The sequence below is a fragment of the Pannonibacter sp. Q-1 genome (genome assembly GCF_054073275.1).
On record NZ_JBSXNB010000009.1, the window covers coordinates 115,344 to 171,093 of the forward strand.

Annotated in this window: 55 protein-coding genes (1 of these 55 running past the window's edge); 28 read left to right on the plus strand and 27 right to left on the minus strand. The window is 62.8% G+C overall.

The features are described 5' to 3' along the window. Positions 1-348 carry the 3' end of an enoyl-ACP reductase FabI gene (gene fabI / locus ACVNHC_RS21640; RefSeq protein ID WP_019964299.1) on the plus strand. It extends 465 nt beyond the left edge of the window, so the window shows 348 of its 813 coding nt (coding positions 466-813); the start codon falls outside the window, past its left edge; the stop codon is at positions 346-348. A 99-nt stretch (positions 349-447) separates the two neighbouring features. On the opposite strand, the gene ACVNHC_RS21645 is transcribed toward fabI, so the two are convergent. After that, on the minus strand, positions 448-1,002 hold the full coding sequence (locus ACVNHC_RS21645) for an SH3 domain-containing protein (RefSeq protein ID WP_457169405.1): 555 nt from the start codon (positions 1,000-1,002) through the stop codon (positions 448-450). A gap of 269 nt (positions 1,003-1,271) precedes the next feature. On the opposite strand from ACVNHC_RS21645, the gene ACVNHC_RS21650 reads away from it, so the two are divergent. Further along, positions 1,272-2,258 (plus strand): 2-hydroxyacid dehydrogenase, encoded by a 987-nt coding sequence (locus ACVNHC_RS21650; protein WP_050474026.1) that lies wholly within the window; start codon positions 1,272-1,274, stop codon positions 2,256-2,258. 307 nt (positions 2,259-2,565) lie between these two features. Here ACVNHC_RS21650 and dnaQ read toward each other — a convergent pair whose 3' ends face one another. The 5 genes from dnaQ to ACVNHC_RS21675 form a co-directional block, all read right to left on the minus strand. After that, the gene (dnaQ, locus tag ACVNHC_RS21655) at positions 2,566-3,288 is read right to left on the minus strand and encodes a DNA polymerase III subunit epsilon (protein ID WP_457169408.1); all 723 of its coding nucleotides are present in this window, start codon (positions 3,286-3,288) and stop codon (positions 2,566-2,568) included. Between the two features lie 132 nt (positions 3,289-3,420). Continuing rightward, complete coding sequence (gene coaE, locus ACVNHC_RS21660) at positions 3,421-4,008, minus strand: dephospho-CoA kinase (protein WP_457169410.1); 588 nt, start codon at positions 4,006-4,008, stop codon at positions 3,421-3,423. Further along, on the minus strand, positions 4,005-4,847 hold the full coding sequence (locus ACVNHC_RS21665; protein WP_457169412.1) for a shikimate dehydrogenase: 843 nt from the start codon (positions 4,845-4,847) through the stop codon (positions 4,005-4,007). The genes coaE and ACVNHC_RS21665 overlap by 4 nt, the downstream gene beginning before the upstream one ends. Beyond that, a complete protein-coding gene (locus ACVNHC_RS21670; RefSeq protein WP_457169414.1) occupies positions 4,844-5,437 on the minus strand; it encodes a Maf family protein in 594 nt (197 codons plus the stop codon). Before ACVNHC_RS21670 ends, ACVNHC_RS21665 begins: the two co-directional genes overlap by 4 nt. 133 nt (positions 5,438-5,570) lie before the next feature. Next, entirely contained in the window at positions 5,571-6,419 is an 849-nt protein-coding gene (locus ACVNHC_RS21675; RefSeq protein WP_081625996.1) for a pyruvate, water dikinase regulatory protein, read from the minus strand. Positions 6,420-6,852: 433 nt separating this feature from the next. On the opposite strand from ACVNHC_RS21675, the gene hemE reads away from it, so the two are divergent. From hemE to ACVNHC_RS21720, 9 genes are all read left to right on the plus strand, one after another. Beyond that, positions 6,853-7,881, plus strand: a complete 1,029-nt coding sequence (gene hemE, locus ACVNHC_RS21680) for a uroporphyrinogen decarboxylase (protein WP_457169416.1) — start codon at positions 6,853-6,855, stop codon at positions 7,879-7,881. Between the two features lie 10 nt (positions 7,882-7,891). Next, positions 7,892-8,320 (plus strand): protoporphyrinogen oxidase HemJ, encoded by a 429-nt coding sequence (gene hemJ, locus ACVNHC_RS21685; RefSeq protein WP_457169418.1) that lies wholly within the window; start codon positions 7,892-7,894, stop codon positions 8,318-8,320. Positions 8,321-8,600: 280 nt separating this feature from the next. After that, the gene (gene rho, locus ACVNHC_RS21690) at positions 8,601-9,866 is read left to right on the plus strand and encodes a transcription termination factor Rho (RefSeq protein WP_026355666.1); all 1,266 of its coding nucleotides are present in this window, start codon (positions 8,601-8,603) and stop codon (positions 9,864-9,866) included. 109 nt (positions 9,867-9,975) lie between these two features. Beyond that, positions 9,976-10,551, plus strand: coding sequence for a GNAT family N-acetyltransferase (locus ACVNHC_RS21695; protein ID WP_457169420.1), 576 nt, complete (start codon positions 9,976-9,978; stop codon positions 10,549-10,551). Between the two features lie 331 nt (positions 10,552-10,882). Beyond that, a complete protein-coding gene (gene mnmE / locus ACVNHC_RS21700) occupies positions 10,883-12,235 on the plus strand; it encodes a tRNA uridine-5-carboxymethylaminomethyl(34) synthesis GTPase MnmE (RefSeq protein WP_457169422.1) in 1,353 nt (450 codons plus the stop codon). Between the two features lie 352 nt (positions 12,236-12,587). Beyond that, positions 12,588-14,468, plus strand: coding sequence for a tRNA uridine-5-carboxymethylaminomethyl(34) synthesis enzyme MnmG (gene mnmG / locus ACVNHC_RS21705; protein ID WP_457169424.1), 1,881 nt, complete (start codon positions 12,588-12,590; stop codon positions 14,466-14,468). Between the two features lie 13 nt (positions 14,469-14,481). Next, complete coding sequence (gene rsmG / locus ACVNHC_RS21710; protein WP_058900585.1) at positions 14,482-15,168, plus strand: 16S rRNA (guanine(527)-N(7))-methyltransferase RsmG; 687 nt, start codon at positions 14,482-14,484, stop codon at positions 15,166-15,168. After that, complete coding sequence (locus ACVNHC_RS21715; protein WP_019964314.1) at positions 15,165-15,989, plus strand: ParA family protein; 825 nt, start codon at positions 15,165-15,167, stop codon at positions 15,987-15,989. Before rsmG ends, ACVNHC_RS21715 begins: the two co-directional genes overlap by 4 nt. 110 nt (positions 15,990-16,099) lie before the next feature. After that, a complete protein-coding gene (locus ACVNHC_RS21720) occupies positions 16,100-17,023 on the plus strand; it encodes a ParB/RepB/Spo0J family partition protein (protein WP_123195507.1) in 924 nt (307 codons plus the stop codon). A gap of 70 nt (positions 17,024-17,093) precedes the next feature. On the opposite strand, the gene holA is transcribed toward ACVNHC_RS21720, so the two are convergent. From holA to leuS, 3 genes are read right to left on the minus strand one after another with little or no spacing between them, the layout of a single operon-like run. Next, positions 17,094-18,137 carry a DNA polymerase III subunit delta gene (gene holA / locus ACVNHC_RS21725; protein ID WP_457169427.1) on the minus strand — a complete coding sequence of 348 codons (1,044 nt, stop codon included), beginning with the start codon at positions 18,135-18,137 and terminating at the stop codon, positions 17,094-17,096. Positions 18,138-18,149: 12 nt separating this feature from the next. Then, complete coding sequence (gene lptE / locus ACVNHC_RS21730; RefSeq protein WP_058898428.1) at positions 18,150-18,713, minus strand: LPS assembly lipoprotein LptE; 564 nt, start codon at positions 18,711-18,713, stop codon at positions 18,150-18,152. After that, positions 18,700-21,306 carry a leucine--tRNA ligase gene (gene leuS / locus ACVNHC_RS21735; protein ID WP_457169430.1) on the minus strand — a complete coding sequence of 869 codons (2,607 nt, stop codon included), beginning with the start codon at positions 21,304-21,306 and terminating at the stop codon, positions 18,700-18,702. Before leuS ends, lptE begins: the two co-directional genes overlap by 14 nt. Positions 21,307-21,635: 329 nt before the next feature. Here leuS and ACVNHC_RS21740 point away from each other — a divergent pair, with 329 nt between their 5' ends. Together ACVNHC_RS21740 and acs are read left to right on the plus strand one after the other, a co-directional pair. Beyond that, a complete protein-coding gene (locus tag ACVNHC_RS21740; protein WP_094462552.1) occupies positions 21,636-22,304 on the plus strand; it encodes a YggS family pyridoxal phosphate-dependent enzyme in 669 nt (222 codons plus the stop codon). 177 nt (positions 22,305-22,481) lie between these two features. Continuing rightward, on the plus strand, positions 22,482-24,419 hold the full coding sequence (acs, locus tag ACVNHC_RS21745; RefSeq protein WP_058898430.1) for an acetate--CoA ligase: 1,938 nt from the start codon (positions 22,482-22,484) through the stop codon (positions 24,417-24,419). A 96-nt stretch (positions 24,420-24,515) separates the two neighbouring features. On the opposite strand, the gene ACVNHC_RS21750 is transcribed toward acs, so the two are convergent. The 5 genes from ACVNHC_RS21750 to trmD all read right to left on the minus strand — a co-directional run bounded on the left by ACVNHC_RS21750 (position 24,516) and on the right by trmD (position 30,035). Then, positions 24,516-25,961, minus strand: coding sequence for a pilus assembly protein TadG-related protein (locus tag ACVNHC_RS21750; RefSeq protein WP_457169432.1), 1,446 nt, complete (start codon positions 25,959-25,961; stop codon positions 24,516-24,518). Between the two features lie 141 nt (positions 25,962-26,102). Next, positions 26,103-26,660, minus strand: coding sequence for an HNH endonuclease (locus ACVNHC_RS21755; protein WP_050474041.1), 558 nt, complete (start codon positions 26,658-26,660; stop codon positions 26,103-26,105). A 284-nt stretch (positions 26,661-26,944) separates the two neighbouring features. Further along, complete coding sequence (gene leuC / locus ACVNHC_RS21760; protein WP_186391389.1) at positions 26,945-28,357, minus strand: 3-isopropylmalate dehydratase large subunit; 1,413 nt, start codon at positions 28,355-28,357, stop codon at positions 26,945-26,947. A gap of 262 nt (positions 28,358-28,619) precedes the next feature. Beyond that, positions 28,620-29,111, minus strand: coding sequence for a 50S ribosomal protein L19 (gene rplS / locus ACVNHC_RS21765; protein WP_094462549.1), 492 nt, complete (start codon positions 29,109-29,111; stop codon positions 28,620-28,622). Positions 29,112-29,336: 225 nt separating this feature from the next. Next, positions 29,337-30,035 carry a tRNA (guanosine(37)-N1)-methyltransferase TrmD gene (gene trmD / locus ACVNHC_RS21770; protein WP_457169435.1) on the minus strand — a complete coding sequence of 233 codons (699 nt, stop codon included), beginning with the start codon at positions 30,033-30,035 and terminating at the stop codon, positions 29,337-29,339. Positions 30,036-30,280: 245 nt separating this feature from the next. Between trmD and ACVNHC_RS21775 the strand changes: the two genes are divergently transcribed. Further along, positions 30,281-30,775, plus strand: coding sequence for a VanZ family protein (locus ACVNHC_RS21775; RefSeq protein WP_050474045.1), 495 nt, complete (start codon positions 30,281-30,283; stop codon positions 30,773-30,775). On the opposite strand, the gene rimM is transcribed toward ACVNHC_RS21775, so the two are convergent. The 4 genes from rimM to ffh are packed head-to-tail and all read right to left on the minus strand — an operon-like array spanning position 30,721 to position 33,642. Further along, a complete protein-coding gene (rimM, locus tag ACVNHC_RS21780; protein WP_050474046.1) occupies positions 30,721-31,278 on the minus strand; it encodes a ribosome maturation factor RimM in 558 nt (185 codons plus the stop codon). The genes ACVNHC_RS21775 and rimM overlap by 55 nt on opposite strands. 58 nt (positions 31,279-31,336) lie before the next feature. Beyond that, positions 31,337-31,708 carry a 30S ribosomal protein S16 gene (gene rpsP / locus ACVNHC_RS21785; RefSeq protein WP_457169437.1) on the minus strand — a complete coding sequence of 124 codons (372 nt, stop codon included), beginning with the start codon at positions 31,706-31,708 and terminating at the stop codon, positions 31,337-31,339. 18 nt (positions 31,709-31,726) lie between these two features. Next, the gene (locus ACVNHC_RS21790) at positions 31,727-32,065 is read right to left on the minus strand and encodes a chorismate mutase (RefSeq protein ID WP_050474048.1); all 339 of its coding nucleotides are present in this window, start codon (positions 32,063-32,065) and stop codon (positions 31,727-31,729) included. Next, positions 32,062-33,642: a signal recognition particle protein gene (gene ffh, locus ACVNHC_RS21795; RefSeq protein ID WP_457169439.1), complete on the minus strand. Its 1,581-nt coding sequence runs from the start codon at positions 33,640-33,642 to the stop codon at positions 32,062-32,064. Before ffh ends, ACVNHC_RS21790 begins: the two co-directional genes overlap by 4 nt. Before the next feature lie 366 nt (positions 33,643-34,008). Here ffh and ACVNHC_RS21800 point away from each other — a divergent pair, with 366 nt between their 5' ends. Beyond that, positions 34,009-34,392 (plus strand): VOC family protein, encoded by a 384-nt coding sequence (locus ACVNHC_RS21800; protein ID WP_050474141.1) that lies wholly within the window; start codon positions 34,009-34,011, stop codon positions 34,390-34,392. A 197-nt stretch (positions 34,393-34,589) separates the two neighbouring features. Next, on the plus strand, positions 34,590-36,032 hold the full coding sequence (locus ACVNHC_RS21805; protein WP_050474050.1) for a TrkH family potassium uptake protein: 1,443 nt from the start codon (positions 34,590-34,592) through the stop codon (positions 36,030-36,032). A 23-nt stretch (positions 36,033-36,055) separates the two neighbouring features. On the opposite strand, the gene ureG is transcribed toward ACVNHC_RS21805, so the two are convergent. From ureG to ACVNHC_RS21845, 8 genes are all read right to left on the minus strand, one after another. Then, positions 36,056-36,676, minus strand: a complete 621-nt coding sequence (ureG, locus tag ACVNHC_RS21810; protein ID WP_050474051.1) for an urease accessory protein UreG — start codon at positions 36,674-36,676, stop codon at positions 36,056-36,058. Continuing rightward, positions 36,673-37,389, minus strand: coding sequence for an urease accessory protein UreF (locus ACVNHC_RS21815; RefSeq protein ID WP_457169442.1), 717 nt, complete (start codon positions 37,387-37,389; stop codon positions 36,673-36,675). Before ACVNHC_RS21815 ends, ureG begins: the two co-directional genes overlap by 4 nt. A gap of 41 nt (positions 37,390-37,430) precedes the next feature. After that, positions 37,431-38,075: an urease accessory protein UreE gene (locus ACVNHC_RS21820; protein WP_457169444.1), complete on the minus strand. Its 645-nt coding sequence runs from the start codon at positions 38,073-38,075 to the stop codon at positions 37,431-37,433. Further along, the gene (locus ACVNHC_RS21825) at positions 38,072-38,674 is read right to left on the minus strand and encodes a glutathione S-transferase family protein (RefSeq protein ID WP_058898440.1); all 603 of its coding nucleotides are present in this window, start codon (positions 38,672-38,674) and stop codon (positions 38,072-38,074) included. Before ACVNHC_RS21825 ends, ACVNHC_RS21820 begins: the two co-directional genes overlap by 4 nt. 54 nt (positions 38,675-38,728) lie before the next feature. After that, positions 38,729-40,441, minus strand: a complete 1,713-nt coding sequence (gene ureC / locus ACVNHC_RS21830) for an urease subunit alpha (protein WP_050474054.1) — start codon at positions 40,439-40,441, stop codon at positions 38,729-38,731. A gap of 64 nt (positions 40,442-40,505) precedes the next feature. Then, on the minus strand, positions 40,506-40,811 hold the full coding sequence (locus ACVNHC_RS21835) for an urease subunit beta (RefSeq protein ID WP_050474055.1): 306 nt from the start codon (positions 40,809-40,811) through the stop codon (positions 40,506-40,508). 96 nt (positions 40,812-40,907) lie between these two features. Beyond that, positions 40,908-41,210 carry an urease subunit gamma gene (locus tag ACVNHC_RS21840; protein ID WP_019964339.1) on the minus strand — a complete coding sequence of 101 codons (303 nt, stop codon included), beginning with the start codon at positions 41,208-41,210 and terminating at the stop codon, positions 40,908-40,910. Between the two features lie 31 nt (positions 41,211-41,241). Further along, positions 41,242-42,132 (minus strand): urease accessory protein UreD, encoded by an 891-nt coding sequence (locus ACVNHC_RS21845; protein ID WP_457169447.1) that lies wholly within the window; start codon positions 42,130-42,132, stop codon positions 41,242-41,244. 329 nt (positions 42,133-42,461) lie between these two features. On the opposite strand from ACVNHC_RS21845, the gene ACVNHC_RS21850 reads away from it, so the two are divergent. Both ACVNHC_RS21850 and ACVNHC_RS21855 read left to right on the plus strand, forming a co-directional pair. Further along, positions 42,462-43,850: a D-alanyl-D-alanine carboxypeptidase family protein gene (locus tag ACVNHC_RS21850; RefSeq protein ID WP_457169449.1), complete on the plus strand. Its 1,389-nt coding sequence runs from the start codon at positions 42,462-42,464 to the stop codon at positions 43,848-43,850. 27 nt (positions 43,851-43,877) lie between these two features. After that, positions 43,878-45,098: a CobW family GTP-binding protein gene (locus tag ACVNHC_RS21855; RefSeq protein WP_457169451.1), complete on the plus strand. Its 1,221-nt coding sequence runs from the start codon at positions 43,878-43,880 to the stop codon at positions 45,096-45,098. A gap of 581 nt (positions 45,099-45,679) precedes the next feature. Here the strand turns inward: ACVNHC_RS21855 and tesB are convergent. Next, positions 45,680-46,543, minus strand: coding sequence for an acyl-CoA thioesterase II (gene tesB, locus ACVNHC_RS21860; RefSeq protein WP_094462540.1), 864 nt, complete (start codon positions 46,541-46,543; stop codon positions 45,680-45,682). Positions 46,544-46,728: 185 nt separating this feature from the next. Here tesB and ACVNHC_RS21865 point away from each other — a divergent pair, with 185 nt between their 5' ends. The 10 genes from ACVNHC_RS21865 to ACVNHC_RS21910 all read left to right on the plus strand — a co-directional run bounded on the left by ACVNHC_RS21865 (position 46,729) and on the right by ACVNHC_RS21910 (position 55,394). Beyond that, positions 46,729-47,991 (plus strand): ubiquinone biosynthesis hydroxylase, encoded by a 1,263-nt coding sequence (locus ACVNHC_RS21865; protein WP_457169453.1) that lies wholly within the window; start codon positions 46,729-46,731, stop codon positions 47,989-47,991. Between the two features lie 36 nt (positions 47,992-48,027). Further along, positions 48,028-48,906, plus strand: a complete 879-nt coding sequence (locus ACVNHC_RS21870) for an SDR family oxidoreductase (RefSeq protein ID WP_457169455.1) — start codon at positions 48,028-48,030, stop codon at positions 48,904-48,906. 77 nt (positions 48,907-48,983) lie between these two features. After that, positions 48,984-49,181 carry a twin transmembrane helix small protein gene (locus tag ACVNHC_RS21875; protein WP_019964346.1) on the plus strand — a complete coding sequence of 66 codons (198 nt, stop codon included), beginning with the start codon at positions 48,984-48,986 and terminating at the stop codon, positions 49,179-49,181. Positions 49,182-49,232: 51 nt separating this feature from the next. Further along, positions 49,233-49,808 (plus strand): cob(I)yrinic acid a,c-diamide adenosyltransferase, encoded by a 576-nt coding sequence (locus tag ACVNHC_RS21880; protein ID WP_058898446.1) that lies wholly within the window; start codon positions 49,233-49,235, stop codon positions 49,806-49,808. 129 nt (positions 49,809-49,937) lie between these two features. Then, a complete protein-coding gene (locus ACVNHC_RS21885) occupies positions 49,938-50,642 on the plus strand; it encodes a rhomboid family intramembrane serine protease (RefSeq protein ID WP_457169457.1) in 705 nt (234 codons plus the stop codon). A gap of 205 nt (positions 50,643-50,847) precedes the next feature. Next, complete coding sequence (locus ACVNHC_RS21890) at positions 50,848-51,597, plus strand: electron transfer flavoprotein subunit beta/FixA family protein (RefSeq protein ID WP_026355674.1); 750 nt, start codon at positions 50,848-50,850, stop codon at positions 51,595-51,597. A 27-nt stretch (positions 51,598-51,624) separates the two neighbouring features. Then, positions 51,625-52,563: an electron transfer flavoprotein subunit alpha/FixB family protein gene (locus tag ACVNHC_RS21895; protein WP_019964350.1), complete on the plus strand. Its 939-nt coding sequence runs from the start codon at positions 51,625-51,627 to the stop codon at positions 52,561-52,563. Positions 52,564-52,747: 184 nt separating this feature from the next. After that, on the plus strand, positions 52,748-53,629 hold the full coding sequence (locus ACVNHC_RS21900) for a 3-hydroxybutyryl-CoA dehydrogenase (protein ID WP_050474065.1): 882 nt from the start codon (positions 52,748-52,750) through the stop codon (positions 53,627-53,629). A gap of 7 nt (positions 53,630-53,636) precedes the next feature. After that, positions 53,637-55,130, plus strand: coding sequence for a class I adenylate-forming enzyme family protein (locus tag ACVNHC_RS21905; RefSeq protein ID WP_050474066.1), 1,494 nt, complete (start codon positions 53,637-53,639; stop codon positions 55,128-55,130). Between the two features lie 63 nt (positions 55,131-55,193). Then, positions 55,194-55,394 (plus strand): hypothetical protein, encoded by a 201-nt coding sequence (locus ACVNHC_RS21910; protein ID WP_457169460.1) that lies wholly within the window; start codon positions 55,194-55,196, stop codon positions 55,392-55,394. Positions 55,395-55,750 lie beyond the last annotated feature (356 nt).

The window sequence follows — 55,750 nt, forward strand, 5'->3', positions numbered from 1 at the left end:
TACAACGTCATGGGCGTTGCCAAGGCGGCGCTGGAATCTTCCGTGCGTTATCTGGCGATGGATTACGGCGAGCAGGGCATCCGCATCAACGCGATTTCCGCCGGTCCCGTGCGCACGCTCGCCGGTTCGGTCATCTCGGATTCGCGCCTGATGTACAATTTCCAGAAGCGCCATTCGCCGCTGGCCCGCACCGTGACGCTGGACGAGATCGGCGGCTCGGGCCTCTATCTCCTGTCCGAACTTTCGGGCGGCGTGACCGGCGAGATTCATTTCGTCGACAGCGGCTACAACATCGTGTCCATGCCGCGTCTCGACGAGCTGAAGCGTCAGGACCGCAGCGACGACTGATGATCCTGCAAAGCGATTCACGTGAAACAGTCTCGTGAAACAGCAAAGGGGCCCGTTCGGCCCCTTTGTCATATCTGCTGCTGACAGAACGGCATCCGGTCAGTTGCTGATCTTCTCATTCGGATAGACGCCGAACAGCCGCACCTGCTCCACCCAGCCGTCATACCCGCGGCCCTGAACGCGGCACCAGGTGCCATTGCAGGACTTGATGTCCGTCAGTACCTTGGGCGCCAGATAGGCCCTGATGGCCGCCTCCGGACGCGGCTCCACATGCAGCGGCGTATTCTCGCTTTGCTCCCAGGGCGTCACGAGCGCCGTCCGGCGCGACGAGAGCAGGGTGTGGAACAGCCAGCCTTCCTTGCCTTCCCAGTCGCGCACCCGGCGCCAGTTCTCGAATTCCTGTGTGATTTCCACCGGCAGGCCGCCCTGAACATAGGTCCAGGACACCTCATGCTCGCGCGAGGGGCCCATGCGCACATTTGCCCGGTCAGACTTGATGCTGACGAAACGGGGAAGCGGCAGCCCGGTGGAGCCGGTCTGGGCGGTTTGCGCCAGAGCCTGCGGCGCAACGAGCACCAGCGCCGCGGCAGCGGCGGCCAGCAGCCGGAGTTTGCGGGCTATCGTGCCAGACAGGGTCTGATCAAACCGGGTCATGCCGTCCTCATTCACCTCTTCTGCGTTCCCTTTAGCGAAAGCCACCCCCCGTGGCCAGATGCAGCGGTGCGGTTTTGTCCCTCAAATTCCGCCTGCGGCCTTCAGCACCCGACCAAGGTCGATACTGGCCGAAGGGCTGGTCCCCTTGTTTCTCGCAGGCCATCTGATAAGGAAAACAGGAGCGAACCGCCATGCGGGGATACCGCACGGTGAGAACCTAGGTCCGTTAGGGTTAAAGCACCCTCAACGCAACGCAGAAGGCTAGTGGCATGGGCAAGAAGAAGCCTTTGGTTGTCGTGACGCGCAAGCTTCCCGATGTGGTCGAGACGCGGATGCGAGAGCTGTTCGAAACCCGCCTCAACGAAAGCGACCGGCCGATGACGCAGGCCGAGCTCGTGGAGGCCGTGCGGACGGCCGATGTGCTGGTGCCCACGGTGACGGACCGGATTGACGCTGCCGTGCTGTCCCAGGCCGGGCCAAACCTCAAGCTCATCGCCAACTTTGGCAATGGCGTCGACAACATCGACGTGGTCAGCGCCAACAACCGCGGCATCAACGTCACCAACACGCCGGGGGTGCTGACCGAAGACACCGCCGACATGACCATGGCGCTGATCCTGGCCGTGCCGCGCCGGATCGCTGAAGGCATGAAGGTGATGGAAAAGGGTGAGTGGACCGGCTGGTCACCCACCTGGATGATGGGCCGCCGCATCTGGGGCAAGCGCCTCGGCATCATCGGCATGGGCCGGATCGGCCAGGCCGTTGCCCGCCGCGCCAAGGCCTTCGGCATGTCGATCCACTATCACAACCGCCGCCGCCTGCATTCTGACATCGAGGATGCGCTGGAAGCGACCTACTGGGACAGCCTCGACCAGATGCTGGCCCGCATGGATGTCGTGTCGGTCCACTGCCCACACACGCCCGGCACCTTCCATCTGCTTTCGGCCCGCCGCCTGAAGCTGATGAAGAAGGACGCCTATGTGGTCAACACGGCCCGTGGCGAGGTGATCGACGAGACCGCACTGATCCGCCAGCTGGAGTCCGGCGATCTGGCCGGTGCCGGCCTCGACGTGTTCGAGCACGAGCCTGCCGTGAACCCGAAGCTGGCGCAGATGCCGAACGTGCTGCTGCTGCCGCATATGGGCTCGGCCACCATCGAGGGCCGTATCGAAATGGGCGAGAAGGTCATCATCAACATCAAGACCTTCATGGACGGCCACCGCCCGCCGGACCGCGTGCTGCCGTCGATGCTCTGAGGTGCGGTGCAGGATCTGAAAAGAGGCCGGAGGGGATGCTCTCCGGCCTTTTTGCTGGCTGCGGCCCGCCACGCGGGTGCGGTGCTGAAAGGGGGCAACCGCTGCCGTATTCGTCATGCCATGGCTCGCCCATGGCATCCATTCCCTTGCCGCACACGCACAGGAACATGAAATGCGGCGCGAAGGAAAACGTTTATTTTTCAAAGGCCTGACTTGCCGTTGGCGTCACGGTATGGATGCCATGATCAAGTCATGGCATGACGGAGAAAGGGGGAGACGCCTGCGCAAGGCACAGCTCTCCAGCCCCTTATTCCCCCGCAGGCTCGTATTTTTTCCAGAGGGCGCTGTCCCCCATTTTAGAGATAAAAGTCGCGTGGGCGGCCTTTTCTTCCTCCGTCAGCCGTGGTGCCAGCGGCTGGGGCCGGGGGCGGGCGGGGGCTGCCACCAGCGGGCCGCCGGTCTCTTGCGATGCACCGCCGGACTTGCGTTCCGCCTCATCCATGAGCCCCAGCGCCGTCTGGCGGCCGCCGAGCAGCTCCAGATAGACCTCCGCCAGCAGCTCACTGTCGAGAAGCGCGCCGTGCTTGGTGCGGCGGGAATTGTCGATGCCGAAACGCGAGCACAGCGCATCCAGCGAATAGGGGCCGGAGGAAAACTTCCGCCGCGCCATGGCCAGCGTATCAAGCACCTGGTTCTGCGGGATCGGCGGTCGGCCGAGCCGCCCCAGCTCCATGTTGATGAAGCCCATGTCGAACGAGGCGTTGTGGATCACCAGCGTCGCGTCGCCGACAAAGGCAAGGAAGTCATCCGCAACTTCCGCAAACTTCGGCTTGTCCGAAAGGAACTCGGTGGAGAGGCCGTGAACGGCGAAGGCGCCCTCCGGCACATCCCGTTCCGGGTTGATGTAGACGTGGAAGGTGCGGCCAGTGGCGACGTGGTTGATCAGCTCCACGCCGCCAATTTCCACCAGCCGGTCGCCGCTGCGCGGGTCAAGGCCCGTGGTTTCGGTATCGAAGGCAATCTCGCGCATGGCTGTCTGTCATCCTGATGCACCGGCGTCCGCCAGTATTCCGGGGCGAGTGTGGGAACGGACGGGGCAGGACGCAAGGCTTTCCTTGGCTTTTCCCCGGCCGCTTGGCCGTTTGCCCTCGGGCTTTTCCGCTCAGGCTTTGCCGGAAAGCGCGCGGATGACAGAACGGACCGCCCGGCGCGCCGGGTCCAGGCCGGAACCGGTCTCAATGATGAAATGCGCCCTTCGGCGCTTGTCCGCATCCGGCATCTGGCGGGCGAGGATGGCATCGAGCCGCTGCACCGTCATGCCGGGACGGGCGAGGGCCCGCTCGCGCTGAACCTCTGCCGGCGCAGACACGACCACCACCGCATCCATCCGCCTTTCGCCGCCGGTCTCGAACAGCAGCGGAATATCCAGCAGCACCATGCGGCGGCCTTCCGCCCTTGCCCTGGCGAGAAAGTCTGCTTCGGCCTCATGCACCAGCGGATGGATGATGGCTTCCAGCCTTGCGATGGCCTCCGGCTTACCCAGCACCGCTTCGCCCAGGCGCGTGCGGTCCACCTTGCCATCCGCCGTGGTGCCGGGAAAGGCGGCCTCGATCAGCGGCACGGCGCGCCCGGCGTAGAGCGCATGCACGGCGGCATCGGCGTCATGCACCGGCACGCCGGCCTCGGCGAACATCTTCGCGGTGGCCGACTTGCCCATGGCGATGGACCCGGTGAGGCCAAGGCGGATCATTCCGTCACACCCAGATCTTTGAGGATGAGGCTGCGCAGCTCCGCATCCACCTCCGGCCGGATGCCGAACCAGCGCTCGAAGCCATAGACCGCCTGATGCAGCAGCATGCCGAGACCATCCACCGTGGGATTGCCCCGCTCGGAAGCTGCCTTCAGCAGATCCGTCTGCAGCGGCGAGTAGACCGCGTCCGTCACCAATGCCGTACGGGGCAGGGGTGCAAGATCGATTTCCAGCGGCGGCTTGCCGGTCATGCCCAGTGACGTGGTGTTGACGAGAACAGACGCTTGTTCAAGGACTGTCCCCAGCTTGTCCCAGCCATGAGCCACAACAGCGGAGCCGAAATGATCCGCCAGAAGCCTGGCTTTTTCCTCGGTTCTGTTGACAACATGGATTTCAGAGAAGCCACGCGATAGCAGCGCCCAGATGACCGCGCGGGCCGCGCCGCCTGCGCCCAGAACCACCGCAGTGCCCCCGGCCTTGTCCCAGCCCGGGGCCCACTGGTCGAGATTGCCCAGAAAGCCGAGCCCGTCGGTGTTGGCGCCCATCAGGCGGCCGTCTTCCAGCCAGAGCGTGTTGACGGCGCCCATGGCCTCGGCAGCAGGGTCCAGCCAGTCGCAAAGCCCGGCCACCAGTTCCTTGTGCGGCACGGTGACATTGGCGCCGGTGAGGCCAGCGGCGGCAAGATCCCGGTAGAAGGCTTCGGCTCCTTCAGGCTCGACGCCCACCCGGATATACTCCCCCTCAAGCCCGTGCTTCTTCAGCCAGTAGCCGTGAACGAGGGGCGAACGGGAATGGGTGACGGGCCAGCCGGTGATGGCGGCGCGGCGGATGGCAGTCATGGATGGATTTCTCCCTTCTCCCGCAGGAATCCAAGAAGGGGCAGCAGCGGCAGCCCGAGAATGGTGAAATAATCGCCCTCGATCCGCTCGAACAACCGGATGCCAAGGCCTTCCAGCTGATAGCAGCCGACGCTCGACAGGGCCGCAGATCCGGCTATCGCCAGATAGGCATCAAGCTCCGCATCGCTCAAGGCGCGCATCTGCAGGCGGGCGGTGGAAATATGGCTCCAGAGCACCTCCCCACCTTTCGCCACAACCACGGACGAATGCAGCTCGTGCGTCTTGCCGGCGAGCAGCGCCAGCTGGGCGCGGGCGGCGGCAAGATCAGCGGGTTTGGTGAAGCGGGTATTCCCGAGCCCCAGCACCTGATCAGCGCCGATCACAAGATCACCAGGGCGGCGCAGCGCCACATCCAGCGCCTTGGCCTTGCCGAGAACAAGGGCGATTTCCTGCGGTTCAGCGCCCGCCTCCAGCAGCGGGCGCTCGATCTCGCGCTCGTCCACGCCTGCCGGATCGACGGCAAAATCAAGCCCGGCATTGCGCAGAAGTGTCGCGCGGATGCTGCTGCCGCTGGCCAGAACAAGGGTCATATGGGGAATTCCTCCAGGCTTTCCGTCTTGATCTTGGCGTTTGTCAGGGAGAAGTGGGCACCGGTTTTCCCGAAAAGACAAACGAAAACAATGAAACCAGCCTCGGTCAGGCCGGGATTGAACCTGACTGACGCTAGAAGCCGCCGGCTTCCCGGGCGGTTTGACGATGGCCCCGGAACAGCTCCATGATCTCGGCTGCAGTCTCTTCAATGGAGCGGCGCGTCACATCAATCAAGGGCCAGCCCTGTTCGACGCAAAGCCGGCGGGTCGCGGCAATCTCGCGGGCGATCTCCCGCCGGTCCACATAAGTGTCACCGTAACCATCGGCATTCAGAGACAAAACCCGGTTCTGGCGTATCTGCTGGATCCGCTCGGGCGAAGCGATGAGGCCGACGACCAGCGGATAGCGGAGGCCGAGAAGCTGGTCCGGCAGGGGAATGCCGGGAACAATCGGCACGTTGGCGCATTTGATTCCACGGTTGGCGAGATAGATGCAGGTGGGTGTCTTGGAAGTGCGCGAAATGCCGACAAGAACGATATCGGCCTCTTCCAGCTTTCCGGCGATCTGCCCGTCGTCATGCATCATGGTGTAGTTCAGCGCGTCGATCCGCTTGAAATATTCGGCATCCAGCGCGTGCTGGCCGCCGATGCGCCGGGTCAGTGGCACATTGAGATAGGCCTGGAAGACGGCAAAGACCGGATCGAGGATGTTGACGAAAGGCACGCCGATTTCGCGGCAGAACCGTTCCAGACGGCCGGAAATCTCCGGATCAACGAGGGTATAGAGCACGATCCCCGGCGCAGACTCGATCTGGGCCGTCACCCGGTCCAGTTGCTTGTGGCTGCGCACCAGCGGATAGAGATGTTCGATGGACTGCACATCGTCATACTGGACCGTCGCCGCCCGGGCGACCGTCATCAGCGTTTCGCCGGTCGAATCGGACACGAGATGGAGGTGAAAGTAGTGTGTCGACTTTCCCACAACAAAACCTCACCGCTGTTGACGGGCGGGGACAAGTCACCCTTGTTGCCCTTGGGGGCCAAAACTTATGCCCGCTGGCTCTGTCTTCTTAACAGAGCGTAAATTTCCGGCAACCGGCGCCGAAACGGTTTCCCGCACATGTGGATTAACATGGGCCTGACTCGTTGCTGACAGGTTATCCACTCATGCCCAATTCCTTAAGAGATCCTTAAAAAATGGGCATGTCTCTGATTTCATTCAGGTAACAGGTTCTGTACAATTTTAATAAAATCTGTTGTCCAGAAACTGCGGCGTTTTCTCCCGGCGCGAAAATGACCTGAACCGATTGTGGACAACGAATGATCCCGGTAATCCACTCACAAGAATAAGAAACAGATTCAAATCAATCAGAGACTCCCTTTATAGGGGCCTGCCTGGGATAAAGGACAAAGCCATGAAGTCATCCGACCGTGCCGTCATGAGGGTGCTCGCAGGCGAACGCCTGTGGCCGCCTCCCATCTGGATGATGCGGCAGGCTGGACGCTATCTGCCGGAGTACCGGGAGGTCAGGGCAAAGGCGAAGAACTTCCTCGATTTCTGCTACAATCCGGATCTGGCAACCGAAGTCACGCTTCAGCCGATCCGCCGCTATGGCTTTGATGCATCGATCCTGTTCTCGGACATCTTCGTCGTTCCCGATGCCATTGGCTATCCGGTTCGCTTTGAAGAGGGACGTGGTCCTGTGCTTGAGCCCTTGAGCGAAGCGATCCTTGATACGCTGGACCAGTCACGGGCAGACAAGCACCTCGATCCGGTGATTGAGACCGTAACGCGGCTGCGCCGCGAGCTCCCTGAGGAGACAACGCTTCTCGGCTTCTGCGGTGCCCCATGGACCGTTGCCTGCTACTCAGTCGCCGGACATACGACACAGGACCAGACGGCAGCGCGCGTGGGTGCCTATCGCAATCCGGCCCTGATGCAGCGGTTCATCGATCAGCTGGTGACCGCTTCGATCCGCTATCTCATCCGCCAGCTCGATGCAGGCGCTGATGCAGTCCAGATTTTTGACACCTGGGCCGGGGTTCTGGATGAGGAAGGCTTCCGCAGGTGGTCTATCGAGCCCACCAGAGCAATTGTCGAGGGTGTGAAGGGTGCGAGGCCGGGCGCACGCATCATCGGCTTCCCGAAGGCCTCCTCGGCCCGTCTGGAGGCATATGTAGCCGGCACGGGCGTAGATGCGGTGGGTCTGGACTGGACTGCACCCGATCCTGTGGCGCAAGCGATCCAGAAAAAGGTCCCGGTGCAAGGCAATCTGGATCCGATGCGGCTGGTGGCCGGCGGCGCCGCGCTTGATGAGGGCATCGCCCACGTTCTGAAGGCGCTGGGGCAGGGGCCGCTGATCTTCAATCTCGGCCATGGCGTAACACCTGAAACCGATCCGGCGCATGTGGCGCGGATGGTCGAACGCGTCCGTCAGGGCTGAGGAGGATAAGATGGATCTCTATCTCTGGCTCAAGTCGCTGCATGTCATCTCGATCATCGCCTGGATGGCCGGGATGCTCTATCTGCCGCGGCTCTTCGTCTATCACTGCAGCGCCGAACCGGGCTCGGCGCAGTCGGAAACCTTCAAGGTGATGGAACGCCGGCTGCTGAAGGCGATCATCAACCCGGCGATGATCGCCTCCTGGATCTTCGGCCTGTGGCTTGCCTATGAAATCAATGCCTTCAGGGACGGCTGGTTCCACGCCAAGCTGACGCTGGTTCTGCTGATGAGCGGTGCGCATGGATATCTGGCAGGACGGGTGAAGGTATTTGCACGCGACGAGAACACAAAGCCTGCGAAGTTCTACCGGATCCTCAATGAAGGGCCGACGGTTCTGATGATCCTTATCGTCATTCTTGTGATTGGTAAGCCATTCTGACATGTCCGCGCCGTTCTGACGCAGCGGATACAATCGATTTGACCGGCCCCGCGAGAACAGAAGGCTCTTGCGGGGTTTCGTTTTAAGAGTTATGGTCCGCGTCAACTTCACGTAAGGTGTGCCGAGGCTCAAATCCCGGATACACCACTGCCGAAGCAAAGCCGGTTATCCCCTCGACCGGTCTTCCGTGACAGCTTCCACTTCTGTTTCCGTTTTCCCATTCCAGAACCAGAAGCGTCTTTTCACATACCCACCCTCCAACAGAGATTGATCCCTATTGATGCGGGAAATGAAACTCAAAGACCTCAAAGAGAAGACACCCACCGAGCTGCTGGCCTTCGCCGAAGAGCTCGAAGTCGAGAACGCCAGCACAATGCGCAAGCAGGAGCTGATGTTCGCCATCCTCAAGCGGCTTGCAGCCCAGGATGTTGAGATCATCGGCGAAGGTGTTGTTGAAGTACTCCAGGACGGCTTCGGTTTTCTCCGTTCGCCCGACGCAAATTATCTGCCGGGCCCCGACGACATTTATGTTTCCCCCTCGCAGATCCGGCGCTTCTCGCTTCGCACCGGCGATACGGTCGAAGGCCAGATCCGCAGCCCCAAAGAGGGTGAGCGCTATTTCGCGCTTCTCAAGGTCAACACGATCAATTTTGAAGATCCGGAAAAGACCCGCCACAAGGTGCATTTCGACAATCTGACGCCGCTCTATCCCGATGAGCGCTTCAAGATGGAAGTCGCCGACGCGGCCACCAAGGATCTGTCCTCCCGCATCATCGATCTCGTGGCACCGCTCGGCAAAGGCCAGCGTGCCCTGATCACCGCGCCGCCGCGCACCGGCAAGACGGTGTTCCTGCAGAACATCGCCAAGTCCATCACCACGAACCACCCCGAGTGCTATCTCATCGTTCTCCTGATCGATGAGCGTCCCGAAGAAGTGACGGACATGCAGCGCACCGTGAAGGGCGAAGTGGTGTCCTCCACCTTCGACGAGCCCGCCGTCCGCCACGTGCAGGTGGCCGAAATGGTCATCGAGAAGGCCAAGCGCCTGGTGGAACATGGCCGCGACGTGGTCATTCTCCTCGACTCGATCACCCGCCTTGGCCGCGCCTACAACACCGTCGTGCCGTCCTCCGGCAAGGTGCTGACCGGTGGTGTGGACGCCAACGCCCTGCAGCGCCCGAAGCGCTTCTTCGGTGCAGCGCGTAACATCGAAGAGGGCGGTTCGCTCACCATCATCGCCACCGCGCTAATCGACACCGGCAGCCGCATGGACGAAGTGATCTTCGAAGAGTTCAAGGGCACGGGTAACTCCGAAATCATCCTGGACCGCAAGATCTCCGACAAGCGCGTTTATCCGGCGATCGACATCCAGCGGTCCGGCACCCGCAAGGAAGAGCTGCTGGTGCCGCCGGAGCGTCTCAAGAAGACCTTCGTCCTGCGCCGTATTCTCAACCCGATGGGGACGGTCGATGCGGTCGAGTTCCTGCTCGACAAGCTGAAGCAGACCAAGTCGAACGACGATTTCTTCGACAGCATGAACACCTGATCCGATTCGGATACGGTTCATTCAAACCCCCGGTTGGCAACGGCCGGGGGTTTTTGTTTGAGCCTATGGATTCGGTTTCGTATCAATCAGTTTCGGGAAGGAGACAGCCATGATCATCGAAACGGAACGGCTGGTGTTGCGGCCCTGGCGGGATGAGGATCTTGAACCCTTTGCCGCGCTCTGCGGCGACCCGCAGGTTATGCGCTATTTTCTCAAGACGTTGACTCTTGAGGAGACCGCAACCCTGATCGCCCGAACGAGGGAGAAGGAAGCCGCAGATGGCTTCTGCTTCCGGCCGGTGGAGCGCAAGGAGGATGGTGCTTTCATCGGAATGGTTGGTCTGTCGCGTCCGCAGTTTCCAGCGCCGGTGCCGTTCATGCCCTGTGTCGAGATCGGCTGGCGTCTCGTCCGCCATGCCTGGGGGCAGGGCTATGCCAGCGAGGCGGCGGGAGGCTGGCTTCGATTCGGTTTTGAAACGCTTCAGCTGAACGAGATCGTGGCCTTCACCACCGTGACGAATACGCCATCGCGCAAGGTGATGCAGCGGCTGGGCATGAGCCATGATCTGGCTGATGACTTCGATCATCCGTCCGTACCAGAGGACCATCCGCTTCTGCCGCATGTGCTCTACCGGTTTTCACGGGAGAACTGGAAGGCCTTTGGAGCGGAACATGTTTCACGTTGATTCACGTGAAACATGCCGGGGAATGTCTGGAGAAAATGAATCGAGTCCGTATTGAAGGTCGTCAAACCCATCGTCGTCGTCCCGGACGAGAGCGAAGCGAAGATCCGGGACCGGTGAACCAAGGCCCTTCGGCGAATATTCACAGCCAGCCAACAGGCACCCCGGCTCACCGGTCCTGGCTCAAGGCCGGGATGACGATGGAGGGGATGAAGTGCATTTGATCCCGCTCATTTGAATCGGATGCGGATTGGTTGGGCGGTTCCCCCTTTGCAGGGAAGGGCGAAGCAGGTATGGGCCTTGGCATGGATTTTCAGCTGCCAAGGCTTCCCTCATGCAGGACACCATCTTTGCCCTTTCCAGCGGTGCGCTCCCTTCCGGCGTTGCCGTCATCCGGTTGAGCGGCCCGTCGGCCTTTGAGGCTCTTGGCTCTCTGTGCAGTTCCATGCTGCAGCCGCGTCAGGCAGCGCTGAGGGTGCTGCGGGACCCACAGACACAGGAGCCGCTGGATCAGGCGCTGGTGCTGACCTTTCCCGGTCCGGCCAGCTTCACCGGTGAGGATGTTGCCGAGCTTCAGTGCCACGGGGGCCGCGCAGTGGTGGCAGCTGTTCTGAAGGCGCTGGCAGAGCTGCCCGGCATGCGGCCTGCCGAACCCGGTGAGTTCACCCGCCGCGCCTTCGAGAAGGGCAGGCTGGATCTCACCGAAGTGGAAGGCCTTGCCGATCTTATCGCTGCCGAGACCGAGGCGCAGCGGCGGCAGGCGTTCCGGCAGATGGATGGAGCGCTGGGGCGGCTCTATGAGGGCTGGCGCAAGCGGCTCGTTCATATGCGGGCGATGATCGAGGCAGACTTCGATTTTGCCGATGAAGAGGATGTGCCTGGCAGTGTGGCAGACACGGTCTGGGGTGAGGCCGCAGTCCTGAAGGGCGAAGTGGCAGACCATTTGAATCGGTCCCGTTCCGGTGAGCGGCTGCGCGATGGTCTGCTGGTGGTCCTGATGGGGGCGCCGAATGCCGGCAAGTCGAGCCTCCTGAATGCCATCGCCGGACGGGAGGTGGCCATCGTCACCGAAGAGGCCGGCACGACACGGGATGTCATTGAGGTGCACCTCGACCTTGATGGTTATCCGGTGACGCTCGCCGATACCGCCGGCTTGCGCAGCGGGGCAGGGCGGGTGGAGCAGGAGGGCATCCGCCGGGCAACCGAGAAGGGCCGGGCAGCAGACCTGATCCTCTGGGCGGTGGAGCCGGGTGGTCCTCTGCCGGAGGATGAAGGGCAAGGGCTGCCGGAGGCGATCCGCACTGAATCGGTTCCGGTCTGGATCGTCTCCACCAAGGCTGATCTTGAGACTCTTGCGAAACGAGACTCTTCCGGAACGATGCAGGAGTTTCCTGTATCTGTAACCAAAGGCACCGGCCTTGATGACCTGTTCAAGGCCCTTGGACGTTTTGCTTCTGATACGTTCGGAAGCGGTGAGGCGGCACTCGCGACCCGCGAACGGCACCGGCATTATCTCACTGATTGCCTGGCCGCCCTGCAGGATGCGGTGAGCCGGGATCATCTTCCGGCCGAACTCCGGGCTGAAGACCTGCGCCGGGCCGCTGATGCGCTGGGGAAGATCACCGGCCGGATCGATGTGGAAGATCTGCTGGATGTGATTTTTCGGGAATTCTGCATCGGCAAGTGAGGCGAGGTGTTTCACGTGAATCCGGTTCGGCTCCGGTTTCGATGAATGGATCTGCCTGTTTCACGTGAATCATCTCTCCTCCGGAATGTGCCTTGAGGGTGTTTCACGTGAATCATATCTGAGCCGTGATGGATGTTTCACGTGAATCCGTTCCGGCCTCGCTGGTGTGATTCACGTGAAATAGCTTTGACCCCTGGCAGGTGATTTCCGTATAAGGAAGCCAGTTTGGCCGGTCTGTTTTCTGGTGGCTCCTTGTGAGGGGTCTCGGGTGCCGGCTGTGATGTGATTTTCTTTTGTCTGGTGATCGACGCTGGCGGGCGCAGTCATGTGCCCGTCCGGGATCGGGATTTGAATGGCGATGGATCAGTCTCTGACCTTTGATGTGGTTGTGATCGGCGGCGGGCATGCGGGCTGTGAGGCGGCTGCGGCTGCCGCGCGCATGGGTGCGCGCACGGCGCTGGTGACACACAAGTTCGAAACCATCGGTGTCATGTCCTGCAATCCGGCGATTGGCGGCCTCGGCAAGGGGCATCTCGTCCGTGAGATTGACGCGCTGGATGGTCTGATGGGACGGGTTGCCGACAGGGCAGGGATCCAGTTCCGGCTGCTGAACCGGCGCAAGGGGCCTGCGGTGCGAGGCCCCCGGGCTCAGGCAGACCGCAAGCTCTACCGGGCGGCGATGCAGGAAGAGATCCGCGCGATCCCGAACCTGACGGTCGTCGAAGGCGAGGCGCATGGCCTCGAGACTACGGATGGCCGGGTCTCGGCGGTGACGCTGGCGGATGGCCGGTGGATCATTTGTGGCGCGGTGGTCCTGACGACCGGCACCTTCCTGCGCGGGCTCATTCATATCGGTGACCGTAAGATCCCGGCAGGCCGGGTGGGTGAGCAGCCCGCGATGGGCCTTTCGGCATCGCTGGAAGCCATCGGCTTTGCGCTCGGCCGCCTGAAGACAGGTACGCCCGCTCGCCTCGATGGCCGGACCATTGACTGGGCGCGGCTGGAGGAACAGCCGGGTGATGACGAGCCGGTGCCGTTCTCGACGCTGACAACGGCGATCACTACGCCGCAGGTGCCGTGCCATATCACCCGCACCACGGAAGAGACGCATCGCATCATCCGCGAGAACCTTCACCGCTCGGCCATGTACTCTGGCGAGATCAAGGGCAGGGGGCCGCGCTACTGTCCGTCCATCGAGGACAAGATCGTCCGCTTCGGTGACCGCGACGGGCATCAGATTTTCCTGGAGCCGGAAGGGCTGGATGATCACACCATCTATCCGAACGGCATTTCCACCTCGCTGCCGGAAGATGCCCAGCATGCGTTCCTGCGCAGCATCCCCGGTCTTGAAAAGGTCGAGGTGCTGCAGATCGGTTATGCCATCGAATATGATCACGTCGATCCGCGCGAGCTGAAGACGACGCTGGAGGCCAAGCGCTGCAAGGGGCTGTTCCTGGCCGGTCAGATCAATGGCACCACCGGCTATGAAGAGGCAGGCGCGCAAGGCCTACTCGCCGGTCTCAATGCCGCGCTTGTGGCATCGGGCGGCTCGCGCGATTTCGTGGTGGACCGGGGGCAGGGCTATATCGGCGTGATGGTCGATGACCTGGTCACCCGCGGCATCACCGAGCCCTACCGCATGTTCACCTCGCGGGCGGAATACCGTTTGTCCCTGCGTGCCGACAATGCGGACCAGCGGCTGACGCCGGCCGGTCTGGATCTGGGCTGCATCGGCAGTGACCGGCGTGAGGCCTTTGACGCAAAGCTCGGTAAGCTTGAGGCGGCCCGTGAGCTGATGCAGGGTTTGACGGTGACCCCATCGCAAGCGGCAAGGCATGGCTTGCCGGTCAACCAGGACGGGGTGCGCCGCAGTGCCTTCGATCTGCTGGCCTATCCGGACATGACCATTGACCGGCTCTTCGGTGTGTGGCCGGAGCTGGCAGGCGTAGAACCTGCCATTGCCGAACAGGTGGCGACGGATGCGCTCTACTCGGTCTATCTCGACCGGCAGGCTTCTGACATTGCCGCTCTGCGCCGGGATGAGGCGCTGGCCATTCCGGAGGACTTTGATTTCTCCGCTCTCGCCGGTCTGTCGAATGAAGTCCGGCAGAAGCTGGAACTGGTGCGGCCCGGTACAATGGGGCAGGCGGCGCGCATGGATGGCATGACGCCTGCCGCGCTGACGCTGCTTCTGTCTCAAGTGAAGCGGCATGAACGCCGCGGCGCCGCCTGAAGGACCTGTGGATATGGCTGTGAAGAACCTGAGGGATGGCCCCCAGATCCTGCAAGAGTTTCTGTCTGTTTCACGTGAAACTGAGGAGAGGCTGAAGATCTATGTGGATCTTGTGCTGCGCTGGCAGCCGGCCCAGAACCTGATTGCGCCTTCGACCATTCCGGAGATCTGGCGGCGGCACGTGGCGGACAGCCTGCAGCCGCATCTGTGCCGGCCGCAGGCAAGGCGCTGGGTGGATCTTGGCAGCGGGGCAGGCTTCCCCGGTATCGTCACGGCCATCCTCCTGGCCGATGTGCCGGAGGCCCATGTCTATTTCGTCGAGAGCAATCAGCGCAAGGCAGCCTTCCTGCGCACGGCGCTGCGCGAGACCGGTTCGAAAGGCACGGTGATGCCGGAGCGGATCGAATCGGTGGCGCAACAATGGCCCCATGGCAAGGTGGATGCAGTTTCCGCCCGGGCGCTGGCTTCTCTGGCCGAGCTTCTGGACTATTCCCATCCCTTCCTCGCGGAGGGAGCTGTGGCTGTTTTCCACAAAGGGCGCGATTTTCAGCGGGAGATTGATGAAGCGTCTCACGCCTGGAGTTTTGATCTGGTAGAACGGACCAGTCTCATTGATCCCGAGAGCCGCATGCTGACCCTCTCCAGCGTGTCGCCCCGATCCAACGAGGCCGGTTCCATCAAGGAAGGATCCCATAGATGAGCAGGCTTCCTGAATTGCCGCGCGTGCTGGCTTTGGCCAATCAGAAGGGCGGTGTGGGCAAGACCACGACTGCCATCAACCTTGGCACCGCGCTGGCTGCCATTGGCGAACGCGTTCTGGTGATCGATCTCGATCCGCAGGGTAACGCTTCCACCGGTCTTGGCATTGACCGGCGCGACCGGAATCTCTCGACCTATGACGTGCTCTGCGGCGATTGTTCGCTGGAAGAGGCGGTGAAGGAAACCGCTGTGCCGCGCCTCTGGGTCGCGCCGTCCACCATGGACCTTCTCGGCCTAGAGCTGGAAATCGCTTCCAGCGCCGACCGGGCCTACCGGCTGCGCAAGGCCATCGAGCGGTTTGCAACGTCGGCGCTGTTTGCGGAGCTGAAGTTCACCTATGTGCTGGTGGACTGCCCGCCCTCGCTGAACCTGCTGACGATCAACGCCCTGTCGGCGTCGCACTCCATTCTGGTGCCGCTGCAGTGCGAGTTCTTCGCTCTGGAAGGTCTGTCGCAGCTGCTGTCCACGGTGGAGCAGGTGCGCAATGCGCTGAACAACGAGCTGACCATCCATGGCATCGTCCTGACCATGTATGACAGCCGCAACAACCTCTCCAGCCAGGTGGTGGCGGATGTGCGCGAGACGATGGGGGATGCGGTCTATGAGACCATCATCCCGCGCAACGTGCGTATCTCGGAAGCCCCGTCCTATGGCAAGCCGGCGCTGCTTTATGATCTGAAATGCGCAGGCAGCCAGGCCTATCTGCGGCTGGCGTCCGAGATCATCCAGCGCGAGCGGGAGCTGCGGAAAGTGGCAGCCTGAGGCTGACGGCACAGGCTTGAAAGTTTCATGGAACGCGGAGCAAAGCCCCTGTGAGGGCAGGGCCCGCGTTCTTTCATTCGTATGATGTGACGCGCAAGCGGAGAAGACCAATGGCGGAAGAAGGCGGACGCAACAAGCGGCTGGGACGCGGGCTGGCAGCCCTGATCGGTGATGCGGGCATTACCACGGCTGCAGAACCGGCGGCACAGAGCGCGGACAAGGCGCCGCCGCGGGACTCGCGCAAGGTGCCGGTCGAATTCCTTGAGCCGAACCCGCGCAACCCGCGCAAGACCTTCGTGGAGAAGGATCTGACGGAACTGACCGACTCCATCCGGGAGAAGGGCATCATCCAGCCGATCCTCGTGCGCCCGGCGGCGGGCAAGCCGGACCATTTCGAGATCATCGCCGGTGAACGCCGCTGGCGGGCGGCGCAGCGCGCAGGCCTGCATGAAGTGCCGGTGATCATCCGCGACATCACCGATCAGGAAGCGCTGGAACTGGCGATCATCGAGAACGTGCAGCGCGCGGATCTCAACCCGATCGAAGAGGCGCTCGGCTATGAGCAGCTGACGGCCGAGTTCAACTACAGCCAGGGCGAACTTGCCAAGCTCATCGGCAAGAGCCGCAGCCACGTGGCCAACACCCTGCGCCTGCTGAAGCTGCCCAATGCGGTGAAGGATTATCTGTCCGAAGGCCTGATTACCGCCGGCCATGCCCGGGCGCTGATCACGCTGGAGGATCCTTCGGCTCTGGCCGAGCTGATCGTGGAGAAGGGCCTGTCCGTCCGTGACGCGGAGAAGCTGGCGCAGGACCCGGAAATCCTCTCCAAGCTCTCCGGCCCCAAGGACCCGGTGACCCGGGCCGAAAAGGACGCAGACACCCGTGCCCTTGAAAAGCGGCTGACCGATACGCTGGGCCTCAAGGTCGCCATCGGCCACAAGCCGGGCAAGGATGCGGGCGAGCTGAAGATCAAATATGCCTCGCTGGAGCAGCTGGATGAGCTGTGCCGCAAGCTGGGTATCGAGACGCGTTAACGTGCGTTAACGAAATCGAATCGGAAGCGGTCCGGATGTAAATCCGGACCGTTTTGCGTATAGGGGAAGATCAGCGGCGCGAGGCGCTGCGGGCGCGGGCGACGCGGGCGAGGGTCAGTAGCGTTTCGGACAGAACCGGCATGCCGATCCGGTCATTCAGGCGGGCGGTGCGCATGGTTTCTGCAAGCCGTGTCATGGCCCGTTCCAGATCGGGCGCGGCCCAGATGGACAGCTGGCGGGTGAGGGCGGCCTTGCGCTTGAAGAACACCGGCGGCTTGACGTTCTCGATGATAGTGGCGGCCTGTCCGCCGGAATCCACGTCTGCCCGCAGCCGGTGCAGCCACTGGAAGTGGCCGAGCACCTGACCGGCGATGACGGAGGCATTGCTGCCCGCCGCCTCCAGCCGTTCAAGGCCGTGATCAAGGGCGGCAAGGTCGCCGCCTGCAGCCGCATCAATCAGCTCCGATAGCTCGAAGGACGAGGCATCGCCGATGATGGCTTCGATGTCGTCCGTCTCGATACGGCCCTTGCCGAGGGCATAGAGGCACAGCTTGCGCAGCTCGCCCCGGCTGGCCATCCGGTCGCCGCCCAGAAGCCCGTGCAGGCTCTGGCGGGCCTCGCGGCTGATGGTAAGCCCGGCAAGGCGGGTTTCCTCGTCTATGAGCGCTTCCAGGTCACGGGCGGTGTCGGCATAGCAGGGAATGGCAACAGCGCGCTTGTCGGCCTCGAAAAGCTTGCGCAGGCCCGTTCCCTTCTTGAGGTCGCCGGCTTCGATGACGACCACGGCCGGGCAATCCGTGAGGGCAAGGACCGGCGTGACGGCCGGAGACAGGTTCTTGCCGCCGCCATCCTTGACCCAGATGGTGCGTTTGCCGCCGAAAAGGGGAATGGTCAGGGCCTCGTCGATCAGACGATTCGGGTCTGAAACGATGTCACCGGCATCGATCTTGGCGAGGCTGAAGGGATCGTTGTTGCCGTCGCTGACGGCGGCCACAAGGGCCTGGGCCCGCTCGGACACCAGGCCCGTGTCAGGGCCATAGATGAGGATCGCGTGGACGCTGGCCGGAGGCTTGGCGACAAACCTGTCAATGTCACCGGCTTTGAGCGCGACCACGGAAACCTGTCCTTACTTGCGCGTGGCGAAATAGCCGGCAAGACGTGCCGTCATGTCCTGTGCCACCTGCTTGGCCACACGCTCTTCCGCATCCCGCTGGGCGCGCAGGTTGGCAAAACGCTGGCTGGAGAAGTCATAGGAGGCGCTGGCAAAGGACTTGCCGGTCATCAGCGTGCGCTGTGTAGCCCTTTCATAGAGCACGAAGGTGACATTCATCGTCATCGTATAGGAGGCCGGGACATCGGCCAGCTGCTCGACGCCAATGGACGTGGAGCTGACATTGCCGACGAGTCTCAGGTCATATTTCTTTTCTGCCGTTGAATTGCCTCGCTCGAAGTTGAACATCAGCTCCGTCAGAAGCACCCGCCTCGTATTGGGACCGAGCGTATCGATCGTGTCGATCCGGATGGCTGCCAGGTCATTCTGCACATGGGACGCCGTTGAGGCATCACCGGGTGTCAGGCTGCCATAGAGCGGGCGCACCTGGCAGCCGCCCAGAAGGGCGGCGCCGGCAACGAGCAGGGCAAGGGTCAGTTTGGTGCCGCCAGTGCGGCCAGAGGCGTTAGGCAACGACATTCACGATCCTTTGCGGCACCACGATGATCTTGCGGGGCGGGCGCCCTTCGAGCGCCTTCTGGACGAAATCCTGGGCCAGAGTAGCTGCTTCGACCACCTCGTTGGAAGCGTCTCGTGCAACGGTGATCTCGCCCTTCTTCTTGCCGTTGATCTGGATCGGCAGGACGATGCTGTCTTCGACGAGCAGGCTTTCGTCCACGGCCGGCCAGCTGGCCTCGGCAACGAGGCCGGTGTGGCCCAGTTCCTTCCAGCATTCCTCGGCCAGATGCGGCATCATCGGGGCCATCATCATCACGAGGCATTCGGCTGCTTCGCGCGCTGACCAGGACACGTCCTCGAAGGTCAGTCCGCCATGCACCGTCTTGCCGATCTGGTTGACCAGCTCATAGATGCGGGCGACGGCCCGGTTGAAGGACAGGGTCTCGATGTCCTTCGACACCGCTGCCAGCGTCTTGTGCGTGGCGCGGCGCAGTTCCAGCGCGCCATCGCTGAACTCCGGTGCCGTGCTGCTGCGGGCCGGGGTGGCGGCGATCTCGCCCACGAGGCGCCAGACGCGCTGGACGAAACGCCAGGCACCCTGAACGCCTTCCTCGGTCCAGATCACGTCACGCTCGGGGGGCGAATCCGACAGCATGAACCAGCGGGCCGTATCGGCGCCGTAGGTTTCGATGATGTCGGTCGGGTCCACCGTGTTCTTCTTCGACTTCGACATCTTTTCGATGGAGCCGATGGTGACCGGAGCGCCGGTGGCAACTTCCACGGCGCTGCGCTCAGTGCCTTCCACAAAGCGGATCTCGGCCGGGCTCAGCCACTTGCCTTCCGCGCTCTTATAGGTTTCGTGCGTCACCATGCCTTGCGTGAAGAGGCCCTTGAACGGCTCCTTCAGATCAAGCGCGCCGACCTTCTGCATCGCGCGCGTGAAGAAGCGCGAATAGAGCAGGTGCAGGATCGCATGCTCGATGCCGCCGATATACTGGTCCACGGGCAGCCAGCCGTTGGCGGCAGCCGGATCGGTCGGCTGATCGCACTGCGGGGCGGTGAAGCGGGCGAAATACCAGGAGCTGTCCACGAAGGTGTCCATCGTGTCGGTTTCGCGCCGGGCCGGCTTGCCGCATTTCGGGCAGCTGCAGTCACGCCAGGTGGGGTGGCGGTCCAGCGGGTTGCCCGGCTTGTCGAAGTTGATGTCGTCCGGCAGCTTGACCGGCAGGTTCGCATCATTCTCCGGCACCACGCCGCAGTCATCGCAGTGGATCACCGGGATCGGGCAGCCCCAGTAGCGCTGGCGCGAGATGCCCCAGTCGCGCAGGCGGTAGTTCACCTGACGGGCAGCCTGAGGCGCGCCATCGATCTCGACGGCTTCCAGCTTCTTCGCCACCGTGTCCTTGGCGTCCGCAATGCTGAGGCCGTCGAGGAAACCGGAATTGAAGATGGTGCCGTCATCCGTATAGGCCACATCGGCGACGGTGAAGCTGGCCGCATCCGCATCCTTCGGCAGCACCACGGGGCGCACCGGCAGGCCATACTTGCGGGCAAAGTCAAGGTCGCGCTGATCGTGAGCCGGGCAGGCGAAGATGGCGCCGGTGCCGTAGTCCATCAGGATGAAGTTGGCGATATAGACCGGCAGCTCGATGGACGCATCCAGCGGATGCTTGACGCGCAGGCCCGTGTCGATGCCCTTCTTCTCCGCCGTTTCAATGGCCTCGGCCGAGGTGCCGATGCGGCGGCATTCCTCGATGAAGGCTGCAATCTGCGGATTGGTTTCGGCAAGCTTTGCAGAAACCGGATGATCCGGTGACAGGCCCATGAAGGACGCGCCGAACAGGGTGTCCGGACGGGTGGTGAAGATTTCGAGGGTCTTGTCACCGGTCGGAGCAGGCGTTGTGAACTCGAAGCGGACGCGCAGGCCTTCCGACTTGCCGATCCAGTTCTTCTGCATCAGCCGGACCTTTTCCGGCCAGCGGTCGAGCGTGTCGATCGCTTCCAGCAGATCCTCGGAATAATCGGTGATCTTGAAGAACCACTGGGTCAGTTCGCGCTGCTCGACCAAGGCACCGGAGCGCCAGCCGCGGCCGTCGATCACCTGCTCGTTGGCCAGTACGGTCATGTCGACCGGGTCCCAGTTGACTTTGGACTTTTTGCGGTAGACGAGACCGGCCTCAAGGAACTTCAGGAACAGGCGCTGCTGCTGGGTGTAATATTCCACGTCGCAGGTGGCGAACTCGCGGCTCCAGTCCAGCGACAGGCCCATGATCTTGAGCTGGCCGCGCATGAAGGCGATGTTTTCGTAGGTCCAGTCCTTGGGATGGACGTTGTTCTGCATGGCGGCGTTTTCGGCCGGCATGCCGAAGGCGTCCCAGCCCATCGGGTGCAGAACGTTGAAGCCTCTGGCGCGCTTGTAGCGGGCCACAACGTCGCCCATGGCATAGTTGCGCACATGGCCCATGTGGATGCGGCCGGACGGATAGGGGAACATCTCCAGCACGTAGTACTTCTCGCGCGGATCGTCGTTGGACGTCTTGAACACGTCCTTCTCATCCCAGAGCTTCTGCCAGCGCGCTTCCACTTCGCGCGCGTTATAGCGTTCCGTTGCCATCAATTCCGCCGTTTCAACCCCTGCGCCTCAAGGCGCATGAACCAAGAACCCGCGCGCGGTCAGCGCGCAAACCGTAAATTCGCGCGCGGGAGAGCGCGCAAACCAGATGTCTGCGCGCCGGGAGGCGGCGCACAAACCAAAAACATGTCTGCGGGACTGTCACCAGAAATTCCCTCATGGGTCAACACGGTTGGCAGGAAAAGCGGCTTATTTCGCAGGCGCGTCAGGCCATGGCCCGGCTCAACTCTTGAAACCGGCCTTGCCCGCGCCCTATACCATGGCCGGATTGGCATTCTTCGGCCCGTTTCCCTTGCGATCAGGATCATGACATGGCTCACAGCGCCGCCGCCCAGCTCAACGATGTGCTCTCCGGTATCCGCGAGGCGGAGGCCGCGCATGGCCGGGAGGCAGGCAGCGTCTGCCTTGTGGCCGTGTCCAAGACCTTCGAGGCGGAAGATATCCGCCCGGTGCTGGACGCAGGCCAGCGCGTCTTCGGCGAAAACCGGGTGCAGGAAGCCATGGGCAAGTGGCCGCAGCTGCGGACGGACTATCCCGGCATCGAACTGCATCTCATCGGTCCGCTGCAGTCCAACAAGGCGAAGGAGGCGGTTGCCACCTTCGACGTGATCCACACCATCGACCGGGAGAAGATCGCCCGGGCGCTGAAGGCCGAAATGACGGCGCAGGGCAGGGACCTGCCGTGTTTCATTCAGGTCAACACCGGGGAGGAGCCGCAGAAGGCCGGCATCGCGCCGAAGGAGACGGATGACTTCATCCGTTTGTGCCGGGAAGAGATCGGCCTCAACGTGATTGGCCTGATGTGTATCCCGCCCGTCGATGAGGCGCCCGGTCCGCATTTCGCGCTGCTGGAAAAGATCGCCCGCCGCAATGGGTTGACGCAGCTTTCCATGGGCATGTCGTCCGACTATGAGATTGCTGTTTCCTTCGGCGCCACCCATGTGCGCGTCGGTTCGGCCATCTTTGGAGGCAGAGGTTAAACGGATCCTGCCGCAGCAATCCCGGCATTATGTAGCAGTTTCGGCACAAGTCACGGCAGACTCTACGAAAGTTCGAGCGATCCCGTATAGACCTGCCTGCATCCCGGCAGCATAATGCGCCCGGAATGCGGGCTGCCGCCAAGAGCATGCCCGCCTGTTTCATCCTGGGAGGAAGGCATGTCGGATAACGTTTTTCCGGTTCCGGCCGAAGTCGCATCGCGTGCGCTCGCCGATAACGCCAAATATCTGGAAATGTACCGGAAATCGGTTGATGATCCTGCAGGCTTCTGGGGGGAGCACGGCAAGCGCATCGACTGGATCAAGCCCTTCAGCAAGGTCAAGAACACCTCTTACGACCCGCACAATGTCTCGATCAAATGGTTCGAGGACGGCACGCTGAACGTCTCGGCCAACTGCATCGACCGGCATCTGGAGACGCGCGGCGATCAGCCGGCGATCATCTGGGAAGGTGATGATCCGGCGGACCACAAGATCATCACCTACAAGGACCTGCACCGCGAGGTCTGCACCTTCGCCAATGTGCTGCTGGCCCATGGGGTGAAGAAGGGCGACCGGGTGACCATCTATCTGCCGATGATCCCGGAAGCGGCCTATGCGATGCTGGCCTGCGCCCGCATTGGCGCGGTCCACTCCATCGTCTTTGGCGGCTTCTCGCCGGACAGCCTGGCGCAGCGCATTGCCGACTGCAAGTCCACCTGCCTGATTACGGCCGATGAAGGCCTGCGCGGCGGCCGCACCGTGCCGCTGAAGCTCAATGCCGACCGGGCGGCCGACAAGGCGCCAGTGGATACGATGATCGTGGTGAAGCGCACGGGCGGCGCCGTTGCCATGACCGGTGGCCGCGATGTCTGGTATCACGAGGAAGCGGCCAAGGTTTCTGCCGAAAACACCCCGGCGGAGATGAATGCGGAAGATCCGCTGTTCATTCTCTACACCTCAGGCTCCACCGGCAGCCCCAAGGGCGTGCTGCACACCAGCGGCGGCTATCTCGTCTATGCTTCGATGACGCATCAGTATGTCTTCGACTATCACGAAGGTGACATCTACTGGTGCACGGCGGATGTGGGCTGGGTCACCGGCCACAGCTACATCGTCTATGGTCCGCTCGCCAATGGCGCGACGACGCTGATGTTCGAGGGCATTCCGACCTATCCGAACGCAGGCCGTTTCTGGGACGTGGTGGACAAGCACAAGGTCAACATCTTCTACACTGCGCCGACGGCGATCCGCTCCCTCATGGGGGCAGGGGACGAGCATGTCACCCGTACTTCGCGCGAAAGCCTGCGCCTGCTGGGCTCGGTCGGCGAGCCGATCAATCCGGAAGCCTGGATGTGGTATTACAACGTGGTCGGAGACAAGCGCTGCCCGATCGTCGACACCTGGTGGCAGACGGAAACCGGCGGCATTCTGATCACGCCGCTGCCGGGCGCAACGCCGCTGAAGCCGGGTTCGGCGACGCGGCCCTTCTTCGGCGTGCAGCCGGCGGTGGTCGATGCGGAAGGCAACATTCTGGACGGGGCGACGGAGGGCAATCTCGTCATCCTCGACAGCTGGCCCGGCCAGATGCGCACGGTCTATGGTGACCATGAGCGTTTCGTGCAGACCTACTTCTCCACCTACAAGGGCATGTATTTCACCGGGGATGGCTGCCGCCGCGATGCGGATGGCTATTACTGGATCACGGGGCGCGTCGATGACGTGATCAATGTCTCCGGCCACCGGATGGGTACCGCCGAGGTGGAAAGCGCGCTGGTGGCCCATCCCAAGGTCTCTGAGGCGGCTGTCGTCGGCTATCCGCACGACATCAAGGGGCAGGGCATCTATGCCTATGTCACGCTGATGGCGGGCGAGGAACCCAGCGAGGCGCTGCGCAAGGAACTTGTGGCGCATGTGCGCAAGGAAATCGGCCCTATTGCCTCGCCCGACCTCATCCAGTTTGCCCCCGGCTTGCCGAAGACCCGCTCCGGCAAGATCATGCGCCGCATTCTGCGCAAGATCGCCGAGGACAGCTTCGAGAACCTGGGCGACACGTCCACCCTCGCCGATCCGGCAGTGGTGGATGACCTGATCGAGAACCGCCAGAACCGGGCCTGATCCCCTCCGGTGGACTCGATCCCTACCATGAAAGCATCAAGGGCCCGCGCTGCGGGCCCTTTGTCTTCAGCCGTGCCCTTTCCTGCGGGCGGGGGCTCACTTGGACAGATAGATCGACTGGATCTGCCGCGCGATGTTCGAGAAGGCATTGATCAGGGTCGCGCTGTCTGTCGCCTTGAAATAGGTTGTTGCCTCGCTGGTGGCGCAGTATTTCATCAATTTTTCAGATGAGGGCAGTGAGCCCGAGGTATTCTGGAAGAGAACCGTATAGATCGTGATGTTTTTTGCCTTCATGGCATCGCAGAAACTGCGTGCGCGAACCGCTGGCGGGTCGCTATATGTTGCGTCATTAAAATATTGACCAAGCCAGTATTGTTTTGCAGATGTGCTGCATCCGCTGGTTAATGTCTCGTATATCCAATAATATCCGCTTCTCGTTGTATGATTGCTCCAGCCTTTATAGGACGGACTCCTTGTTGTGTAGCCAGACCTCGTCCGGCAGACATCTCTTGTCAGCAAGGTCTTGTCATAAAAATCGTTGAAGTCGCCGTCAGTCATGATGAGCGCGATCTTCTTGACCTTGTTGCTGTTATAGGCGGAGGGTGCACTGGCGGATGGCCAGAGGTTCGACCAGTTTGGCGACAGCGTGTACCAGCCCCAGGCGATGCCGATCTGGCCCGCGGTGCCGCCGCTGGCAACCAGATTTTCTATGGCTGTCTCCAGGGTGTCAGCGGAGCTTGTCAGGGGCAGAAGTGGCGAGCCGGAGGAGCAGGCGTTGGAGCCACCGCCGAAAAACTCCGAGTTTGTGCCGTTATAATTATAGGCTGCATCGGTAAATTGCTGAGGGCCCATGCGCTCCGTCACACAATTCGCTCCAAGGGAGGCCCCATTTGTGACGGTTTTGGCCTTGTCGCCGAGATTTACACCCTGGCTATAGGGAACAAGCGAAATGCGGACCTTTGAACGGGAATTGCTGTCCTGTTCCGCAAGAAGAATCTTCACAATACTCTTGGCTGCCGATTCCAAGGCATCCATGTCGTTTGACATGGAGCCGGTGACGTCCAGGATCAGCGACAGCTCCACATCGAACCTGGAATAGGTGGATTGCGATGAGGAACTTACTGGTATCGTTTCCGGGCCAATGCCGCCAATCGAGACGAAGTAGGTGTTGACCGTCCCTGTGACATTGGCGGTGATGATGCCCTCGGCCGGATTGAGCGTGTAGGTCAGATTTGCCAGCTCGACGTTGTCCACGCCTGTCGATGTCAGGTTGGCGTTGAATGCAGACTCCAGCGCGGATTTGATCTGGCTGTCGGTGAGAACCGTGGTTGATAGTTGACGGGCAACGCTCAAAACCGCCGCGTCCAGCGCATTTGCAACTGCGCTGCGGACGATAACGGCACGGCCATAATCGGCGCCGGAGCCGGCTATCACGATCATGATGACGATCAGGAAGGCCGCCAGGGGCAGGATGGAGCCATCCTTCTTCTGGCCGAACTGGCGCATCTTCCGCAGAAGCTGGCGGATCCTGGATCTGCACATGGGTGAACTCCAAAGGTTTTCTGGAGTTCATATTCATCGGAATCCATTGCGCAACACTAAAATTATAGTCAATTCGGATCGAAAATCGAACCTTGGTTTATGAGTGTTTAAGCAGTTTGCGCAGGGACGGTTATTATCTGTTTACGGTTCCAGCTCCGTATCCCAGTACAGGAAGTCGAGCCAGCTTTCGTGCAGATAGTTTGGCGGAAAGCCGCGGCCGTTGTTGTGCAGGTCCTGGATGGAGGGCCGGAACGGCATGTGCATCGGCCACATGTCCAGTTGTTCGCAGGACTTGTTCGACTTGCGCAGATTGCAGGGTGAGCAGGCGGTGATCACGTTTTCCCAGGTGGTCTGGCCGCCGCGGCAGCGCGGGATCAGGTGATCGAAGGTCAGATCCTCGCGGGAGCCGCAATACTGACACTGGAATCTGTCGCGCAGGAAAACGTTGAAACGGGTGAAGGCCGGGTGGCGCGACGGTTTGACGAAGGTCTTGAGGGAAACCACGCTGGGTAATCGGAACTCGAAACTCGGACTTCGAACCGTGGTCTCGTATTCCGACACGATGTTCACCCGGTCGAGGAACACAGCCTTGATGGTGTCCTGCCACGACCACAGCGACAGGGGGTAATAACTTAAGGGCCTGTAGTCCGCATTCAGCACCAAGGCCGGATGGGCGCCCGATGGTACGGCTATCGTCACCTTCGGCTCCTTGTCTCTCAAGGTACCGGCACCGCAGACCCGATGCCGGGTTCTACCTCTACATGCGAGACATATAGTAGTGCCGGTGTGACACTCTTGTGAAGCCTGTAAAAGCGCCGCAGTGCCGAAGATGGAGAAGCTGCCCTACTGCGCTCCATCTGACCATCAACTCTCTGAAATCAAAAAGGCTTCGCGGGTCAAGGGTAAAGCCGGGAAAGGATTTGGGCCAAAAAGAAACGGGCGCCGCAGAGGGCGCCCGTCCACATGTTTCCAGGTGAAGCGAATCAGGGCTTCTGCCACTCGCGGATGTCGACGAAATGGCCCGCAATGGCTGCCGCTGCGGCCATGGCCGGGGAGACCAGATGGGTGCGGCCCTTGAAGCCCTGACGGCCTTCGAAGTTGCGGTTCGAAGTCGAGGCGCAGCGCTCGCCCGGCTGCAGCTTGTCGGCGTTCATGGCAAGGCACATGGAGCAACCCGGTTCACGCCACTCGAAGCCAGCTGCCTTGAACACCTTGTCGAGGCCTTCGGCTTCCGCCTGTTCCTTCACGAGGCCGGAGCCCGGAACGACCATAGCCTTGACGCCGTCCTTCACCTTGCCGCTGCCGATCATGGCTGCGGCTGCGCGCAGATCCTCGATGCGGCCGTTGGTGCATGAGCCGATGAAGACGACATCGACCGGAATGTCGGTCATCTTCGTGCCCGGGGTCAGGCCCATGTATTCCAGCGCGCGCCACTTGGACTTGCGGGTGTTCTCGTCGGCGATGTCGTCCGGGTTCGGCACCACGCCGGTCACGGAGATCACGTCTTCGGGGGAGGAGCCCCAGGTGACGATGGGCGGCAGGTTGGCAGCGTCCAGCTTCACCACCTTGTCGAAATGCGCGCCTTCGTCGGTGTGCAGCGTCTTCCAGTAGGAAATCGCACGCTCCAGCGCTTCGCCCTTCGGAGACTTCGGACGGCCCTGTATATAGGCAAAGGTCGTTTCATCCGGCGCGATCAGGCCGGCACGGGCGCCGCCTTCGATCGACATGTTGCAGATGGTCATGCGGCCTTCCATGGACAGCGAGCGGATGGCTTCGCCCGCATATTCCATGACATAGCCGGTGCCGCCGGCGGTGCCGATCTCGCCGATGATGGCGAGAATGATGTCCTTGGCGGTGACGCCTTCCGGCAGCTTGCCGTCCACCTGGACGAGCATGTTCTTGGCCTTCTTCTGGATCAGCGTCTGGGTGGCCAGAACGTGTTCCACTTCGGAAGTGCCGATGCCGTGGGCCAGCGCGCCGAAAGCGCCGTGGGTGGAGGTGTGGCTGTCGCCGCAGACGATGGTCATGCCGGGCAGGGTGAAGCCCTGTTCGGGGCCGACGATGTGAACGACGCCCTGGCGGTGATCCAGCTCGCTGTAATATTCGATGCCGAATTCAGCCGCGTTGTCGGCCAGCGTCTGCACCTGAAGTGCGGATTCCGGATCGTCGATGCCCTGGCTGCGGTCGGTCGTCGGCACGTTGTGATCGACGACGGCCAGCGTCTTCTCCGGACGGCGCACCTTGCGGCCCGTCATGCGCAGGCCTTCGAACGCCTGCGGGCTCGTCACTTCGTGGACGAGGTGGCGGTCGATGTAGAGCAGGCAGGTGCCGTCTTCCTGGGTGTCGACCACATGGTCATCCCAGATCTTGTCGTAGAGCGTTCTCGGCTTGGTCATCGGGGTGTCTCCTGAAACCGGGCGGGGCCTTGATCCTCCGCCGTGGCGGTTCTGCCCCTTGTCCCTTGCACGGATTGGCCGTTTCCAGCCTGTTCCGGTCTTGCCTCTTCAATGCCCCGAAGCATCATGGGGGTCAATATGCTTCGCAGTCCGCCACTCTTGAGCTTTGTTCAAGTGGCGCCGCGCCGCGGGGCTTGCAAGCTGGCAAAAAGAAAGGCGGCCCGAAGACCGCCTTTCGAAAATCTGCGATGCAGCGCCGTTCTTATTCGGCGGAAGCAGCGGCAGCAGCGGCTGCAGCAGCAGCGGCCTCGGCGGCGGCAGCCTTCTCGGCAGCAGCAGCGGCCTTGGCAGCAACGACTTCAGCGCGGGCTTCTTCGTTGAGGCGCTTGGCGCGGACGTTGGTGGCCTCGACGATACGGGCCGACTTGCCGCGGCGGTCGCGCAGGTAGTAGAGCTTGGCGCGGCGGACCTTGCCGCGGCGGACGACTTCAACGCTCTCGATCATCGGCGAGCAGGCCGGGAACACGCGCTCCACGCCTTCACCATAGGAGATCTTGCGCACGGTGAAGCTCTCGTTGATGCTGCCGCCGGAACGGGCGATGCAGACACCTTCGTAAGCCTGGGTACGGGTGCGGTTGCCTTCGGTCACCTTGACGTTGACCTTGATGGTGTCGCCCGGAGAAAATTCGGGGAGCTTGCGGACGGCTTCAACCTTTGCCTTTTCTTCCGCGTTCAGCTGTTCGATCAGGTTCATGGCATATTTCCCTTGTCAGTTTTCAAAGACCGCCAGAGCGTCCAGCCCACGTGAAGTGGAAAGGACGGGTTCACCGTCTTCGGGCCATGTTGGAGATACCCGGCTGTCCGCAGGATCGCGCAAAAGCAATGCGCGGCGCACAGAACCGGCCACAACGGCTGGCTCCTTACAGGAAGACCGCCGCCTTGTCATGCGGAATCTGGAAAAACCGGCCGAAAAGCTGCGTCAGTCCTTCGCCTGATGGGCTGCCCAGAGATCGGGCCGCCGCTCCCGCGTCAGCCGCTCGGCCTCCGCCTTGCGCCATTCGTTGATCTTGCGGTGATTGCCGGAGGTAAGCACTTCAGGAATGGTCATGCCTTCGAATTCGGCCGGCCTTGTGTAGTGCGGATGCTCCAGAAGTCCCGTTTCGAAACTTTCGGTTTCGCCGCTCTCCTGATTGCCCATTACGCCCGGCAAAAGCCGGACGATGGCATCCAGCACGGTGATGGCGGCAATTTCGCCGCCGGAGAGGATGTAGTCGCCGATGGACACTTCCTCGAGCTGGCGCGCGTCGATCACCCGCTGATCAATACCCTCGAACCGGCCGCAGATGATGATGGCGCCCGGACCGCCTGCCAGCTCCCGCACCCTGTCTTGCGTCAGCGGCTTGCCGCGCGGGCTCATCAGCAGGCGCGGGCGGGTGTCGCCGGGCAGGGTGGCGGCGTCGATGGCTGCGGCCAGAATGTCCGCCCGCAGCACCATGCCGGCCCCGCCGCCGGCCGGCGTGTCATCGACGGAGCGGTGCTTGTCCGTGGCGTGATCGCGGATCTGCCGGGCTTCCAGCGACCAGGTGCCCTCCTTCAGCGCCCGTCCCGACAGGCTGGCGCCGAGGGGGCCGGGAAACATCTCCGGGTAAAGGGTCAGCACGGTCGCGGCAAAGCTCATCGCGGTTTCCTGTTCTGCGGGGCGCAATTCCTCCGGCTGCTATGCGATGAAACGCCCGGCTTTGCAACGCAAACGGATCTTGCGGTGCATAGGCAGGGGCAGCCGGGCTGTCATGGCCGGAAAAAGATCAAATTGTTTGCATCCGGGAAGGGGTCATCAACCATGCCCGCAGGTTTGTGCCGGCGGGCAAGCCGGCCTTAACACCTGCCGCCTGAGACTGGGGCTCTCAAGACCGGAGTTGACCCTTGCCCCGCATCCGTTTCGCCCTGCCGCATGTCATCGCCTATTATGTGGACCGGGACTACATCGACATTTCGCTCAGCCGCGTGCTGCCTCTGGCGGCCTTGTGCCTGTTCGGCCTGCTGACCGGGGTGATCTTCAATCATGGCCTGCAGCACCCTTATGACAAGATGCTGCATGTCGGATTCTTCGGCTTGCTGACGCTTTCGATCCACGCCTTCTTCTGCTGCCGGCTGCGGATTTCGGCAATCTCATCGCTGGCGCTGGGCTTCACTGGCGAATGGGTGCAGATGTTCATTCCCGGCCGCGATGCATCGCTGCTGGACGCGGTGGCCAATGGGACCGGCGTGGTGCTGGTCGTTGCCGCCATCGCCCTGTGGCGCATGGAAAGCCGGAAGATTGACGCAGAAGGGCAGACGGGTGAAACGGCAGACTTCGGAGAGCTTCAGCCCATCCGGTTGTCATCATCCCCGTCATCGCGCGGTGTCTCGGACAGGTAACCGTCCGGAATGGCGGTGACGACACGGCGATCGGCCATGCTGACTTCGGGCACGAAATCCCGTGTGAAGGGAATGTAGAACGAACGGCCTCTGGCGGGGCGCAGTTCCAGAAGGTCACCGGCGCCGAAATTCTGAACCATGACCACCTTGCCGACGGGGTTTCCGTCCGCATCCACGGCATCCATGCCGATCAGGTCCGAATGGTAGAACTCGTCTTCTTCCGTCTCGGGGAGACGGTCGCGCGGGATGTAGAGTTCCAGCCCGTTGAGGGCTTCGGCCGCGTTGCGGTCGCCGATCTCCTTGAATTTGGTGACGACGACGGTTTTCTGCACGCGGGCTTTGGAAACGGTGAAGCGGCGTGAGCCGTCGGCGGTTTCCAGGACGCCATAATCCGTGAAGGAGAGCGGGTCATCGCCAAAGGGCTTGACCCGCACTTCCCCGCGAATGCCGTGGGCAGCGCCAATGACGGCCATCAGGACCTTGTTTTCAGGAGCTTTCGTCATTGCCGGGCTTCCTGTGTCCCAAGGCTGATGTCACGCATGGCGCTGCCCGCAGTCTGCATTACTCGGAAGCTTCAGCTGCAGCAGCGGCTGCTTCTTCGGCCTTCTTCTTGGCAGCGGCGGCCTTCTCGGCAGCCTTCTTGCCCATCTCGGCCTTCTTCGGGTTGCTGCGGGCTTCGCGCTTCATGAGACCGGCTTCGTCCAGGAAGCGGGCGACGCGGTCGGTCGGCGTTGCGCCGTTGGCGAGCCAGTGCTTGACGCGGTCGATGTCGAGAACGACGCGCTCTGCGGAATCCTTGGCAACCATCGGGTTGTAAGAGCCGACCTTCTCGATGAAGCGGCCGTCACGCGGAGCGCGGACGTCAGCAACGACTATGCGGTAGTAAGGACGCTTCTTGGCGCCACCACGGGCGAGACGGATTTTCGTAGCCATTTGAGTTTCTCCAGTTGTTCAGTTGCCGTTCGAGGCGGCAATGGCTTCGTGATGCCGGATGACTTCCTTGACGATGAACGCCAGGAATTTCTCGGCAAAGTCAGGATCGAGGTTGGCATCGGCAGCAAGGCGCCGCAGCCGCTCGATCTGAATCTGTTCGCGCGCCGGATCAGCGGCCGGCAGCGCATGAGTGGCCTTGAGGTGGCCCACCTTCTGGGTGCACTTGAAGCGCTCGGCCAGCATGTGGATCAGCGCGGCATCGATATTGTCGATCGAGGCGCGCAGGGCGCGCAGCTCGGTCATGGCGGGGCTTTCGCCGAGCAGGGCGGCGGCGGCGGTCTTGTTCTGATCGGTCATCGCTTCTTGCCCTTTCCTCCAAGGCCGGGGAAACCGCCCATGCCGCCGAGACCACCCAGGCCCGGAAGCTTCGGCAGGCCGCCGAGGCCGCCCATGCCGGGAGGCAGTCCGCCCGGCATGCCGCCTGCGCCGCCATCGGGCAGGCCCTTCAGCAGGTCACCGGCGCCAGGGATCTTGCCGCTCTTGGCCAGTTCTTCGAGCTGCTTCGGATCGATGTTGGGCATGCCGCCGGCCATGCTGCCGCCGAGTGCGCCCATCATCTTGCCGAGCATGCCCTTGTTCTTGCCCATCATTTTCATGACGTCGGCCATCTGGCGGTGCATTTTCAGCAGCTTGTTGACCTCGGCCACATCCACGCCGGATCCGGAAGCGATGCGCTTCTTGCGGCTGGCCTTCAGGATGTCGGGCTTGCGCCGCTCCACCGGGGTCATGGACTGGATGATGGCGATCTGGCGCTTGAACATGCGCTCGTCGATATTCGCCGCATCCATCTGCTTCTTGAACTTCGAAATGCCCGGCAGCATGCTCATCATGCCGGACATGCCGCCAAGCTTTTCCATCTGCTTCAGCTGGTCGGCCAGATCTTCCAGATCGAAATTGCCCTTCTGGAGCTTGGCCGCCATCTTCGCGGCCTTTTCCGCGTCGATGGCTTCGGCAGCCTTCTCAACCAGCGAGACAATGTCGCCCATGCCGAGAATGCGGTCGGCGATGCGGCGGGGATGGAAATCCTCCAGCGCGTCGGACTTTTCGCCCGTACCGATCAGCTTTACGGGCTTGCCGGTGACGGCGCGCATGGACAGGGCGGCACCGCCGCGGCCGTCGCCGTCCATACGGGTCAGCACGATGCCGGTGATGCCGACGCGCTCGTCAAAGCTGGTGGCAAGGTTCACCGCATCCTGACCGGTGAGGGAGTCGGCGACCAGCAGGATTTCATGCGGATTGGCGGCGGCCTTGACCTCGGCCATCTCCATCATCAGCGATTCATCGATATGAATGCGGCCGGCGGTGTCGAGCATGACCACGTCATAGCCGCCGAGGCGCGCGGCCTGAATGGCGCGGCGGGCGATCTCGACCGGTCCTTGACCAGCAACGATCGGCAGCGTGTCGACGCTGTTCTGCTCGCCAAGAACCTTCAGCTGCTCCTGCGCCGCCGGGCGGCGGGTGTCGAGCGAGGCCATCAGCACCTTGCGCTTGTCGCGCTGGGTCAGGCGGCGGGCGATCTTGGCGGTGGTCGTCGTCTTGCCCGAGCCCTGCAGGCCGACCATCATGATGGCGACAGGGGCGGGGGCGTTGATGTCGATCGGATCGGCGTCGGAGCCGAGCATTTCCACGAGCTGGTCGTGGACGATCTTGATGACCATCTGGCCCGGGGTGATCGACTTGACCACATCGGCGCCGACGGCACGGCTGCGCACCTTGTCGGTGAAGGAGCGGACCACGGGAAGGGCAACGTCGGCCTCGATCAGCGCGCGGCGGACCTCACGCATGGCCTCGTTGACATCGGCCTCCGACAGCGCACCACGGCCGGTGAGCTTGTCGAGAATGCCACTGAGGCGCTCCGACAGACTTTCAAACATGGCGCTCGTCCTTTCGTGTTGCGGTCCGGCCCCCGGCGTTTGTGCCGGTGCCCCTCCATCTAAGATGCCGCCGTTCCGATCTCCAGCCTTGAGCCAAGGAAACCTTGCACAAAGCAGTTTGACACCCGGGGGCGCATCGCGCTGCCGGGTGTTGACCTCCGGGCGCTCTTTATACCTTTGCGGGTCCCGGTCGGCTGATCATGTCTGGCGTCACTTTCGTGAAGTGCGCCGGACATACAGCGGAAACGGCAAGCGAGTCAAGGAAAGCCGGGCACCGGCGCGAATTTCCGCGCGCCCTGGACTAAATGTTCTTTATTTGTTCCTATTTGAGGCGTAAGGTCCGGAGGGTTTCAAATGGAGGCGATCATGAATTTCTACATCACTCTCGGCACGCGTGATCTGGCGGCGTCCGTTGCCTTTTATGATGCGGTGCTGGCAACGGTTGGCTGGGCCTCCCATGCGCAATTTCCCGGCTGGCAGGGATATTCGAAGGATGGCAAGGGCGAAGGGGTCACCGTGTGGATCTGCGAGCCCTTCAACGGTGAACCGGCTTCGGCCGGCAATGGCACGATGGCCGCTTTTCCCGCTGCCTCGCCGCAGGAAGTCGATGCCTTTTATGCCGCTGCCATGGCGCATGGGGGCGTGGATGAGGGGGCTGCCGGTCCGCGGCCGCATTACGGGCCTGACTGGTATGCAGCCTATCTGCGCGATCCCTCCGGCAACAAGATTGCCGCCGTGTTCAACGGCTGAGGCAGGGGGCTCGCCGGCCCGCACACCGGTCTCCGCACAGGTCTTGCGGCGGGCAAGGCTTGAAATCGCCGCCGGAACAGGGAACATGCGCGTCAGGCACGGGGAAGGGCACAGCTTCCCCTGCCGGTCCGCTGGCCTGTCCGGCCAGTCATCGGGGCCTGTCATGGTCCGTGATGACGGCCGGCGAAAGAGACACGATGGATTTTCGCGCTGTAATCCTGCCGATTGGCCGACTGCTGATCATCGTTGCCCTGTTCATGATCCTGCCCGCGATTGCCGATCTGATCGAAGGCAATCCGGACTGGATCGTCTTTGCGACCTCGGCCACCATTTTGGTGTGCATCGGCGCATTGATTTCGGCGGCGCTGGACCGGCAGGAATTCAAGTTCCGGCCGCGCGAAACCTTCATTTTCGTCAATGCCGCCTGGCTTGCCTTCAGTTTCGCCGGGGCAATCCCGCTCTATGCCAGCGGCATCGGCCTGACCATGGCAGAGGCGTTCTTTGAAGCAGCCTCAGGCCTGACGACGACAGGTTCCACGGTCATCACCGGCCTTGACAACATGCCGCCCGGCATCCTGCTCTGGCGCGGCCTGTTGCAATGGATCGGCGGCATCGGCATCGTCGTGATCGGCATCTGGCTGCTGCCGGGTCTCAGGGTTGGTGGCTCACAGCTCTTCGCCATCGAATCATCGGAAAAGACCAGCAAGCCCTATGGCCGGATCGAGCCCTTCATTCTCCGGCTGCTGTCACTCTATCTTCTGCTGACCGTCTTTTGCGGGCTGCTCTATTATCTTGCCGGCATGTCGGCCTTCAATGCGCTGAACCATGCGCTGACAACCGTGGCCACGGGCGGGTTTTCGACGTCTGACAGTTCCATCGCCCAATTCGACAGTCTGGCAATTCTCTGGATCGCCATTGTCTTCATGACCCTGTCGAGCCTGCCGTTTCTCTATCTGATCAAGCTTGCCGAACGGCGCGAGTCGCCCCATCCCCAGCAGGTGCGCTTCTTTCTTCTGCTGATCCTGGTGGTGAGCTTTGTCCTCTTTGTCGCGGTCCGCGACCGGGTCGACGCTGAGCCCTTTGCGCTTTTCACCCATGCCATGTTCAACGTCGTCTCTGTGGTCACCACCACGGGCTATGCCAGCACCGACTATCTGCTGTGGGGCAATTTCGCCATCGTGCTGTTCTTCCTGCTGACCTTTGTCGGCGGCTGCTCCGGCTCCACCTCGGGCGGGTTCAAGATCTTCCGCATCCAGATCCTGCTCAGCTCGATCCGCGCCCTGCTGAAACGCGCGGTGCATCCGCACCGCATCATCGAGCCGCGGTTTTCCGGTGCGCCGGTCAGTCCCAGCGTCATGGAAGGCGTCTTCGTCTTTTCCATTCTCTATGCGGGCACATTCGGTGTCTTCGCGGTCATTTACGCCATGATCGGCCTCGACCTTGAAACCGCCATCAGCGCTTCGATCACGGCGCAGGCAAATGTGGGCCCCGGCATCGGGCCGCTGATCGGCCCGGCCGGAACCTTCAGCCAGCTGCCCGACAGTGCCAAATGGCTGCTCGGCTTCCAGATGATCCTGGGCCGGCTGGAACTCATCGGCGGGCTGCTGGTGTTCAGCCCGGATTTCTGGCGCGAGACCTGATCCCGCGCCAGCCGGGGCTGATATCAGGCTTGCGGCAATCCGCCGGCGCGGATGATGAATTCCGCCACCTCGGTCATGCCCTTGCCGGTCTTGGCATTGGCAAAGACGAAGGGCCGCGTCTTGCGCATGCGGGCGGCATCGCGCTCCAGCACCTCAAGGCTCACCTCCACATGAGGCGCCAGCTCGGTCTTGTTGATGATGAGCAGGTCCGAGCGGGTGATGCCCGGCCCGCCCTTGCGGGGAATGTCCTCACCGGCGGCCACATCGATCACGTAGAGCGTCAGGTCGGCCAGTTCCGGCGAAAAGGTGGCGGCCAGATTGTCACCGCCGGACTCGATCAGGATCAGGTCGAGATCGGGGAAGGCGCGGTTGAGATCCTGCACGGCGGCAAGGTTGATCGAGGCATCCTCGCGGATGGCCGTATGCGGGCAGCCGCCGGTCTCGACGCCGCGGATCCGCTCGCTCGGCAGCGCCTGCGCCCGCATCAGCGCCTCGGCATCCTCGCTGGTGTAGATGTCGTTGGTGATGACGGCGATGGAATAGCGCTCGCGCAGGGCCTTGCAGAGCTGGCCGGTGATCGTTGTCTTGCCGGCGCCGACAGGGCCGCCGATGCCGACGCGCAAGGGTCCGTTGGGAGAGGTCATGTGCGGAACAGCCTTGTGTACTGGGTTTCGTGACGCATGGACGCAATGTCCGCGATGAAGGTGCAACTGCCAAGCCCCTCGATCCCGCTGGCGGCGGCGGTCTGCGCTGTCTCAAGAACCTGAGGCATCAGCCCCGCCAGCACCCGCTGGCCATCAGTTTGGCCAAGGGGCACGGCACGCACCGCGGCGGAAATGATGTTGGCGGCAAAGGCATGGAGATAGGCGGCAAGGCCCGCGTCCAGCGGCACGCCGGATGCGGCGAGCGCGAGCCCGGCGGCAACCGGATAGGGCCATGGCTCCGCCGTTGCACCGTCCTGTGCCAGGTTCCGGAACAGGGTTGCGGCTGGGGCAGCGTCCGGCTGGCCGTGGTCCCAGGCATTGCGGACCGTTGCCAGAAAGGCGGTGCCTTGCGCGCTTGTCTCGACATACCGCTCGCGTGAGGGGCAGAGGGCAAGGCCGAGGGCGGCCAGTTCGCGCAGGTGAGCCGCATCGCCTGCCATGGCGGCGCGCCAGCTCTCCGCCAGCAGGATGCCATCCGTCCGGCCGGAACCATGACGCAGAATGTCACCAAGCCAGAGGCGCAGGCTTGCGGCATCCTTCACTTCGCCATCCTCGATCACCTGCTCCAGCCCGTGGCTGTAGGTGAAGGCCCCCACCGGAAAGGCCGGCGAGAAGAAGGCCTGCAGCCGGTAAAGCTCTGCCAGCCCCGGCATCAGCAGGGGTGTTTCACATGAATCAGGGCGAACCTCAGTGCTCAATGGCCATGCCCGCCGCCGGAAGAATGATCATGCTCATGGGAATGCGAGTGGTCATGCTCGTGAGAATGCCCGTGAGCATGACTGTGTGAGTGCGCATGAGAATGACTGTGCGTGTGGCTGTGGCTGTGCGAATGCCCATGCCCGTCATGGGAGTGCCCGCCATGCCCATGGCCGTGCCCATGATCATGCCCGTGCGTGCGGCCCTGGCCATAGGCGCCGCCTTCCGGGTCGAAGGGCGCCATCGCGTGGGTGAGGGTGCCGCCAAGGCGGACCACCATGTCCTCGATCACATGGTCATGCAGGATGCGCAAGGTCCCGTCCATCAGCTGTGTCGGCAGGTGGCGGTTGCCCAGATGCCAGGCGATCCGCATCAACGCGGCCGGTGACGGCGCGGTGATGTCGGTCACAGCCTCCGGCGCCGCCTGAACCTTGATGATCCGGCCATCCTCCAGCTGCAGCCCGTCGCCATGGCGCAGCCAGACGGCCTCGGGAAGGTCCAGCAGGAAACTGGTGCCGCCATCCGTTGTCAGCAGCGCCCGGCGCCGGTGCCGGTCTTCGCCGCCCAGGGTGATGGTGTCCAGCGACCAGTCCGGCCATGTCCCGGCCGGCCGGACGAGACCTGCGCGCAAGGGTGTGCTCATATGAGGGTCTCCGAGATGCGTTTACCCATGGCGAGATAGGCCGGTCGTTCCCGTAGCCGCCTGAAATAGTCGTAGAGCGGGCCGTCTTTCGGTACAGGGAACTTGAACATAGCCCCCCAGCTGCCGCAGTGGCCAAGGATGAGGTCCGGCACGGTGAAAGCGTCGCCCATCACGTAGGGCTTGTCGCCCAGCCGTTTGGTCAGGGTGCCCAGTGCTCGGGCAAATTCCTTGCGGCTGATCTCCACCATCTGCGGCGCGCAGTTGTCATAGATCTTATTTTGCTTGGCCGCCGTCCAGAGCGCGCCTTCGATCTCGTCGACGCAGAACTGTGTGAAGCTGTCCTGGATGGCGCGACTCACGGTTCCGGCCGCAAACGTGCATGCTCCGTGCTTGTCGGCGAGATACTGGATGATGGCGACGCTGTCGGTTAGCACCGCGTCGCCGTCCAACAGAACGGGAATCTTGCCGCCCGGGTTGAGGGCCAGAACCTCCGGACTGTGCGGTGCGGCCGGCACGATGTCGTAAGGTTGACCCAGTTCCTCCAGCATCCAGTAGATTCGGACTGCGCGGCTGCGCGGACTGCCAATGACCTTGTACATGATGTCCCTGTGTTTCCCTGTGCGCCGGCAAATTCAGCCGGTGTCGGCGCTACCCTAGAACAGGAAATAGCGCTGGGCCATGGGCAGAACCTCGGCCGGTTCGCAGGTCAGCAGCTCGCCATCCGCCCGCACTTCATAGGTTTCCGGATGCACCTCCACATGGGGCAGGGCGCTGTTGTGGATCATCGAGCGCTTGGAAATGCCGCCACGCGTGTTTTTCACCGGCAGGACAAGGCTGTCCAGCTCAAGCCGGTCCTTGATGCCATGGTCATGCGCAGCCTTCGAGACGAAGGTGACGCGGCTTGCCGTCATCGCCTTGCCGAAGGCACCGAACATGGGGCGGTAATGCACCGGCTGCGGCGTCGGGATCGAGGCATTGGGATCACCCATGGGCGCTGCGGCAATCGTACCGAGCTTCAGGATCATGTCGGGCTTCACGCCGAAGAAGGCAGGCGACCAGAGCACGAGATCGGCCAGCTTGCCCACCTCGACCGAGCCGATATGCTCGTCCAGCCCGTGAGCGATGGCCGGGTTGATCGTCACCTTGGCGATGTAGCGCTTCACGCGCATGTTGTCGTTTTCGCCGGTCTCCTCGGGCAGGCGGCCGCGCTGCACCCGCATCTTGTGCGCGGTCTGGAAGGTGCGGATCAGGATCTCGCCGACGCGGCCCATGGCCTGGCTGTCGGAGGAGATGATCGACATGGCGCCCATGTCGTGCAGGATGTCCTCGGCGGCGATGGTCTCGCGGCGGATGCGGCTCTCGGCAAAGGCCACGTCTTCCGGGATCGACGGATCGAGGTGGTGGCACACCATCAGCATGTCGAGATGCTCGTCGATGGTGTTCTTCGTATAGGGCCGGGTCGGGTTGGTGGAGGAGGGAATGACATTCGCCTCGCCCACCACCTTGATGATGTCCGGCGCATGGCCGCCCCCTGCGCCTTCCGTGTGGAAGGCATGGATGGTGCGGCCCTTGAAGGCGGCCTTTGTGTTCTCGACAAAGCCGCTTTCGTTCAGCGTGTCCGTGTGGATCATCACCTGCACATCATACTCGTCCGCCACGGACAGGCAGGTGTCGATGGCCGCCGGTGTCGTGCCCCAGTCCTCGTGCAGCTTGAGAGCGCAGGCGCCCGCCAGGATCTGTTCCTCGAGAGCGGCCGGAAGCGAGGCATTGCCCTTGCCGGCGAAGGCAAGGTTCATCGGGAAACTGTCGGCCGCCTGCAGCATCCGCGCCAGATGCCAGGGGCCGGGGGTGCAGGTGGTGGCGTTGGTGCCTGTCGCCGGTCCCGTGCCGCCGCCCAGCATGGTGGTGACGCCGGACATCAGCGCCTCGTCGATCTGCTGCGGGCAGATGTAGTGGATGTGAACGTCCAGAGCCCCGGCCGTGAGGATGCGGCCTTCGCCAGCAATCACTTCCGTTCCCGGCCCGACGATGATGGTGACGCCCGGCTGCACATCCGGGTTGCCGGCCTTGCCGATGCCGGAGATCCGCCCGTCCTTCAGGCCCACGTCGGCTTTCACGATGCCCCAGTGGTCGATGATCAGCACATTGGTGATCACCGTATCCACCGCCCCGGCAGAGCGGGGATGCTGCGACTGGCCCATGCCGTCACGGATCACCTTGCCGCCGCCGAACTTCACTTCCTCGCCATAGATGGTGAAGTCCTTCTCCACCTCGATGATCAGATCCGTGTCGGCCAGACGCAGCCGGTCGCCGGTGGTGGGGCCGAACATGTCCGCATAGGCGGCGCGGGGCATCTTGAAGGACATGGGAGAACCTCGAAAATCACGTGTGAAAACAGGACGTCAGGGACAGGCGCAACGTCTCGGGTTGTCAGAGCGGTCCCATAACCTTCTGGTTGAAACCATAGACGGTGCGGTCCCCGGTGAAGGGCACCAGCCGCACCTTGCGGGTCTGGCCCGGCTCGAAACGCACGGCGGTACCTGCGGGAATATCCAGCCGCTGGCCGCGTGCCGCCTCCCGGTCAAAGGCGAGCGCCGGATTGGTTTCGGCAAAATGATAATGGCTGCCCACCTGCACGGGCCGGTCGCCGGTGTTGGCGACTTCCAGCTCGGTCACCGGCGCCCCGGCATTCAGCTCGATCTCGCCATCAGCGGGAAAAATCTCTCCAGGGATCATCGTTTCATCTCCTTGTGGCCTGAAGCGTGATGGCAAGGTGTTGCCATGCAGCCCTGTGCTTCCGTCACCGTGCGGAAAAAGCCTGTTCATGCTGCCTTAGCGGATCGGCTGGTGGACGGTGACGAGCTTGGTGCCATCGGGGAAGGTGGCTTCCACCTGCACGTCATGGATCATTTCGGCAATACCCGGCATCACCTGGTCGCGGGTGAGAACATGGGCGCCGGCTTCCATCAGCTCGGCCACGGTGCGGCCGTCGCGGGCGCCTTCCACGACGAAATCGCTGATGAGCGCAATGGCTTCGGGATGGTTCAGCTTCACGCCTCGCTCCAGCCGCCGCCGGGCCACCATGGCGGCCATGGAAATCAGCAGCTTGTCCTTTTCGCGCGGGGTCAGGTTCACGTGGGTCCTCCGTTATGTGGCCCTGGTCTGCTCAGCAGGACCAGAGGCGGGGCAGGGGGGCCTGCCGGCAGGTTTCAAGAAAGGTGATGAGACCATCGCGCAGGCTGCGGCTGTCCGCGCTGGCGAAACGGGCCACGAGCTGACCGTTCCAGGCGCTGACACCGCCGCGCAAGGGGCCGCCCTCGGGCGTGATCTGTTCCAGACAGCGGCGCGCGCGGGCAAGGCCGCCTTCTGCGTCCGGCCCGCTGTCAATGAAGGTGGCAAAGGCGCAGCCGCCTGCAGCGGTGGCGAGGCCGTCCAGCATCTGCGTGTCCGGTCCGATGGCGAGATTGTCGGCAAAGGTGAGCCGCCCATTGCGCCAGATGCGCCACTGGTCGCGGAAGGAAAGGGTCTTCACGCTCTCGCCCATCGCCTTGCGGCCAAGCACCACCATCTCAAGGCCGGTGAAGCGGGCCGAGCCTTCAAGCCGCACATCCATCTTGCGGGAGAGGGCACTGGCCTCGAAGAGGATCAGCTCCTGCGGCAGCCATTCCAGATGCGCGCCGTCTTCTGCGGACAGGCTGTTCAGCACTTCGCCCGTGCCGCCGGAGCTGCGGTAGGCGCGCTCGGCGGTCTGCGAGATGAGGATGGCGCGGGTTCCTGCGGCGAGGTGTCCGGTGTAGCTGAGACGGTCGCCTCCGGTGATGCCGCCAGACGTGTTCAGCAGCACGGCCAGCGGCACGCTGTCGTAAACCTTCGGCAGGCGGATCTTGGCGGAGCCCGATTGATAAAGCCCATCCAGGCGGGTCTGGCCATCACGCAGGGCAAAGGACACGCGCGCCGTGCCACGGGCGCGCTGCATCACGGGCCGGGTGCTGCCCCCGCCGCCTGCTCCGCCGCCCTCGATGCCCGTTTCCGCCCGCATGCTGACCGTGTTCTCCATCCCCGCGCCCTTCGGGGCATTGTCTGATCTTGTGCCGGGAGCGCGGTCTTGCGCAAGGGTGCTCCCGGAAGCCGGTTCCGGCCCCGAAGGGAGACACTAGCAAAGCCGGGGCCATGTGCCTGCGCCTTGTGCGCCCGTGCCTGTGATGTTTGGACTTGATCTCAAAATGTGCAAAAATCAGGCAAATGCCCAGAACGCATGCAATCTATTTGCTCACGGCCTTTCACATCCCCGTGTCGAGGCTTTGCATTCCTTAACCTTGATCGGGTATGGAGAAGTGGGGGCTGCGTTCCGGGGCTGATCCGGGGCATTCGGATGACGAGGGTGTCGTGTTTTCGCGATTGATTGACAAGCGCCTGCTGGGCCTTGCTGCCATTTCCGGCTGGCTGTCCCTGTGCGGGCTGGCCGTTCCTGCCAAAGCGGACATTGGTCCCTATCTGGTGATCGATGCAGCCACGGGCACCGTGCTGGAAGAGCATGAGGCGACCCGGCCCTGGTATCCGGCGTCGCTGACCAAGATGATGACCGCCTATGTCACGCTCCGCGCCCTGCGCGAGGGGCGGCTGCAGCTGGACAGTCCGGTCACCCAGTCGGCCAATTCCCTCGCCCAGCCGCCCAGCAAGATGGGCTTCAAGGTGGGCACGCAGCTGACGCTGGAAACGGCGCTGACCATGCTGATGGTCAAGTCGGCCAATGATCTGGCCGTGGCGATTGGCGAGACGGTTGGCGGCACCGAAGAGAATTTCATTGCGATGATGAATGCGGAAGCGCGCCGCCTCGGCATGCGCAGCACCCATTTCGTCAATCCGCATGGGCTTCCCGACAACCGTCAGGTTTCCTCCGCTGCGGATCTGGCGATCCTGGCAATGGCGCTGAAGCGCGAGTTTCCCGACGCCCACAAATACTACCGTCATCCGGGCCTGAAGTTCGGCAAGCAGACGCTGCGCTCCGCCAACCGCGAGTTCCTGCAGCGTGTGGCTGGCGCCGACGGGCTGAAGACCGGCTACATCTGCAATTCGGGCTATAATGTTGCTGCCTCCGCCACGCGCAACGGCCGCACCGTCATTGCCGTCGTGCTGGGCGCGGGCTCCGGGCTGGAGCGCACGGCCTTTACCCGTGAGGTGATCGACCGCGGTTTCCGCCTTGGCGGGCGCGGCCAGCATGTCTCCACCCTGCCGCCGAGTGGTGCAGGACTTCCGGCAGACGGTTATTGCAAGCGCAACCCGAAGCTCGGACCGGAACAGATTCTGGCCCGCTACGACATCCGCCAAGCTGCGGGCAAGACACGTTCTGCGGTGATGTTCCAGTCCACGGGCGAGGGCCGTCCCGTCATTGCGGTTCCGGCAGGGGATGCGGAACCGGGAGAAGAGGGCGCCGAATTTTCGTCCAAATCCGGCAAGGTTGACTGGAACATGATCCTCGACCGCACGGTCGGCACCGAGCTGGTGGCCTATGCGCCCATCACCGTGCGCACGGGCCTCGCACCGGGCTCTGTCCCTGCTGCTGCGGCCATGGCCCCGGCGGCGGCGGCTGCCGCCACGGTGGCCGCTGAGCTGCCCTCCGTCCGTCTGCCGGTGTCGAAGCCGCTGGATCTCAGGCCTTCCGTGATTGTCCCAGGCGCGGCGCAGGGTGCGGCCCAGACCACCCCGGCATTTGGCTCCCTCTTCAACGGCAATGTGCCGGCTTCTGCCGTCCCCAGAGCCAAGAGCGGCAACTGACGCAGAGCTGCGCGAAGGATATTCAAGATGACCGAAGCTCAGGATGGCGCTGCACAGCCGCAGCGCGGCCCGAAGCCGCCCATTCCCCTGTCCATCATCACGGGCTTTCTGGGGGCGGGCAAGACGACGCTGCTGAACCGTATCCTCAAGGATCCGGCGATGGCGGATACGGCGGTCATCATCAACGAGTTCGGGGATGTCGGGCTTGACCACCTTCTGGTGGACCAGTCGAGCGAGGGCATTCTGGAGCTTTCCTCCGGCTGCCTGTGCTGCACCATCCGGGGGGATCTGATCAACACGCTGGAAGACCTGCTGCGCCGTCTGGATAACGGCCGCATGGAGCGGCTGGCGCGGGTGGTTATCGAAACGACCGGTCTTGCCGACCCGGCGCCCATCCTGCACACGGTGATGCTGCATCCCTATCTGATGCTGCGCTACCGGCTGGACAGCGTTGTGACACTGGTGGATGCGGTCAACGGTTCTGCGACTCTCGATGCCCATCAGGAAGCTGTCCGGCAGGCTGCCGTGGCCGACCGGCTGGTGCTGACCAAGACCGATCTTCTTGAAGGCGATGCGGGAGCGGCAACCCTTGGCGCCCTGACCGAACGGCTGAAGGCGCTCAATCCCGGTGCGCAGCTTCTCAATGGGCAGAAGGGCGAGGCCGATGCCGCGCATCTGTTCAATGCCGGGCTCTATGATCCCTCCACCAAGATCCCTGATGTGGCGCGCTGGCTGAATGCGGAGGCCTATGAAGCTCACGGGCATCACCATCACGGACATGATCACGCCCATGGCCATCATCATGGGCATGATCACCACCACGGTCATCACCACGATCATGGGCACCATCATCACGATGTGAACCGTCACGATGACAAGATCCGTGCCTTCACCCTGACCGCGAACCGCCCGGTGCCTGCCTCGGCGCTGGAAATGTTCCTCGATCTGCTGCGCTCCGCCCATGGGCCGAAGCTCTTGCGGGTGAAGGGCATCATCCAGATCGCCGAAGATCCGGCCCGGCCCGTGGTCATTCACGGGGTGCAGCATGTGTTCCATCCGCCGGTCACGCTGGCCGGATGGCCGGACGGCGACCGGCGCACGCGGCTGGTCTTCATCACCTATGATCTGGCCGAGGGCTTCGTCCGCCGTCTGTTCGATGCCTTCACCGGCGCCATGGTCAGCGACACGCCGGACGCTCAGGCCATGATGGACAACCCGCTCGCCATCTCCGGCTTCAAGCCGGGGTAAGGTAAAAGGCGGCGGCTGGTCTCTCCGTTACGGCGCTTTCAGGCCCCTCCCGCTCGTGGGGGGCAGTGTTTACAGGGACTGTCAGTGAGGCTTCAACTCCTCTCCCCCCTTGAGCTACTGGCTTCACACATCAGGTCCGGACACTGCCCACATTGATGCATCTGATCTTTGGCAGGGCCTCTCCGCCCCCCTCCCCCTGGTGGGGAGGGGTAAGGGGTGGGGGGCTCTGAGCCTGCAAAGATTTGAAAAATGGATCTTTTCCTGATGAGGCATCATGAGGAGCATCTGCCCACAATCAATGGACATTCTGCCAGCCGGAGAGACTTTTCCCCCCACCCCTAACCCCTCCCCACAAGGGGGAGGGGGGCTGAAACGCTGTGCCAGAGCGGCCAGATTTCAGGCTTTCCTGATCTGTCTTCGTCTTCCAGCACGATGTGTATGCAGTAGCCCCTCAAGGGGGAGAGGGGCGCTGCGGCCGGATTGAAACGTCTTTCACTCCTTGCAAGCCAGAAAAGATGCGTTCTTTTTCTGCATTGTTCTGCAAGCTGTGGCGCTGTGCAGACGCCACTGTTCTAATCACCTTAGCTGCGTTTCAGCCGGATCAGGCCTTCCTGGGCGGTTGAGGCGATGAGGTGGCCGCTGCGGTCATAGAGCAGGCCACGGTTCATGCCGCGCCCGCCGGAAGAGGAGGGGGCGTCGGTGGCGTAGAGCAGCCAGTCATCGGCCCGGAACGGCCGGTGGAACCACATGGAATGGTCAAGGCTGGCGGCCTGGATCTGCGGGCTGAATACCGACTTGCCATGGGGAAAGAGCGAAGTATCCAGCAGCGTCATGTCCGAGGCATAGGCCAGAACGCACTGGTGGATGCGGGTTTCGTCCGGCAGGGGGCTGGTGGCGCGGACCCAGACATATTGCTGCGGCGCCAGCTTCTTCTCGCTGAAATAGTGGGTGAGATCGACAGGGCGCAGTTCGATCGGGCGTTCCCGTTCCCAGTAGCGGCGCACGTTTTCCGGCGCCACCTTCAGAAACTTCTCCTTCAGGTCCTGCTCGCTCGGCAGATCTTCCGGCATCGGCACGTCCGGCATGTCGATCTGATGCTCAAGCCCGTCCTCCAGCGTCTGGAAGGAGGCGGACATGGAGAAGATCGCCTGTCCGTGCTGGATCGCCACAACGCGGCGCGTGGTGAAGCTGCCGCCGTCGCGGATGCGGTCCACGTCATAGATGATCGGCACCGCCGGATCGCCGGGCCGCAGGAAATAGCCGTGCAGGGAATGGATGTGCCGTTCTTCCACCACGGTGCGCGAGGCGGCGACGAGCGCCTGGCCGATCACCTGTCCGCCATAGACCCGTTGCCAGCCCGCCTGAGGGCTGCGGCCACGGAACAGGTTGTGTTCCAGCTGTTCGAGGTCAAGAATGGACAAAAGTGAGTTGATGGCCGTGTTCATTGCCGCATTCCTTGCTAAATGAGCGCATGGGGCTAAATGAGTGCATGGGATGCACCCGTGGCGCACCGTCCGTGAATGCCTGATTGGACGCGGTGTCCGGTCCGTGTCAATGCTGACCAAAGGGAAGACAGCCCGGAATTGTTGCGCAGCGCTTGCGAAACGGCCGGGCGATGAAGGAGATGAAGATGCGCGAGTCCCAAGCCGCTGACAGTCCTGCTCAGGAGAGTGCGGCCGATGTGGTGATCGCCGGCGGCGGATACGCCGGCCTGTCCCTCGCTCTGGCGCTCAAGCAGGCGGATCCGTCGATGGAAGTGGCCGTCGTCGATCCCAAGCCCATGGACAGCCTTGCCAGGGATCCGCGCGCGTCCGCCATCGCTGCGGCGGCTTGCCGCATGCTGGACCAGCTTGGCATCTGGGATGAGATCCGCGCCACCGCCCAGCCGATCAACGAGATGATCGTCACCGACAGCAAGCTGCGCGACACGGTGCGTCCGGTGTTCCTGACCTTTGCGGGCGAGACCGGCAGCGCCCAGGGTGACGAGCCTTTCGCGCACATGATCCCGAACGGTGCCATGCTGCCGGCGCTTTACAAGGCGGCGCTGGCGCTCGGCGTGCGGTTCCATGCGCCCGATACGGCGCGCGATTTCCATCAGGCGGGCGATCATGTCAGCGTGGCGCTGGCGAGCGGCGGGCGCATCAAGGCCAAGCTGCTGGTGGCAGCCGACGGCGTGCGTTCGCGCCTGCGCGATCTGGCGGGCATCCGCACGGTGCACTGGTCCTATGGACAGTCGGGCATCGTCACCACGGTGAAGCACGAGCGGCCGCACAATGGCCGGGCGGAAGAGCATTTTCTCCCCGCCGGGCCATTCGCCATCCTGCCGCTGCCGGGCAACCGCTCGTCGCTGGTCTGGACGGAGCGCACGGGTGATGCGGACCGGTTGGTGCGCGCCGATGATTTCACCTTCGAACTGGAGCTGGAGCGCCGCTTCGGCCACCATCTCGGCAAGCTGGAGCTGGACGGCCCGCGCCATGCCTATCCGCTGGGCCTGACGCTGGCGCGCGATTTCGTCCGCCCGCGCATTGCCCTTGCGGGCGATGCTGCCCATGGCATTCACCCGATTGCCGGGCAGGGCCTCAATCTCGGTTTCAAGGACGTGGCGGCGCTGGCGGAAGTCATCGTCGAGGCCCGGCGTCTGGGTCAGGATATCGGCGGGCTCGACGTGCTGGAGCGCTATCAGCGCTGGCGCCGGTTCGACACGTTCCAGATGGGCGTCGTCACCGACGTGCTGAACCGGTTGTTCTCCAACGATCTTGATGTGGTGCGCGGCATCCGGGACTTTGGCCTCGGTCTGGTGGACCGGCTGCCGAAGCTCAAGGGCATGTTCATCCGCGAGGCCGCAGGTTTTGCCGGGCCTGCGCCCCGGTTGCTGACCGGCGAAGCGATCTGAGCGGGCATCAGGGATAACTGGGCATCTGGGGGGAAGATGACGGCAACAGTGTCTGCCGGTGCCGAAGCTGGCCCGCGCACCATCCTGATCACGGGCTGCTCCAGCGGCATTGGCGCGGCCTCTGCCCGGCTGCTGCGGGGGCGCAACTGGCGGGTGTTTCCGGCCGCGCGCAAGCCGGAGGACGTGGAAGCCCTGGCCGCACAAGGCTTTGAGGCAGTGCTCATTGATTATGAGCGGCCCGAAACCATTCATGCGGGGCTGGACAGCGTGCTGGCGAAAACCGGCGGGCGGCTCGATGCGCTGTTCAACAACGGCGCCTATGCCGTGCCCTGCGCGGTGGAGGATCTCCCCGTCGAGGCCTTGCGGGCGCTGTTTCAGGCGAATTTCTTCGGCTGGCACGATCTGACGCGGCAGGTCATCCCGGTGATGCGCGGCCAGGGAGCAGGGCGCATTGTGCAATGCTCGTCCATCCTTGGCTTCATCGCCATGAAATACCGGGGCGCCTATACGGCATCCAAGTTCGCGCTTGAAGCCTATTCCGACACGCTGCGGCAGGAGCTGCACGGCACGGGCATCCATGTCAGCCTGATCGAGCCGGGGCCGATTGACACGCGCTTTACCGAAAATGCGCTGGCAAACTTCCATCACTGGATCGGCAAGGAAGGCATGATGGCCTCGCCCCACCGGGCCACCTATGAGCGGCGGCTGAAGCGGATGGAAAACGGCGAGCCCGGCCCCTGGAAACTTCCGCCGGAGGCCGTGGTTGAGAAGCTGGTGCATGCCATCGAGGCGAGCCGGCCCAGGGCGCGCTACCGGGTGACCAAGCCCACCATCTGGATGAACATCGCCCGCCGGTTCCTGACTACGCGCGCCCTCGACAGGGTGCTGATGAAGGCGGCTGACGGGGAAGAGTGAGATCATCCCCCTTGCGCAGGTCTGCGTAAACGGGGCACAGCGGCGGCGGGCATCCTGCCGCCTGAGGGGTACAGGAAATGGGCAGTTTCTTTTATTATCTCGTTCCCGTGGCCGTTGGAGCGGTGGCAGTTGTGCTGCTGCTCGGGCTCTGGAACATGATGCGCGGCGGTTCGTCCAACCGCTCGCAACAGCTGATGCGCTGGCGCGTCGGCCTGCAGTTTCTCGCTATCGTCATCATCATGGCAGCGCTCTATTTTCTGGGGCCCAAGCCCTGACGCGCGCCTGAGAGCCGCATCAAGACATGAGCGCCCGGGAGGCATTGCAGCATGGTTGTTCTGAACAAGATCTACACGAAGACCGGTGATGACGGCACGACGGCGCTGGGCTCGGGCGAACGGCGGCCCAAGTATGATCTGCGCATCGAAGCCTATGGCACGGTGGATGAAACCAATTCGGTGGTTGGCCTCGTCCGTCTCGCGCTTGCGGGTGCGGATGCTGAGGTGGATGCCATTCTCGGCCGTATCCAGAACGATCTGTTCGACCTCGGCGCCGATCTGGCGACGCCGGAAACGGACAAGGATCTGGGCTATGAGCCCCTGCGGATCACCGATGGGCAGGTGACCGCACTGGAAAATGCCATTGACCTCCTGAATGCAGATCTGAAGCCGCTGCGCTCCTTCGTGCTGCCGGGGGGCACGCCGGCGGCCACCTATCTGCATCTGGCCCGTACCGTCTCGCGCCGGGCCGAACGGCTGATGGTGCATCTGGCGGCGGAGGAGCGAATCAACCCGGCGGCCACGCGCTATATGAACCGTTTGTCCGACTTCTTTTTTGTCGCGTCCCGGTATCTGAATGACAAGGGCGCAGGCGACGTGCTCTGGGTGCCCGGCAAGAACCGGTAAGACCCTATTCCGATGAGCTGGACTCATCGGAATAGGCTCCAAGCCCGTGCGGCGTTTGAGCAATTCAGGGCTTGATGCGTCAGCATCTCAAGACCTGGCATAAGAGAAAACAGGATCAGGCAGAGCCGGATGTTCTTTCCCCTCTACGACCATAACCCCTTGCGCCACGTGCTGAAGCCTGTGGTCACGTGGTCGCTGATCCTCGCCAATGTGCTGGTCTATCTGCTCATTCAGGGCGGGGGCTTTGGCGATGCGGCCATTGCCAGCGCCTATTCCTACGGGCTGATCCCGTCCGTGTTCTTCGACACGAAGGATCTGGCGCCGGAGTTGATCGCCCTGCCCGCCAAGGTGTCGCTCGTCAGCTATGCCTTCCTGCATGCCGACATCATGCATCTGGCGGGGAACATGCTGTTTCTCTGGGTCTTCGGCGACAACGTTGAAGACGCCATGGGGCATGTGAAGTTCCTTGCCTTCTATCTCCTGTGCGCGGCGGCAGGCGGGCTTGCCTTCGCGCTGCTGGATCCGGCTTCGGATGTGCCGCTGATCGGCGCATCCGGTGCGGTGTCGGGCATTGTTTCGGCCTATCTCATGCTGCATCCACGGGTGCGGGTCTGGGTGCTGTTCATGGGGCGCATCCCCTTGCGCCTGCCGGCCCTGTGGCTGCTGGGCGGATGGATCATCGTGCAGATCGCCAGCCTCTTCCTGTTCCAGAAGAGCCAGGTCGCCTGGGTGGCCCATGCCGGAGGCATTATGGCCGGTGCCGTTCTTGTGCTGGTGATGCGCCGTCCGGGCGTGAGATTGTTCGACCGGGATATGGAGGCCGGACGCCGATGAGGTTTGCCCAAGCCTTTGCGTTGCAGCAAGAACTGGGCGGACCTTCCGTAGCGCCATCGTTGACACCCGGCGTCCGGGTGTTTACCGTCGCGCGCCGAATGCAAGTATTGGCTGAAACCCGCCATTTTCTTCGCGGGATGTTAAGCCGGCTCGACCTGTTGACGCAGTGCGGCAAAAAAGCCGCCGAAGCGGGAGGATAAGACCCATGAAAATCCTTGTGCCCGTAAAGCGGGTGATCGACTACAACGTCAAGGTTCGCGTGAAACCGGATGGTTCCGGCGTCGAGCTGGCCAATGTGAAGATGTCGATGAACCCCTTCGACGAGATTTCCGTTGAAGAGGCCCTGCGCCTCAAGGAAGCGGGCAAGGCAACGGAAGTCGTTGTGGTGTCCATCGGGCCGGCTCAGGCGACCGAAACCCTGCGCACCGCGCTGGCCATGGGCGCCGACCGCGGCATTCTGGTGAAGACCGATGCCACGGTGGAGCCGCTGGCTGTTGCCAAGATCCTCAAGAAGGTCGTGGAAGCCGAAGAGCCGGGTCTCGTGATCCTCGGCAAGCAGGCCATCGACGACGACTGCAACCAGACCGGCCAGATGCTGGCGGCGCTGCTCGGCTGGGGCCAGGGCACCTTTGCTTCCAAGGTCAGCGTCGGTGACGGCAGCGTGGATGTGACCCGCGAAGTGGACGGCGGCCTGCAGACCGTGTCGCTGAAGCTTCCGGCCATCGTCACCACGGACCTGCGCCTCAACGAGCCGCGCTATGCGTCGCTGCCGAACATCATGAAGGCGAAGAAGAAGCCGATCGACGAAAAGACCCCGGAAGACTTCGGTGTTGACGTTGCTCCGCGCCTGACCGTGCTGAAGACGGTCGAGCCGGCATCCCGCCAGGCGGGCGTGAAGGTTGGCTCGGTGTCCGAGCTTGTGTCCAAGCTGAAGAACGAGGCCGGCGTCCTCTGAGGACCCGTCACAGGAGGATAAACACCCATGACGACACTTCTTGTGGCCGAACACGCCAATGGCGCTCTGAACGATGCAACCGGCAAGGCCCTGACCGCTGCAGTGAAGCTCGGCGGTGATGTGCATGTGCTGGTGGCCGGTGAGGGCGCCCGCTCTGCCGCCGAGGCTGCTGCCAAGCTTGCCGGCGTTGCCAAGGTTCTGGTGGCTGAAGGCGGCGCCGTCGCTCATCAGCTGGCCGAGCCGGTGGCCGACCTGATCGTTTCGCTGGCCGGTGGCTATGACGCCATCGTTGCCGCCTCCACCGCCAGCGGCAAGAACATCCTGCCGCGCGTTGCAGCCCTGCTCGACGTGATGCAGATCTCGGACGTGACCGCCGTCATCGACGGCGAGACCTTCGAGCGTCCGATCTATGCCGGCAACGCCATCCAGACCGTCAAGTCGGGCGATGCCAAGAAGGTGATCACCGTGCGCACCGCCTCCTTCGCCGCTGCAGGCGAGGGCGGTTCGGCGGCCATTGAGGACGTGGCAGCTCCTGCGGACGGCGGCCTCTCCAGCTTCGCCGGCGAGGAGCTGTCCCGCTCCGACCGTCCGGAACTGGCTTCGGCCAAGATCATCATCTCGGGGGGCCGTGCGCTGGGCTCTTCGGAGAAGTTCCAGGAAGTCATCATGCCGGTGGCGGATGCGCTGGGCGCGGCTGTCGGTGCCTCGCGCGCCGCGGTCGATGCAGGCTATGCCCCGAACGACTGGCAGGTTGGCCAGACCGGCAAGGTGGTTGCCCCGCAGCTCTACATCGCCTGCGGTATCTCCGGCGCCATCCAGCATCTGGCCGGCATGAAGGACTCCAAGGTCATCGTCGCCATCAACAAGGACGAGGAGGCCCCGATCTTCCAGGTGGCGGACTACGGCCTTGTCGGCGATCTTTTCGAAATCCTGCCCCAGCTGAAGGCGGAACTCGAAAAGGCCTGATGGCACATCAAGAGGTTCAGGCTGCTGCGGACATCCCGGCAGCCTGAACTGTTTTTGAAGGTTCAGGCAGAAGGTATGATCCGGTTTTATGGCCGTGGTCCTTGCCCGATGCGGTGAACCTTGTAAAGAATAGCGCGGTTTGCGTGCATGTACCGCACGGCCTGCAACAGGATCGGATGAGACGATGGTGGTCGAGATCAAGAAAGTCGGTGTGATCGGTTCGGGCCAGATGGGCAGCGGAATTGCCCATGTCTGCGCCGTGGCCGGATATCAGGTCTATCTGAACGACCTGTCCCGCGACCGGATCGAATCCGGTCTGGCGTCGATCAACGGCAACATGGCCCGTCAGGTGTCCAAGGGCCAGATTTCCGAGGAAGACCGCTCCGCAGCTCTCGACCGGCTGCATGGTGCGGAAAACCTGGACATGCTGGCCGATGTGGACCTGGTGATTGAGTCCGCCATCGAGAACGAGCAGGTCAAGCGCAAGATCTTCTCCCAGCTCTGCCCGGTGCTGAAGCCCGAAGCGATGCTGGCGACCAACACCTCGTCCATCTCGATCACCCGCCTTGCCGCCTCGACCGACCGGCCGGAGCGCTTCATCGGCATCCACTTCATGAATCCGGTTCCGATCATGGAGCTGGTGGAGCTGGTGCGCGGCATTGCCACCGAAGACGAGACCTTCGAGGCCGCCAAGGCTTTCGTCGCGCGTCTGGGCAAGACCACGGCCGTGGCCGAGGATTTCCCGGCCTTCATGGTCAACCGCATCCTGCTGCCGATGATCAACGAAGCCATCTACACGCTCTATGAGGGTGTCGGCTCGGTGGAATCCATCGACACGGCCATGCGCCTTGGCGCCAACCATCCGATGGGCCCGCTGCAGCTGGCGGACTTCATCGGCCTCGACACCTGCCTGTCCATCATGCAGGTGCTCTATGAGGGTCTGGCCGACAGCAAGTACCGCCCGTGCCCGCTGCTGGTGAAATATGTCGAGGCCGGCTGGCTTGGCCGCAAGACGCGCCGCGGCTTCTACGACTATCGCGGCGAAACCCCGGTTCCGACCCGCTGACGGCGGCATGAACCTCGCCCGCTACTGTCTCACCCGCGCTGCGCCCGATCCGGGCGCGGTGGCGCTGGAGGTGGTGGGGCCGGGCGGGGCGCTGCTGGAACGCTGGACCTACGGCGATCTCACCGCAAGCGTGCTGTCTGTTGCAGGCGGACTTGCGGGCGAAGGCTTGATGCGGGGCGACCGCATCCTCCTGCGCATCGGCCATTCCAGCGATTTTCCGCTTTTCTTCTTTGGTGCCATTGCCGCCGGTTTCGTGCCGGTGCCCAGCTCCGCGCTGCTGACCGGGCCGGAATGCGACATGCTGCTGGCCGACAGCGGGGCTGTTGCCGTCATTCACGACGGGGCAACGCTGCTGCCGCAGCCGCGTGATGGGGTGCGCTTCATCGGGCCGGAAGGCATCGCCGCGCTTAAAGGCGCGCCGCAGGGCGCATTTGCGGACACGCAGCCGGACGATCCGGCCTTCATCGTCTACACCTCCGGCACCAGTGGCCGCCCCAAGGGCGTGCTGCACGCACAGCGCGCCGCTTCTGGCCGCAGGCCCATGGATCAGGGCTGGTACGGGATCTCCGCGCAGGACCGGCTGCTGCATGCAGGCGCCTTCAACTGGACCTACACCCTCGGCGTTGGCCTGATGGACCCCTGGGCCAATGGCGCCACCAGCATTGTCTATGATGGTCCGCGCGATCCGCATGTCTGGCCGGATCTGCTGGAAGCCACGGGCGCCACGCTGTTTGCAGCGGTGCCGAGCCTTTACCGGCGCATTCTGAAATACGGCGATGTTGAACCCCGCCGCTTCCCGCGCCTGCGCCATGGGCTGACGGCCGGCGAGGCTTTGCCCGCAGCCCTGCATGAGGAGTGGACCCGCCGCAGCGGCCGGCCGCTCTATGAGGCGCTGGGCATGAGCGAGATTTCCACCTATGTCTCCAGCGGTCCGCAGGTGCCCACGCGCCCTGGCAGTCCCGGCAAGCCGCAGGCCGGACGCTCCATCGCCATTCTGCCGGAGGAGGGCGGCGATACGCCGCTGCCCCTTGGCGAAACGGGTCTTTTGGCCGTCTCGCGTGATGATCCGGGCCTGATGCTGGGCTATTGGCAGCGGCCGCAGGATACGGCGGAGGTGATGCGCGGCAGCTGGTTCCTGACCGGCGACCGTGCCCGTCAGGATGCGGATGGCTATCTCTGGTATGAGGGCCGGGCCGACGATGTGATGAATGCCTTCGGCTACCGCGTTGCGCCGGAAGAGGTGGAGCGCGTCATTGCCAGCCATCCGGACGTGGCGGATGTGGCTGTGACGGCGGTGCCGGCCGCCAATGGTATCAGCCTTGTTACGGCCTTTCTTGTGCCGCGGGAGGGCGCAGCGCTGGACGTAGATGCTGTCGCTGCCTTCGCGGCGGAGCGGCTGGCGGAATACAAGCGGCCCAAGGTCTACCGTCTTGTTCCGGATCTGCCGCGCACGCCTTCCGGAAAGCTGCAGCGCAAGGCGCTGTGGCGGGAAAACTCCTGAAAACTATTAACGCCACATTAACTTTCTGCGGCGACACTGCTGGTCTCGAAGAGAGGCAGATCCATGAGCAGCGCATCCATCGCAGCCGCGCTTGTCGGGGCAACACAGGCCCAGACCCAGCAGCAGCTTCAGGCCAAAATGCTGAAGATGTCGATGCAGCCGGATCAGGCCGTTGTTGCCATGCTGGATCAGGTGGCCTCTTCCGGTTCAGGGTCTGCACCGCTTGCCGCAGGGACCGGCGGTTTCGTGGACGTTACCGTCTGACCACCTTCAGATTCGCTTCATTCCGCTGGTGCGAGCACGGGCCAAGCCCGGTGCAGGCTGCAGCCTTGCGGCCGTTTACCAAGTTTTCCTCTGATAAAATCATCTGACGAAATTCAGGGTAGGGCTTTCGTAATATTTTGGCACCTTGAGTCTATGGTTAATTAATAGTTAACTGATGAATTCGGGGCGGTTGATTTTATTGAGCTATTTCTAGTCTAACCTAGCGTAATTTGACATTTTAATAAAATTTTAGATAATTTGCCTGATTCGTTGTAATGTTTGCTTTGGCTCCATGGCCTATCTTATCCTTCGTGGCATTCCAGCTATCTGGCCGTTCGCCGGCCGATGCTCACGAT

What these genes read in the sequence shown, in the direction of transcription:
- rho (WP_026355666.1), top strand. Translation starts at nt 8,601, where the DNA reads ATGCGGGAAATGAAACTCAAAGACCTCAAAGAGAAGACACCCACCGAG.
- lptE (WP_058898428.1), bottom strand. Translation starts at nt 18,713, where the DNA reads ATGTCGTTGCCTAACGCCTCTGGCCGCACTGGCGGCACCAAACTGACC.
- leuS (WP_457169430.1), bottom strand. Translation starts at nt 21,306, where the DNA reads ATGGCAACGGAACGCTATAACGCGCGCGAAGTGGAAGCGCGCTGGCAG.
- ACVNHC_RS21865 (WP_457169453.1), top strand. Translation starts at nt 46,729, where the DNA reads ATGCGCGAGTCCCAAGCCGCTGACAGTCCTGCTCAGGAGAGTGCGGCC.
- rpsP (WP_457169437.1), bottom strand. Translation starts at nt 31,708, where the DNA reads ATGGCTACGAAAATCCGTCTCGCCCGTGGTGGCGCCAAGAAGCGTCCT.
- ACVNHC_RS21720 (WP_123195507.1), top strand. Translation starts at nt 16,100, where the DNA reads ATGGCGGAAGAAGGCGGACGCAACAAGCGGCTGGGACGCGGGCTGGCA.
- ACVNHC_RS21895 (WP_019964350.1), top strand. Translation starts at nt 51,625, where the DNA reads ATGACGACACTTCTTGTGGCCGAACACGCCAATGGCGCTCTGAACGAT.
- ACVNHC_RS21665 (WP_457169412.1), bottom strand. Translation starts at nt 4,847, where the DNA reads ATGACTGCCATCCGCCGCGCCGCCATCACCGGCTGGCCCGTCACCCAT.
- trmD (WP_457169435.1), bottom strand. Translation starts at nt 30,035, where the DNA reads ATGAGCTTTGCCGCGACCGTGCTGACCCTTTACCCGGAGATGTTTCCC.
- ACVNHC_RS21800 (WP_050474141.1), top strand. Translation starts at nt 34,009, where the DNA reads ATGAATTTCTACATCACTCTCGGCACGCGTGATCTGGCGGCGTCCGTT.
- rsmG (WP_058900585.1), top strand. Translation starts at nt 14,482, where the DNA reads ATGGCTGTGAAGAACCTGAGGGATGGCCCCCAGATCCTGCAAGAGTTT.
- ACVNHC_RS21845 (WP_457169447.1), bottom strand. Translation starts at nt 42,132, where the DNA reads ATGGAGAACACGGTCAGCATGCGGGCGGAAACGGGCATCGAGGGCGGC.
- ACVNHC_RS21740 (WP_094462552.1), top strand. Translation starts at nt 21,636, where the DNA reads ATGGCTCACAGCGCCGCCGCCCAGCTCAACGATGTGCTCTCCGGTATC.
- ACVNHC_RS21790 (WP_050474048.1), bottom strand. Translation starts at nt 32,065, where the DNA reads ATGACCGATCAGAACAAGACCGCCGCCGCCGCCCTGCTCGGCGAAAGC.
- hemJ (WP_457169418.1), top strand. Translation starts at nt 7,892, where the DNA reads ATGGATCTCTATCTCTGGCTCAAGTCGCTGCATGTCATCTCGATCATC.
- ACVNHC_RS21670 (WP_457169414.1), bottom strand. Translation starts at nt 5,437, where the DNA reads ATGACCCTTGTTCTGGCCAGCGGCAGCAGCATCCGCGCGACACTTCTG.
- ACVNHC_RS21750 (WP_457169432.1), bottom strand. Translation starts at nt 25,961, where the DNA reads ATGTGCAGATCCAGGATCCGCCAGCTTCTGCGGAAGATGCGCCAGTTC.
- ACVNHC_RS21650 (WP_050474026.1), top strand. Translation starts at nt 1,272, where the DNA reads ATGGGCAAGAAGAAGCCTTTGGTTGTCGTGACGCGCAAGCTTCCCGAT.
- rplS (WP_094462549.1), bottom strand. Translation starts at nt 29,111, where the DNA reads ATGAACCTGATCGAACAGCTGAACGCGGAAGAAAAGGCAAAGGTTGAA.
- ACVNHC_RS21715 (WP_019964314.1), top strand. Translation starts at nt 15,165, where the DNA reads ATGAGCAGGCTTCCTGAATTGCCGCGCGTGCTGGCTTTGGCCAATCAG.
- rimM (WP_050474046.1), bottom strand. Translation starts at nt 31,278, where the DNA reads ATGACGAAAGCTCCTGAAAACAAGGTCCTGATGGCCGTCATTGGCGCT.
- dnaQ (WP_457169408.1), bottom strand. Translation starts at nt 3,288, where the DNA reads ATGCGCGAGATTGCCTTCGATACCGAAACCACGGGCCTTGACCCGCGC.
- ACVNHC_RS21875 (WP_019964346.1), top strand. Translation starts at nt 48,984, where the DNA reads ATGGGCAGTTTCTTTTATTATCTCGTTCCCGTGGCCGTTGGAGCGGTG.
- ACVNHC_RS21815 (WP_457169442.1), bottom strand. Translation starts at nt 37,389, where the DNA reads ATGCCGGGGCTGGCAGAGCTTTACCGGCTGCAGGCCTTCTTCTCGCCG.
- ACVNHC_RS21900 (WP_050474065.1), top strand. Translation starts at nt 52,748, where the DNA reads ATGGTGGTCGAGATCAAGAAAGTCGGTGTGATCGGTTCGGGCCAGATG.
- ureC (WP_050474054.1), bottom strand. Translation starts at nt 40,441, where the DNA reads ATGTCCTTCAAGATGCCCCGCGCCGCCTATGCGGACATGTTCGGCCCC.
- ureG (WP_050474051.1), bottom strand. Translation starts at nt 36,676, where the DNA reads ATGACCTCTCCCAACGGACCCTTGCGCGTCGGCATCGGCGGCCCTGTC.
- mnmE (WP_457169422.1), top strand. Translation starts at nt 10,883, where the DNA reads ATGCAGGACACCATCTTTGCCCTTTCCAGCGGTGCGCTCCCTTCCGGC.
- ACVNHC_RS21805 (WP_050474050.1), top strand. Translation starts at nt 34,590, where the DNA reads ATGGATTTTCGCGCTGTAATCCTGCCGATTGGCCGACTGCTGATCATC.
- ffh (WP_457169439.1), bottom strand. Translation starts at nt 33,642, where the DNA reads ATGTTTGAAAGTCTGTCGGAGCGCCTCAGTGGCATTCTCGACAAGCTC.
- ACVNHC_RS21880 (WP_058898446.1), top strand. Translation starts at nt 49,233, where the DNA reads ATGGTTGTTCTGAACAAGATCTACACGAAGACCGGTGATGACGGCACG.
- ACVNHC_RS21870 (WP_457169455.1), top strand. Translation starts at nt 48,028, where the DNA reads ATGACGGCAACAGTGTCTGCCGGTGCCGAAGCTGGCCCGCGCACCATC.
- ACVNHC_RS21820 (WP_457169444.1), bottom strand. Translation starts at nt 38,075, where the DNA reads ATGAGCACACCCTTGCGCGCAGGTCTCGTCCGGCCGGCCGGGACATGG.
- ACVNHC_RS21835 (WP_050474055.1), bottom strand. Translation starts at nt 40,811, where the DNA reads ATGATCCCTGGAGAGATTTTTCCCGCTGATGGCGAGATCGAGCTGAAT.
- tesB (WP_094462540.1), bottom strand. Translation starts at nt 46,543, where the DNA reads ATGAACACGGCCATCAACTCACTTTTGTCCATTCTTGACCTCGAACAG.
- ACVNHC_RS21910 (WP_457169460.1), top strand. Translation starts at nt 55,194, where the DNA reads ATGAGCAGCGCATCCATCGCAGCCGCGCTTGTCGGGGCAACACAGGCC.
- ACVNHC_RS21695 (WP_457169420.1), top strand. Translation starts at nt 9,976, where the DNA reads ATGATCATCGAAACGGAACGGCTGGTGTTGCGGCCCTGGCGGGATGAG.
- ACVNHC_RS21825 (WP_058898440.1), bottom strand. Translation starts at nt 38,674, where the DNA reads ATGTACAAGGTCATTGGCAGTCCGCGCAGCCGCGCAGTCCGAATCTAC.
- ACVNHC_RS21890 (WP_026355674.1), top strand. Translation starts at nt 50,848, where the DNA reads ATGAAAATCCTTGTGCCCGTAAAGCGGGTGATCGACTACAACGTCAAG.
- leuC (WP_186391389.1), bottom strand. Translation starts at nt 28,357, where the DNA reads ATGACCAAGCCGAGAACGCTCTACGACAAGATCTGGGATGACCATGTG.
- hemE (WP_457169416.1), top strand. Translation starts at nt 6,853, where the DNA reads ATGAAGTCATCCGACCGTGCCGTCATGAGGGTGCTCGCAGGCGAACGC.
- ACVNHC_RS21855 (WP_457169451.1), top strand. Translation starts at nt 43,878, where the DNA reads ATGACCGAAGCTCAGGATGGCGCTGCACAGCCGCAGCGCGGCCCGAAG.
- mnmG (WP_457169424.1), top strand. Translation starts at nt 12,588, where the DNA reads ATGGCGATGGATCAGTCTCTGACCTTTGATGTGGTTGTGATCGGCGGC.
- ACVNHC_RS21645 (WP_457169405.1), bottom strand. Translation starts at nt 1,002, where the DNA reads ATGACCCGGTTTGATCAGACCCTGTCTGGCACGATAGCCCGCAAACTC.
- ACVNHC_RS21905 (WP_050474066.1), top strand. Translation starts at nt 53,637, where the DNA reads ATGAACCTCGCCCGCTACTGTCTCACCCGCGCTGCGCCCGATCCGGGC.
- ACVNHC_RS21885 (WP_457169457.1), top strand. Translation starts at nt 49,938, where the DNA reads ATGTTCTTTCCCCTCTACGACCATAACCCCTTGCGCCACGTGCTGAAG.
- coaE (WP_457169410.1), bottom strand. Translation starts at nt 4,008, where the DNA reads ATGATCCGCCTTGGCCTCACCGGGTCCATCGCCATGGGCAAGTCGGCC.
- acs (WP_058898430.1), top strand. Translation starts at nt 22,482, where the DNA reads ATGTCGGATAACGTTTTTCCGGTTCCGGCCGAAGTCGCATCGCGTGCG.